Below are 57,671 nucleotides of genomic sequence, written 5' to 3'. Positions count from 1 at the left end.
GTTCTGGTCGGTCTGAACCTGACGGAGGGAGTTCGGAGAAACCTGTCCGAACACACAGACAGAAGTGGAAAAAAGACAAAACGAAAAGGTGTGAAACAATCATATGGAACCAATATCCGGTGGATTCTGGCTGGCATATGTGCCATACTTGTCTTTGGAATCAGTACGGTCTGTGGTCTGATGGTCGAACCGGTGCAGAATGCCCTGCCGGCTGCCGGCTGCGAGGCGGTGATCTCGACAGGATTGATTCCTGCATTCCGCAAAGGTCTGGAGGTTATCCTGCTGCATAAGAGGGAACGGGATCATTATAATGAAGAATTGCTTGGAATACTGATAGTAGTTACAGTATGTATATGGGGAATGCCATATAAAATAGGCGGAGTTGTTACCTGGCTGCTGATGACCGGTCTGTATCTGTCCTGGTATACGTTGCATCGGTTTGGAGCCGGATATGGAATGGCGGTAACGGGTGTATGTGGTCTGATCACAGCGATCAAAAGCGGACAAGCAGAATTTGTCGGAAGTTTTTTTATTTGTGCGATCCTGGTGCTTGCGGGCAGAGCACTGTCGGATAAGAAGAAAACAGGCACTATTGTGTCAGTGCTGCTTGCATGTATATTGATCGGACTTACTTACGATCCATATTTTCTGACACCTGAGGGGATAAAAAGTGCTGGTAGTGCAGTGCTGTTATTTGCAGCGACACCAAAATGGATGCTTACCGTCAGGGATGGCTGGATCCAGTCGCAGTATAATTTTCAGACAGCAACGGAGATCAACCGGATAACGGCAGAGAAAATACGGGAATTATCCGGGGCATTTAAACGAATCGAATATACGCTTGCCGGATGTGGACCGGCGGCTGCCAAGGTAGATCTGGGTGAGATCGGAGATATGATCGGAAGATTTTCCGATAATCTGGAAACGGCAGAACCGGTTTCGTTTAACCGGGAGGAGCAGTTGCGGACGCGCTTTCTGGAACAGGGGGTGATCATGACGCACCTTTCTTCGATGAAGAATGAAATGGATCATGTACAGTATTATATAACAGCCAGAACAAAGAATCAGAAAATCATGTTGTCAAAGGATGCAGCAGACATTCTTTCAGAGGTTTTTGATAAGCCGATCCGGGCATCCGAGGATACTTCAGCGATCATATCTGAAAATGACCGTGTGATCACATTTGAGGAATGTGCGAGGTATCGCTGCAGTTATTTTGTCAGAAGGATCAAGAAATATGGTTCCAATGTATCGGGAGACAATTTTTCGGTGAAGGAGCATGAGGATGGCAGACTTGTAATGATGATCTCGGATGGGATGGGAAGCGGAAGCCTTGCATCCTGCGAGAGTACGTTGATGATTGACACGATGGAAGAACTGCTGGAGGCTGGCTTTGATCCTTCTTATGGAATTGCATTTTCCAATAATTGCATTTCCGAAAAAAACAGCGGACGGTGTTTTACAACCTTTGATATGGGAATCGTAGACCTGTACAACGGGGAGCTGACACAGTATAAGCAGGGGGCAGCACCGACATATATTATACATTCAGAGGGAATCGAGGTTCTTTGTGGGGCTTCACTTCCGATCGGAGTTCTGCCGGAGGCAGAATGTGATGTGATCCATCAGGAGCTGGAACCGGAGGATCGACTGGTGATGGTGAGTGATGGAGCATTTGGGGATGAAGAGGATATGCGTGAGATCCTGGAGAATCTGGATACGGAGGACTGCAAGGAAACGCTGGAGTATATCATTTCACAGGTGCTTCTGCATTGTGAAGGCAGACTGGAGGATGATGTGACGGTGATCGTGGCAAAATTGGAAATAGCATAAACTTTCCGGTTTGTTACTTGAAATTTATAGCAGGCTTGTATTAAGATAACGAAGAAATGTATATGACAGATGTAAAATAACGAAGCTGCATATATCGGTGGATGCAGGATTTTAAAGAAACGTATATACAATATGCATACAAAGATACAGGTAATGAATATAGATGATCGAATATCCGAATCATAGAAGACGGACAGGTGTGGAAAACAGATGACAGAAAATACATTAGAAGAACAGATTTATCAATTTATAAAAGAAAAAAATTTGCTTAAAGCAGGAGATGTCTGCATCGTTGGTGTGTCCGGCGGAGCGGATTCCATCTGTCTGCTGACGGTTCTGGCAGGGCTTCGGGAGAAAATGGAGCTCAAGCTGTATGCTGTCCATGTTAACCATATGATCCGCGGAACAGAGGCAGATGCAGATGAATCTTATGTGGCAGAGTATTGTAAGAAGCTTGGAATACCATGTGACTGTTACCATATCGATGTGCCGCAGCTTGCAAAGGAACAGAAGCTGGCGGAGGAAGAAGCGGGAAGAAATGCCCGGTATGAGGCATTTGCCCGGGCAGCGGACAAGTATGGCATCACTGATTATAAGGTGGCAGTTGCTCATAACAAAAATGATGTAGCAGAGACGGTACTGCTCAACATGGTAAGGGGAACGGGGATCGCCGGAATGGCCGGAATACCGGTAAAGCGAGACCGGATCGTGCGTCCGTTACTTTCATGTACCAGACAGGAGATTGAGGCTTATCTGGAACAGCAGGAGATACAGTATTGTACGGATTCCACAAATCTGGAAAATGATTATGCCAGAAATAAGATCCGTAATCGGGTGATTCCGGCACTTAATGAGATAAACACACAAGCAGCGGCACATATCAGTCAGGCAGCAGCCTATGCGGCTATGTATGATACCTATGTGACGAAGCAGGTAGGATATTTTCTGGATGAACATATGGAGATACGGAAACAGACCGGAAAAACAGATGCATATGTATTGGAAATCAGGAAGCTGCGGGAACAGGATGAACTGATCGAGGATCTTGTGATCTTAGAATTGATTGGCAGAGTCAGCGGCGGAAGAAAGGATGTCGGTCAGAACCATGTAAGAGAAGTGAAGAAGCTGTATCAGGCAGCTGCGGGAAGTCGGATCATGCTTCCGCATGATGGAATGGTATATCAGAATTATGGATACCTGTGTTTTGAGAAGACAGCAGAGGGCGCACGCGATGTCGACTGGCAGGAGATAGTTATAAAAGGTGCAGGTGAATATATCCTGCCCGGAATGGGAAGGATGAAGATTGAAATATTTGAGAAATCTGTTCATTTAGATTTAACAAAAAAAGAGTATACGAAGTTTGCAGATTATGATAGAATACAGAATGGCATTACTATCAGGAAATATATGGAAAATGACTATATGGTGATCGCATCAGACGGCTCAACGAAGAAGATAAACCGGTTATTTTCATCCTGCAAGATACCGGTGGCAGAGCGTTTGCAGATACCGCTTGTAGCTTCCGGACATGACATCATCTGGGCAGTAGGCGTCCGGTTGAGTGAGAAGTACAAGGTACGGCCTGATACAAAAAGAGTAATATGTTTAGAATATATACCAGAAGGAGAAAATGAAGATGAAAGAGCAGATTAAAGTCATGATATCTGAAACTGAAGTAGATAACAGAATCTCAGAGATGGCAGCAGCTATTGATAAAGCATATGCAGGAAAGACCGTTCATCTGATCGGAATATTAAAAGGAAGTGTATTCTTCATGTGTGAGCTGGCGAAGAAGATTACGGTTCCTGTAACCATGGATTTTATGTCAGTCAGCAGTTATGGAGATGATACGAAATCATCAGGAATTGTGAAGCTGAATAAGGATCTGGACGAATCAATAGAAGGAAAAGATGTGATCGTAGTTGAAGATATTCTCGATTCAGGAAGAACGCTGTCGTATCTGATCAAATTATTAAATAACAGAAAGCCGGCGAGCATGCAGGTAATAACTCTGCTTGATAAGCCGGAGAGACGTGTGATTCCGGTTGAATTATATATGACAGGATTTACGATCCCGGATCGTTTTGTAGTAGGATATGGACTTGATTGTGCACAGAAGTATAGGAACCTTCCATATATCGGAGTGATTGAACAGTAGATATCAGACTGTTTATATAAAAAGACAGACCAAGATGAAGGAGTAGACAATGAATAAGAAGAGAGCAAGAAGTGCTGTTGTGATTTATGCGATCATCCTTATTGTCGGATTCCTGCTGATCAACAAATGGCTGGGTGGCAGCAGTAATGTTGCGACCAATTACAGCTATACGGAATTTTCGGCAGATCTGAACGCGGGAAACATCGCAACGGTAGATATTACACAGAATACAAATGTGCCGACAGCAACCGTAGATGTGGAGTTTGTTTCCGGAAAACAGCTTACATTCTATGCGGCAGATGTTAATGAGATTATTAAGATCTATAATGACTATGAAGCAGCAGTTGATAAGAAGAATGCGACAGCTTCTGCAGAGGATCAGGTAAAACTGGCAAAGTATAATCTGTATGATGTGCAGAAGGAAAGCATGCTTGGCATGTGGATCCCATATCTGATCATTATGATCATTATGGTCATTATCATGACATTCATGATCGGACGAATCCAGGGTGGTGGATCCGGCGGACAGATGATGAATTTCGGAAAGAGCCGTGCCAAGAAGAATGAAGATATCGGAAAGACGGTTACATTTAAAGATGTAGCAGGGCTGGATGAGGAGAAAGAAGATCTGGAAGAGATCGTCAGCTTCCTTAAGAATCCGGGAAGATTCGTAAAGGTTGGAGCCAGAATCCCTAAGGGTGTTCTGTTAGTAGGACCTCCGGGAACCGGTAAGACATTGATGGCAAAGGCGGTTGCAGGTGAAGCCGGGGTACCGTTCTTCAGCATTTCGGGATCTGATTTCGTGGAAATGTTTGTCGGTGTCGGTGCTTCTCGTGTAAGAGATCTGTTTGACGAAGCAAAGAAGAATGCGCCATGTATTATTTTCATCGATGAGATCGATGCTGTTGCAAGACAGCGTGGTACCGGACTTGGCGGTGGACATGATGAGAGAGAGCAGACCTTGAACCAGTTACTTGTTGAGATGGATGGTTTTGGTGTAAATGAAGGAATTATCGTTCTTGCAGCAACCAACCGTGTGGATATTCTTGACCATGCGATCTTAAGACCTGGCCGTTTTGACCGTAAGGTATTCGTAAATCGTCCGGACGTCAAGGGCAGAGAAGAGATTCTGAAGGTTCATACAAAGAATAAGCCACTTGCAGAAGATGTAAATCTGAATGATATTGCAAGAACAACGGCAGGTTTTGCGGGTGCTGATCTGGAGAACCTGATGAACGAAGCTGCAATCTGTGCAGCGAAGGATAACCGTGCTTATATTGTAAAAGAAGATGTAGATAAATCATTTATCAAAGTAGGGATCGGTGGAGAGAAAAAGAGCCGTCTGGTACCGGAGAGCGAGCGCAGAATTACCGCTTATCATGAATCCGGTCATGCGATCCTGTTCCATCTGCTTCCTCATGTGGGACCGGTCTATACCGTATCTATCATCCCGACCGGAACCGGTGCAGGTGGATATACGATGCCGCTTCCTGAAAATGACAACGTATTCATGACAAAGGCAAAGATGTTAGAGGATATCAAGGTAAGCCTTGGCGGACGTATCGCAGAAGAACTGATTCTTGAGGATATCACAACAGGTGCTTCGCAGGATATCAAACAGGCAAGCCAGTATGCCAGAGCAATGGTTACCAAGTATGGTATGTCTGAGAAGCTTGGACTGATCAATTATGAAAGCGATGATCAGGAAGAAGTGTTCCTTGGACGTGATCTTGGTCACGCAAAGAATTACAGTGAGAAGGTTGCCGGAACGATCGATAAGGAAGTGAAGCGTATCATCGATGAATGTTATGCAGACGCCAGAGCGATCCTTGAAGCACATGAAGATATCCTTCATAAATGTGCAGCTCTTCTTCTCGAGAAAGAGAGAATCGACCGGGCTGAGTTTGAAGCATTGTTTGATGATGTACCAAATGCAAATTCTGCTGCAAACGCAGAGCCTTCAACAATATAGACAATAGTAACACGAACAAATTGAATGAAAACCAATAAAAAATTGTACATGTTGCACAAAAACGGCGTTTTTTGAATAATTTCAAAAACGCCGCTCTCTGTTTTGCACAATAAAATTTTTAAAATAAAAAAATGTTTGGGCAGACTTTTAGAAGCATTTGTATATAATAATACTTGTAACCCCCCAATACATTATATAGTTTTGGCTACACCCCATAAGTAACAAAATACCTTCTCCAAAAGAGGCAGTCGTGCGTTGACTGTCTCTTTTATTTTTTGGCGGGCACCACCGATTCATCCTGACGGTCTGGGGCTGCCTGTCTATCTGCATTATAAATAACTTTCTGCGGTTTCTGTTCACTGCACATGTCTGATTCGTAAATGCTCCTGTGCAACTCGCCCTTCGGGCTCAGACAAGCACCCGCATTTACTGACAATGTGCAGTAAACGACGAAATCCTCAAAAACGTTATATTATAATACAGATAGACAGGCAGCCCCAGACCTATATGTCTTATCTTTTGCCTAGACAATTTTCATGGCAATAGTCCGTATAAAAAGCCCCACAGCATCCTCCGCCGCTCCCCGGGGGTCTGCCCCAGTTATAAATACCTTGCTACGTTTTCTATTCACTGCACATGTCTGATTCGTAAATACTCCTGTGCTAACTCGCCTTCGGCTCAAACAAGCACTCGTATTTACTGACAATGTGCAGTTCATGACGAAAGCCTCGCAATCGTATTTATAACAGGGGCAGCCCCCCGGGGAGCGGCGGAGGATGCTGTGGGGCTTAGTTTTTGCCATTGGTTGTCAGCATAAAAAGGTTGTCTATTTATTAAAAAAGTATTAGAATGAAAAGGCATAAACGAAAGGGAGAGTTTTGAATGTCCGACAAATACACGAACGCAGAAAGAATTCATGATTATATATATGATCTGAAGCCGGTTATCAATGTAGGGGGATTGTTTTCCGATGGTTCTGAATACTATAGAATACCGCAGGAGCCTGGAATCAATGACCAGGTGAAGGTTAGATTTCGAACATGTGCAGATAATGCCGATGAAGTTTATTTGATCTACAATGGCGAGGAACTCGTCATGTCTGTTGAAGAATCCGATGATTTATTTGATTACTATACGGCGGTGATCCCCGCCGGAGAGAAATATATATCCTATTATTTTGAGGTCCATTCGGGCTGTGTGACCTGTTATTATAATAGGATCGGTGTACAGAAGAATGTGAATCCGGACTATAACTTTGAAATCTGTCCGGGCTTTGATGTACCGGATTGGGCAAAGGGAGCTGTCTTTTATCAGATCTATGTGGATCGTTTCTGTAATGGAGATCCATCGAACGATGTACTGGACAACGAATACTGCTACATCGACAGTCCTACCAGACAGGTGAAGGATTGGTATGAATATCCGGCAAATATGGATGTCGGACGTTTCTATGGCGGAGATCTTCAGGGTGTTAAGGATAAGTTAGATTACCTGCAGGATCTGGGCGTAGATGTTATCTATTTTAATCCGTTATTTGTATCACCATCCAACCACAAATACGATATTCAGGATTATGATTATATTGATCCGCATTTCGGAAAGATCGTTGTGGACGAGGGCGAATGCCTGCCGGATGGCGTAAAAGAGAATAAAAGAGCAACAAAATATATCAGCCGTGTAACCGACAAACGGAATCTGGAAGCCAGCAATCAGTTTTTTGCAGAACTGGTGGAGGAGATTCACAGTCGTGGTATGCGTGTTATCTTAGATGGTGTATTTAACCATTGCGGTTCCTTCAACAAATGGATGGATCGTGAGTGTATCTATGAGAATCAGGAAGGCTACGAGAAGGGAGCATATGTATCCTGGAGCAGTCCGTATAAGTCATTCTTTAAGTTTTATAACGAAGAGGTATGGCCGTATAATACCACCTACGATGGTTGGTGGGGGCATGATACACTTCCAAAGCTGAACTATGAAGATTCCCCAAAACTGGTGGAATATATTTTGAATATAGCAAAGAAATGGGTGTCCCCTCCATATAACGTGGATGGCTGGCGACTGGATGTTGCAGCAGATCTCGGACATTCGGAGGAATATAATCACAAGTTCTGGAGAATGTTCCGTAACGCAGTCAAAGAGGCAAATCCTAATGCAATTGTACTGGCAGAGCATTATGGAGATCCAAAGCCTTGGTTAAAGGGCGATCAGTGGGATACCGTTATGAACTATGATGCATTTATGGAGCCGATTACCTGGTTTCTGACTGGTGTTGAGAAACACAGTGATGAGTTCCGTGGTGATCTGTTGGGTAATCCGGATACATTTATGGGAGCCATGAATTATCATATGGCGAGATTCCAGCGTCCATCCCTTGAGATTGCAATGAATGAATTATCAAACCACGATCATTCCAGATTCTTAACCCGTACAAACCGGAGAGTCGGACGTACGCATACGATGGGGCCGCAGGCGGCAAATGAGGGTATCGATAAGAGTATATTCCGTCAGGGCGTTGTATTCCAGATGACCTGGCCGGGAGCTCCGACGATCTACTATGGAGATGAAGCAGGACTTTGTGGCTGGACTGACCCGGATAACCGTAGAACGTATCCGTGGGGCAGAGAAGATATGGAACTGATCCGGTTCCATAAAGACATGATCTGTATCCATAAGAACTATGAGGCTCTGATCCGTGGCTCGGTTATGTTCTTGCATGGAGCACATAAGATTATCGCATATGGACGGTTCACAGATACGGAGCAACTGGTTGTGATCCTGAATACAAATTATGAAGACATCGATGTGAAGCTGCATGTCAGACGGATTGGGGTCAAGAACCATGAGATCATGCGCAGAGTGATGCTTACAAATGAAGAAGGCTACAGTCTGGAAACCTGTGACTACAAAGTAGAGCATAATATGCTTTATATGAAGGTGCCGAAGATGTCAGCTATGGTTCTTGTAAATGTGGGAAGAGATGTTTAAAAGAGGAAACTAAAGTCTTGAAAAGTGATTTTGAGAGAAAACGGTTCATACAACGATTTGTGATCCTGGCTGTAATATTGCTGGCAGTGGTTGGAATCGGTATACGGTTCCTGTTCGGTGGCGATGAAAAGAGAATTGCAGTTATTTTGCTGATGTTAGCGGTTGGGCTTGTAATTCTGTTTTTCATCAGTTATCGGGAGATCGACCATACTTATCGGGAGATTGAGCATGTGTCGGATGAGATGCTTCGTGTGCTTCAGGGAGAAGATGAGCTGCCGGAGGAAGAATACATGCAGGGCACGATCGGAATCTTATATACGAACTTTTATAAGATGGTGACATTTTTAAAAGAAAACAAAGAGCGGGAAATGTCAGAGAAAGTATTCTTACGTGATATCATGTCAGATATCTCTCATCAGCTTAAGACACCGCTGGCATCCTTAAATGTATTCATCGATCTGCTGTTAGATGATTCCTTTACAGATGAAGAAAAACGGATGCGGGTGCTTAACGAATCAAAAAATCAGCTTACCAGAATGGAATGGATGGTATTATCTCTTTTAAAGCTTGCACGGATCGAGGCGGGAGCAATCCAGTTTGACCGAAAAGAATGTGATCTGAAGCTGTTATTATTACAGGCAAGAGACAGCGTAACTTATCTGACGGAGAGCAGGGAACAGGAGGTTCATGTAATCTGTGAGGATGGCAGGAAGCTGGTCTGTGACGGAGACTGGCTCGTAGAGGCGATCATCAATCTTTTGAAGAATGCATCAGACTATTCACCGGAGAAGACAGAGATCACGGTTGAGGTAGAACACAATCCGGTCTTTACCAGGATCTATGTCAAGGATCATGGAATGGGAATCGCAGAGAAGGATCTCGGAAATATATTTAAACGATTCTACCGTGTACACCATGATGTGAATCCGAACAGTGTCGGAATCGGCTTATCCCTTACAAAATCTATCGTAGAAGGAATGGGCGGCAAGATCACGGTGCGGAGTGAAGAAGGAGCATATACCTGGTTTATCATTACATTTGTACATGTAGATTAAGCTGATTCTAAAAAGAATTCTAAAGAAATTAATGTGAAGCAATAACAGAAAATACTATGGTGATGGGAATTGATGTAGAAAATTATCTCTTTCTTACAATATTGTAAGAAAAGAATACACAGATATTCACGGGAATGTAAGATAGAAGTGAGAAGATAGATACAACGAAGAGGTATCTATCTTTTTTTCATATATATCACGGGGAGGTAATGAATGACAGATTATAAAAAACTCGCACTTTATTATCTAAAAGCAGGTAAAAGGCGATGTATCGTTACGATCGTTGGGGTGATGATCACAGTGGCGGTGCTATATACAGCATTGAATTTTGGATATTCGTATGTGCTTCAGACACGGCAGGAAGTGAGGAAAGAAGCAGACTATGAGATCGTTTTTTTGTCAGAAGATACAGACAGATTAGCGCAGATCGCAGCAGATGACCGGGTACTTCAGGCATATAGCGGGGCGTATTCCGGTGAAGAATATGTCAGTGATGAAGAAAGATTTGTAGAAGTAAATTATAAAAATGCTTTGTATGTGAATATCAGACATCCTTATCAGATGGAGTCGGTCATGGAGGCTATGAAAGCGGATTACGGAGTGGATGCAAGGCTGAATAATGAATTGGCTGTGTTATATCTTCAGGATTCAGATGGTCTGCTTGGTGTTGTATTGATCCTTGTTCTGTTGGTTGCTTATATCTTTGCAATCTTTGCTGTCGGAATGATCAGAAATACGGTGCAGATGTTCACGTTAGAGCAGGTAAAGGATTATGGAATCCTGCGGTGCATCGGAGCAACCAAAGGACAGTTGAACCGGGTTATATACAGGATGGGAGCGGGCATGGAACTGACAGGCATTGCAGCCGGTGTACTGCTCGGAACCATCATCAGTGTGATCCTTGGTTTTTCAAAGGATGTAAATGTCGGATTCCATATCGGACCGGCTATTCCGATCCTGATCGCATATCTTGGAGATCTGTATTTTGTTATGCAGGAGTGTTCAAAGCTTGTGACGAAGATATCTCCGGTCAGTGCGGTCCGTGGGGAGTACCGGATCAAAAAGGAAAAGATCAAGGTTCGTGGAAATGGTCTGATGGGGCGGTTGTTCGGTGTTGAAGGCGCCTATGCAAGAAAAAGTGTATTGCGGAACAGCGGACGATTTGCAAAGACAGTAACAGCCATGATGCTCAGCATAACGGCGATCATTATATGCTTAAGCATCGAGAGTATGGTTCATGATACGAAAAAGAATATTAATGATATGTATGGCAGATATCTGGAAGAAAACCAATCGCCTGCCAGCATATTTAATGATGTGGAATGGATACAGAGTGAGGATTTGCCCTCTGCCGAAGAGATCAAAGAGAATTCTTTGCATTACTATGTAACAGAAACAAAAATGGTATACAGTGCCAGAGGAAATCTGGTAGATCCTGAAACCTATTATGGCAAGTTTAACAAAGATTATGCAGAACAGACGAGTTTGGGAAGTTACATCGAAGCAATGATGCAGAGATGGAGAGAACGGAATACAAAGGAATACAGCGAGAAAGATGATGTAGAATATGAAAAGGCTGTTGACAGTCTGAATAGTTCATTTATAAGCATTGAAGGTTGTGATCAGAATGATCTGGACTATCTGTCCGAATTTATAGAGAGTGGAACTGCGGAGCTGGATGACGATGGTATCCTGGTTATCGGTGGAGGAAGTGTAATGGATTATTCCTGGACGGGTGATGAAAAGCTGACATTGTATGATCTGGGAAAGCATTTTGATACATATGATCTGCAGGTAGGAGATACGATCCGGCTGGTTGATTACAGGGAATATAAAAAACGATATCAGGCGGCTTATGACAAGATGATGGCAGACAGCATTTTGGTCAGTCCTGAGGTAGATACGGGAGATACCTATATCTCAGAAGAACGGGCAACCAAAGAGGGCAGATCAACCTGGCGTGAACAGTATGTGATCGCTGAGCGTATCCGTCAGGAACTTATTGAGGAAGGATATTATCGAACCTATACAGTTCAGGGAGTTCTGGATTTTGGAGATCAGCTGCTTCCGGAATGGGCTGATATCTATATGAAAAGAGATTCTTATTTCGATCTGACCGGATTTGATGAACAGGATATGACGGGAGTAAAGTATGCGATTGATCTTGACAGTGTACCGATATCCTATTTTGACATGCTATCGTCCGATCTTACGGATGTTTTGTATGGATATGCATATGCCAGAAATGTAATGCGGTATGCGTTGGCGTTTGCTGCCTTTGTATTTATATTAAGTTCAGTGAATATCATTAATACCACAGCAGGAAATCTGCATATGAGGCGAAAAGAACTGGCGCAGCTCCGGGTACTTGGAATGTCCAGAAAGAGGTTGATCCATACGGTCATGTTAGAGGGAGTGATGGCAACTGCCTTATCGAATATTCTTGGATTTTTATTCGGTACGATATTTACAATATATATCTATGAATATCTCAGCATGCTTTTATATATAAAACCGACCATTGCCTGGTGGGCATTTGGAGTCGGGTTTGCCGCATCTGCATTGGTAATCTGTGGAAGCATCTATGTATCACTTAGGGATCTTCCGGTTGATATTGTGGATGACCTGAAGCTTGAGGAATAAAAAACGATAATGATGAAGAAAGGCCAAAGTTATCGGTGTGAAATAAAAAGGAGAGGTGAGAAATGACAGACTATAAGAAACTTGCAGCATATTATCTGAAAGCCAGCAAAAAGCGGTGTGTGATCACGATCATCGGTGTAATGATCACAGTGATCGTATTGTATGCGGGATTGAACATTTTCTATTCTTATATGCTGCAGCAGCAAAAAGATGTAAGAAAGGAAGCGGACTATGAGATCGTGTTCCTGACGGATGATCAGGAAACCTTATCACAGATTGCGTCGGATGATCGTGTCACACAGGCATATACAGGAAAATATGCGGTGAGTGAGTGGGAGACAGTGAACGGAACGGATGGCAAATATGTAGAAAAGGTATACGACAATGCATTGTATGTAAATACCGGACATCCTTACAGGATGGCTAAGATCATGAACGAGATGATAGAAGATTATGGGGTGGATGCAGAACTTAACTGGAATCTTTCCACTTGGTATCTGCAGGACATGGAGGAAGGATTTGCCGTTATATTGATCGTGGTTCTGCTGATTGCATATATATTTGCAATCTTTGCAGTCGGAGTTATCAGAAATACGATCCAGATGTTCACATTAGAGCAGGTGAAAGACTATGGAATCTTACGATGTATCGGAGCAACGAAAGGACAGCTAAGCGGCATCATCTATCGGATGGGAGCCATGCTTGAGATAGCCGGACTGCTTGCCGGCATTGTGATGGGCGGAATTGTCAGCATGATCCTTGGATTTATATTTAAGATAAGCGCAGGCTTCCATATCATTCCGATGATACCGATCCTGATCACTTATCTGGGAGATATGTATTTCGTAATGCGTGAGAATGCCAAGCTGGTAACGAAGATGACGCCGGTCAGTGCGGTTCGTGGTGAATACAGGATCAAGAAAGAAAAGCTTCGTCGTCATGGCGGCGGACTGATGGGAAAGATATTTGGAATCGAAGGATCATATGCCAGAAAGAGTGTTCTTCGAAACAAAGGAAGATTTATAAAGACAGTAACCGCTATGGTGTTTAGCATTTCGGCGATCGTATTGATCTGCAGCTGTTGGGGACAGCTTCGGAAATACTGGAAGTCTACAGATGAAAAGTTTGGAGATTATCAGATCAATCTGACATCATATTCATCCGCTACAACGAGTCTGGAGGAAGCGCAGAGCACCTTGCCATTTGTAGAGGTATTCCGGGAATTGTCACGGAATAATAGTGTAGAAGAATCGAAGAAGGTATATGGCTGCAAGGCCGATCTGGTAGATACGGATTCTTATACAGGAAAGATCACAGATGAATTCCGGACAAAGGTTACGATGGGACATTATTACGGTGTCTATATGGATAAGTTAAATGGAACAGGAGAGGCATCTGATGATAAGGATCCGGAAGTTACCAGAAGTGTAGCGGAAACTATGGTAAACAGTACCGATGTGATCGGATGCGATGATTCAGATCTGAATCATCTTACAAAATATCTGACAGCGGGAACAACGGAGCTGTCAGAGAATGGTATTCTGGTTGTGGCAGGAGGAAGCTTTAACAGTTGGGATCTGGACGGAGATGCCTATGGGGATGAGGCTGATACCTTATATGACAAGATCTATCATTTTGAGACTTATCATTTTGAACTGGGTGATACCGTTCAGTTAGTCGATTTTGCTCTGTATCAGAAGGAATGTCTGAAAGCAAAGGAGAGGATCGAGCAGGAATTTGAAAAACTGCAGAAGGAAGCAGGAACGACACAAGACAGTGGCGAAATAGAAAATGCAGAAGGAAGAACGGCTATGCGCCAGGAGTATGTGGAATATGAGCAGATCAGAGATCAGCTGATCGCAGAGGGACACTACAAGACCTATAAGGTAGAAGGTATTCTGGATCTTGGCACACAGGTATTTGGTGAGACTGCAGACCGTCAGATCTATATGCGCCAGAATGATTATTTCGATCTGACCGGATATGGAGAAAATGACATTGCCGGAATGAAATATAAGGTCAATCTGGATAGTGTATCAGCCAGCTCTGTAACAGATATGCTTTCCTATATCGGTGATTCCTTATATGGAGAGTCTATGCAGCTCTGTGTATACCTGAAAAGCTTTGTCCGGTATGCAATCGCAGCGGTATTGTTTATCTTTGTATTAAGTTCAGTAAATATTGTGAATACGACAGCCGGAAATCTGCATCTGAGACGAAAAGAATTCGCACAGCTCCGTGTCATCGGAATGTCCAGAAAGCGCCTGTTGAAAACCGTTATGTTAGAGGGGGTTATGACGACAGTGGTAGCCAATGTACTCGGCTTTATTATAGGTATCGGGTTATCGTATGGAGTATTCATGTATCTTAATATGGTGATCGAGGCAGGAAAGTCCATTGCCTGGTGGGCATTTGGAGTCGGACTTGTGGCATCCGGTCTGATCATCTGCGGAAGCATCTGGCTGGGGATCAGAGATCTTCCGGTAGCCATGGTAGAAGATCTGAGGCTTGAAGAGTAGGCGTGAAAGGTAAGTTTGATACAGCAGATGAAAGGTGAAACGGAGTTGCTGTATTACAAGGTTAAAAAACAGAAATGCAATAAATATATAGATAAAAATTATAGATAGAAAGATCTGCGGGAAAGGCAGAGGAAAGAGGGTACGCTATGGAAATCGTAAAAATGGAACATGTAACAAAGATATACGGAGAAGGAAATACCAGAGTATGGGCGCTTGATGATGTGAACCTGACAGTGAATAAGGGCGAGATCGTGGCGGTTGTCGGTGCATCCGGTTCCGGTAAATCCACCCTGCTTCATGTTATGGGTGGTGTGGATACTCCAAATGAGGGAAATGTCATCGTAGACGGAAAGGATATTACAAGACTGACCGATGAGGAGATGTCAGTCTTCCGTAGAAGAAAGATCGGATTTGTATTTCAGGCATATCATCTGATCCCGGTACTGACAGTAGAGGAAAATATCAAGATGCCGATCCTGCTCGATCACAGAAAGCCGGATCGCGATTACATCGATCATATTATCGAGATGTTAGGTCTGAAGGACAGACGGAAGCATCTTCCAAACCAGTTATCCGGTGGACAGCAGCAGCGTGCAGCGATCGCAAGAGCACTGGCAAATCGCCCGGCATTGATTCTTGCCGATGAGCCTACCGGAGCACTTGACTCCAAAAACGGAAATGAAGTTATCACTCTGCTTCAGGATTCTGTTAAGAAGCTGGATCAGACACTGGTACTTATCACACATAATATCGATCTGGCGAGAGAGGCAGACCGTATCGTGAGGATCACGGATGGAAAGATATCAGAAGGAGAGGAGATGTAGAGATGAAACGAATACTAACAATCTGTATGGCATGTGTACTTGGATTCCTTACTGTATTTGGATATAAGGACACGATGGCTTTTGTATCGGCAGCGGAGCCAAAGGTTATGGTAACCGATTATAAGATCAAAGAGAATGAAGTAGTGGCAGGCGGAACCTTTACACTTGAGGTTACGATCAAGAATACCGCAGATAAAAAGATCAGTAATCTGAAAATGGCAGTCGCTTCCGAGGGAGGCGAACTGATTCCGGCATCCGGAGCCGGAACCGGATATCTGGCAAGTCTGGAAGGCGGAGAGACTTATACATTTGAGTTCCCGATGCAGGCAGCAGCCAATCTGGAAGAAAAGGCTTATAAGCTGACAGTGACAGATGAGTATGAAGACCGCTATGGCAATCCATATACCGTGACAGATACGATCTATCTGCCGGTTACGATCAAACAGCGCGGTGAGATCACAGGCGTATATGCAGAGTCAGATGTGACACTCGGAGATTCTATCGAGATCATGGGAAGTGTCAGCAATCTGGGAGCATCTACCCTCTATAATGTAAAGGCAAAGATCGATACAAGATTTACATCTGAAGGTGATGTCTATATCGGCAATATCGAACCGGGTAAGAATGGCTCGATCGATATACTTGCAAACACAACGAAGACGACAGGCACCGGCGGTGAGATGGGTAAGCTTATCGTTACATATGAAGATAAGTCAGGAAATGTAACAACGCTGGAAGAGAATTTCTCGATCAGCGTAAATGCACCTGTCTATACAGATATTGAAAAGGTAAAGGATGTACAGAAGAAGGATTACAGTAAGATGATCATAGAGATTGTTGCCGCTGTGGTTGTTGCAGCACTCATTGTTATCTGGATGATTCGCAGAAGAAAGAGGAAGAAAGAGATATTGGAGGAGTTCTAAATGGGTTGGATCAGTCATTTATGTTTGATGAATATGAAAAGACGAAAAACCAGAACCTTTCTAACCATACTTGGAGTTGTGATCGGTGTGATCTCTGTTGTGACCCTGCTTGCAGTTGGTATCGGCGTACGACAGGAAATGATCAATACCATGGTGGATAGTGAAAGTATTTGTCGGATTCAGGTGACCGGAGCAACCGGCGGCAAGCACAAAGACCGGATGATCATGGATCAGACCGTGAAAACTTTTCAGGAGCTTGAATATGTCAGTTCCGTATATCCGACCTATGAGATGTATGTGACCATCACAAATGGAAAATATTCTTATGATGGTGCGATTACCGGTATTCCACAGTCAGAACTTGCGAAGCTTAAGTATACAAAGACGTCAAAGCAGACAACATCGAGCGTGAAGCCGGTGCTTATCATGGGAAATAAGGTTACATCCTTATTCTATAATCCGGAAACGGAGCAGACCTATGATGTGACAGAGAAGAAAAAAGCAGAGACATGGATCGGAAAAAAAGTGGATCTATCCTTTTGGGACTCGCAGGAGATGGCATCGGTGAAGATAGAAGTCGGAGCGGTTATTGACAGTGGAGAAGATACATATAACAGAGACTCACAGAGCATTTACTGCGATCTGGATGTGTTAAAGAGCTTTTTAGGCAGAGTATCCAGTGGGGGAACGCTGCCGGGACAGCCGCTTGATGCAAATGGAAATCCGTACAAGAATTTCGTATATTCCGGAGCGGTTGTGACTGTTGATAATATCGATCATGTCGATTCTACCGTGAAGAAGCTTCAGGATATGGGGTATACGACGGAAAATGAGAAAGAGTATCTGGATACGATACAGAAATATCTGAAGATGGTACAGCTTTTACTGGGTGGTATCGGAGCGATCGCACTGATCGTAGCGGTGATCGGAATCAGCAATACCATGACAACATCGGTATTTGACCGGATCAATGAGATCGGTGTATTAAAGGTTCTCGGATGCGATCCGGATGAGCTGCAGCTCCTGTTCCTTACAGAAGCAGGAATCATCGGAGCGGCGGGCGGTATCATAGGAGTGCTTTTATCGTATGTTTTTAAGGGTATCGTAGATAAGATCGCTATTAAAATGTTCGATCTGGCAAAGGGAACGCAGATTGCAATAATCCCATGGGAACTTGCAGTCGGAGCCGTTGTCGGAGCGATTCTGCTTGCGATATGTGCCGGATATTTTCCTGCGAGATTTGCATCGAAATTGCAGCCGTTAGATGCTGTCAGAAACAGATAGAAAAAAAGGAAAAAAACGGAACAGTATTTTGTTGACTTTACTGTATCCATGCGTTATATTATAATCGTCCGCGGGGCAGTGAGATAAACATTTACTATATTTAGGAGGAATTATTAATATGTTCGATAAGGTAAAAGCTATTTTCGAAGAGCAGTTAGGAGTATCACAGGATGAGATGCAGCTTGATACTAACTTCAAAGATGATTTAGGAGTAGATTCATTAGATTTATATGAGATAGTAATGAAGATGGAAGATGAATTCGACGTTGAGATCCCTGCTGAGGAGCTTGAAGACGTTGCTACATTCGAAGACGTACTTAACTATCTTAAGAGCAAAGGTGTAGAAGAATAATTCACATCAGAAGCAGACAAGAGGCAGCGAAGATGTCTATATACCAGATTTGCCCAGCGCAGGTTGGTGGATGACAGACTGGCTGCTTCTTTTAGTATAGAGGAACAGACGATGGCGACAGTCAAAGAGTGAATGATGTTCGGCCGTTGTCAGTAAATATAAAGAATAGACAGGTGAGAAAATGGGTAAAACAGCAGTTATTTTCCCTGGCCAGGGCGCACAGTATGTAGGCATGGCTAAGGATTTCTATGACAGTTTTGAAGACAGCAAGGCAGTAATCGATACAGCAGACAGTGTGCTTGACATTGATCTGAAGAAGATCTGCTTTGAGGAAAATGAAGATATCAACAAGACAGAATATACACAGCCTGCTATGGTAGCAGCAGAACTTGCTATCTATGAGCATGTAAAGAATGCAGGTTTGAAGGCAGATGTATTCGCAGGTCTGTCACTTGGTGAGTACAGCGCACTTACAGCTTGTGGAGCTATGAAGCTTCCGGATGCGATCCGTACCGTAAGACAGCGTGGTATCCTGATGCAGAATGAAGTTCCGCTTGGTCAGGGTGCTATGGCAGCCGTTATCGCTACAGATGCAGAAGTGATCGCAAAGGTCTGTGAGGAGACTCCGGGCAATGTTCAGATCGCAAATTATAACTGCCCCGGACAGATCGTTATTTCCGGTGAGACAGAAGCCCTTGACAAAGCATGTGAAGCCCTTCAGGCAGCAGGAGTCAAGAGAGTGATCAAGTTAAATGTCAGCGGCCCATTCCATTCCAAGATGCTGGAACCGGCCGGTGAAAAGTTATATGCATACTTAAGAGATGTAGAGATCGCAGAAGATTTCCTTCCATATGTATGTAATGCCGATGCATGTTATGTAACAGATGCTTCAGAGGTTAAGACTTTACTGATGCGTCAGGTATATTCATCTGTCAGATGGCAGCAGAGTATCGAAGCTATGATCGCAGACGGCGTAGATACATTTGTAGAGGTTGGACCAGGAAAGACCCTGTCCGGCTTCATGAGAAAAATCAACAAGGAAATGAAATGCATCAACATCGCAACGGTTGATGATCTGAAGAAATTGGAGGAACTGAATGCTTAAGGATAAGGTAGCAGTCGTAACAGGAGCCGGACGTGGTATCGGCAGAGCCATCGCAAAGACATTTGCAGGATATGGCGCAAAGGTAGTTGTCAATTATAATGGCTCAGAGGAGCGTGCAAACAGTCTCGTAGCAGAGATCAAGGAAGCTGGCGGAGAAGCAGTTGCTTATAAGGCAAATGTAGCTGATTTTGCAGAAGCAGAGGGACTTATCAAGTTCGCACTGGAGCAGTATGGCAGAATTGATATCCTCGTAAACAATGCCGGTATTACAAAAGATAATATCATGCTCGGTATGAAGGAAGAAGATTTCGATCAGGTTATCAATATCAACCTGAAGGGTGCATTTAACTGTATCAAGCATGTGTACAGACCGATGATGAAGCAGAAGTACGGCAGGATCATCAACATGTCATCCGTAGTCGGCATTGAGGGAAATGCAGGACAGATCAACTATGCTGCATCCAAAGCCGGAATCATCGGCATGACGAAGTCTGTAGCAAAGGAGCTTGGCAGCCGTGGTGTAACAGCAAATGCGATTGCGCCGGGATTCATCAAGACAGATATGACAGACGCAATGTCAGATAAGATGAAGGATGCGATGCTCGACCACATCACAGTTAAGAGACTGGGTGAGGTATCAGATATCGCTGAGACAGCAGCATTCCTTGCATCCGACAAGGCATCTTACATTACAGGACAGGTTATCCGTGTAGACGGTGGCATGAGCCTGTAAGACAGAATAGAATATAGTTTAAAGAATATAAATGCCAGATACAAAGTATATATTTGTATCTGGTATTGTTTCGTTATAACATTTTTATTTTCCAAAAAATTGTATTTATTTTGAATTTTGTAATGAAATTATCATTAATATTGTTTTTTTATATTTGATATTGTAATATAAACATATAAAAGTAATACAATATATTGATATATCAATACAAATGCAATACAACAGCAAGAGTGAAGGAGGCGCTATATGGCAAGTACAATTCAGGTTAGAGTAGACGATGAATTAAAAAGAAAATCAGATAGTTTGTTCAAGGATTTGGGAACAGATACTACGACAGCGATAAGAATCTTTTTGACACAGGCAGTAGCCGCAAATGGATTTCCATTTGAGATTAAAAGAAGTAACAACATATATCAAAGTATGTCCGAAGAAGATGTACTGAAAAGACTGGAAGATGCGAGGGAACACGCAGAGCAGGGAACATGTATAGACGCAGATGCATTTGTGGCAGATATGAGGACAAAATATGGCATATAAGATTTTTATTACGATTGATGCAGCGGAGGAGTTGGAGAAGATTATTCAATATTTGATCGAAAAAAAGAGAAATCCACAGGCTGCGACAAGTTTATTAAATGATTTTGCGAAATATTGATAAATAATTATAAACTTGTTTTCCTTTCTGATATCCGTTACAATCAAACTTGGAGAGACGGAGGCAATATACAAAGCTAAAATATGCATGTTATTCTTTTTTATCGGGAAAGGAGATGAAATATGGATAACGAAATTGTATATTCCTCCAAGGCTACTGATCAGAAAGCACAGTATGATGCCAGTGCCAAGCGCTTGCTTGGACAGAAGATCATATTGGCGCATATACTGATCAGGGTAGTAGAAGAATTTAAAGGTATGGATGCAGATACGGTTGCATCATTGATTGAAGGTGAACCGTATATCAGCCAGGTTCCGGTAGAACCGGGATTAACGAACAAAGAAACGGTGGATGCCAGAACCGGTGAACGGATTGTCGGACTGAATACAGAAAGTTCCGAAATTGATGAGGGAAAGATATATTTTGATATTATCTTCCATGTATGGATGCGGGATGGACTGGCGAAAATGATCATCAATCTGGAAGCGCAGAAAAATGAACCGACGAAGTATCACATACTTAATCGGGCAATCTTCTATACGGCAAGACTGGTGTCATCCCAGAAAGAGCGGGAATTTACAGGTTCTGACTATAACGAGATCAAACAGGTGTATTCCATCTGGATCTGTATGAATATGAAAGAGAACAGTCTGAGTCATATTCATATGGTAAAAGATGATTTACTTGGCGAACAGGATTGGAAAGGCAATCTGGATATCCCTAACATCGTGATGATCGGACTGGCGAGGGAGATTTCACCAAAGGAAGAACAATATGAACTGCATCGATTGCTGGGAGCGTTACTATCGCAGACAATGACGGCGGAACAGAAATTGAAGCTGATGAAACAGGAGTATGACATACCGGTAGACAGAAATGGTATTAGAGATGAGGTGAAAGTCATGTGTAATCTGAGTGAAGGCGTAGAAGAAATGGGATATGCAAAGGGCGAAGCCGCTGGCAGGTCAGAGGGCGAAAAAATAGGCGAAGCACGAGGCAAGACTATTGGAAAATCTGAGGTTATCCTGAAAATGCATAAGAAAGGCTATTCCTTAGAGCAGATCATGGATGTAACCGATATGAGTGAGACGGAAATCAAGACAATTATAGGATAAGAGCATAGGCAGAACAGGTAATATGTATATTTTAGCAGAAGTCCGGATATGGCAGAAATGCTCTATCTGGATTTTTTTTGAAGGCTATGTTAAAACTTTTTTAGGAGTCATCCTGTCTATTATAGTAGATGCCTGACATTCATGATTATAAGTAAAGGAGAGATGATTATGGGAAAAATGAAAAGCAGATTAAAGCGGTTCGTTGTCTGGTGCATGGCGGTAGTCATGTTGTGCATGAGTGGACCGTTTACAGCAAATGTGGCAGCGTTGGAAAGTGAGACACCGGAACTTGCGGCAGCAAAGACTGTAAAGATCAAAAATGCAAAAGTTGGAACAAAAGTCACGGTAGGGAATTATACCTACAGAATAACCGCACTGACCCCGAAGAAGAAAACGGTAGAGGTAACGGGATTTACAAAAAAAGCAAAAAAGAAGCGCACTGAGGTGATGGTGCCTGCCAGTATAAAGATTACATCGAAGACAGGAAAGTATAAGGGAACTTATAGTTTTAAGGTTACGTCTGTTGGGAAAAAAGCGTTTTACAATAACAAGAAAATATGGAAGGTCACATTGGGAAATAACATCCGTACAGTAAAAAAACAGGCATTTTACGGATGTACCAATCTTCTGACTCTTATTTTCTATGACGCATCCAATCTGAAGGTATTTGAAGCAGGAGCATTTCAGAATTGCAAAAATCTGTGGTATACGAACCTGGACAAGCAGAATCTGATGATAAAAAAGATCGGGAAAAATGCACTAAAAAACTCAGGCATAAAAGATAATCCGTATTTTATCAAAACGAGGAGAAAACCGAAAACAATCGATAACAATCAGATGATCATAACAGAGTCATACGAGGACGGCGGTGAAAAGATCGGCGGGCTGGATAATATGGGTGAGGGTGTTGTGAGCAAATGGAAAGGGCTTGTTGTCTATTCGAAGAAACCGGTAAATCCAAGAAAATTTATTGCGAAATATGGAGATTCATATGGATACCGAGAGGCTGATCTGCCGGTGCTTGATGGTTCCGGTGGGGCAACAACATATCTGCCAAATTACAAAAACATAAAGATTTTGTTCGGAGCAAACACCCATAAACTGGAATCGTCCATTTGGGAAGTCTTTGGAGAGATAAATATGGAATATTATAACGTTGCTCCTTATATAAATGCAGGATATAAATATATGACCTATATTTACATAGACAGCTTGGTAGAAAAACCATATGATCTTTCTATTTATTATGGAAAAGAAAAAGTAAAAACGGTCAAGATGGAAGGCATCACAAAGGCAGAAAGAAAAACAGCCCTGAAGGAATCGGTTACAACCTGGGGAACTCTGGCGGATGTTTTAAAAGTAAACAGGCTGTTCGAGAAACTGAGAGCAGGCTATGAAAAGAAGTATAACAGATCTGCAAAAAATCTTGATATGGGAGAAATGATACAGTTACTGGATGCTTATATAGGCTCATTTCCATATAAAGAATATAATTGCGGGGCGGTCTGGTATATGGTCGAGGCAGCAAAATACTACGGAGCATATGGAATGGTTGTATACAATGATTCGGAAAAAGAATATTATCGAAATCTGCAGCCGACCATATATGGTTCGCTCAAGAATTATAATGCGGTTCATGATGAACATACAAAGATGTATTTTCACACGATCGGAATGGTGATCTATGAAGGCGGCTATATGTTTGGAGAACTAAATGGTAATATGGCGAACCATAAGAGTACATATATGAAATGCCTGCCGGAGGATTATCATAAGATTACAGAATTCAGAATGGATCAGACCCCTCTGACAAGTGTTGATGAACATTGTATCCAAATCGCATCGTATAAAAATGTTGCTGATTTCTGGCAAAAGAATTATAAGATAGATGTTCATACATTCGATCCGTATAATCCGGATACATGGTATTAATTCGGAATTGTTAATATACGGCATCAGATACAGATAATAGAATTTATTTGTATCTGGTGCCGTTTTTTTACGCATTGTGATGGTAAAAAATGCGGATTAATGCTACAATAAAACGAATGGGGAAACGCTTTGGCAGATACGAATGAAAAGGCTGAATGAGATTATACGAGAGGAAACGAAAAAATGAACAAACGAAACCGGTTAAAAACCATTCGGCCGCAGAATGAACGTGCGGCAAGAGCATTCCGTAAGAAGCAGAACATGAAGGTAGAGCTGAATAAAAAGTGGCTGCCTGTTGTCTATGTGGTGATGCTCGGCATCTGTATTTTACTGAATGTGACAAATGATAGTCTGGATCCGGCAAATGTGCTGATCAGTGTCTGTATGTTTGGAATCGTGGGAGCGATATTTGTCTATGCATATAAGCATCTGAAGCATATCGACCAGATGGGGGAAGATTTTCGTATAGCCATCAGCTATATCAAGGGCGACTATGCAAAAGAAAAGAAGCTTCTTTGGGATCTGTATCGTACCGAGACCCGGTATGGTATCTTTAATGAGGAACATCTGAGAAATTCCTATGTAGATTATGTGGAAGAAATGAAACGTCTGGAGCAGGATGAAGAAGGAAAATATGCCTGTGACATCGAAGATTTTATAAATTATCAGTTGATCGATGATGCAGTAGAAAAGGGTCGTCTGAATCTGGTGCCGGGTGCCATGACCGGACTTGGTATTCTTGGTACCTTTATCGGTCTGTCAATCGGACTTCAGGCATTTAACACTGGATCAGCAGAAGAGATCACGAACAGTATCGGACCTCTGATGGATGGTATCAAGGTTGCATTCCATACCTCTATCTATGGAATGATCTTTTCCCTGACATTTAATCTGATCTTTAAGACGGTTCTGGAACAGGCATATCATAAGCTGGATGAATTTGTAGCAGAGTTCAAACGGTATGTACGTCCGGATGCGACTTACGATAACGGTAATCTGGAACTGGATTTTCAGAAGAAACAGTTGGAAGCAACGATAGCAACACAGAAAGCCATCGAGGAGACATTGGCTTATCTGAAATCTATGCATGAGGACATCGAGGATATCCGTATCCTGACAAAGGATCAGAATGATATCTTCCGTGGCAGATTGAACCGCCCGAGAGCGATCGAACAGAGCAGCAGGGAGGGATAAGGCATGAGCAAGAAACGAAGAAGACCGGAGGAAGAAGAAACCTCCTACTGGCTGTCTTATTCCGATATGATGGCAGCACTCCTTCTGATCTTTATCCTGATCATTTCATTTACACTGATGCAGTCAAAGAGCCAGTACGAGAGCAAACAGGCAGAGCTTGATAAGCAGAAGGAGATCATTAAAGAGCAGGAACAGCTCTTAAAAGACCAGCAGGAGGAGCTTGACCGTATCGCAGGCATCCGAAGTGATCTGGTGGCGGCTCTCCGCGATGAGTTTGCAGACAGTTCGTTAAATGTAAAAGTTGATGAAAAAACCGGAGCGATCACATTTGATGCAAGCGTTTTGTTTGATGTAGCAGACAGTGATCTGAAGGAAGAAGGAAAGACGTTCTTAAAAGAATTTCTTCCAAAATATTGTAATGTGCTGTTAGATGAAAAATATCGTGATTATGTATCGGAGATTATTATAGAAGGTCATACAGATACGAATGGATCTTATATTTATAATCTTGAACTTTCCCAGCAGAGAGCCTTTTCTGTTGCAAAGTATTGTCTGACTGAGAGTAACGGGATCATAAGCTCCACGGATGTTGAACTGCTTCGAAGTGTGCTGACGGCAAATGGAAAGTCCTACAGCAATCCGATTTATAAGGAGGATGGATCTGTCGATCTGGAAGCATCCAGACGAGTAGAGATTCTGTTCCGGCTTCAGGATGAAGAAATGATCGCTGAGATGATGGATATTCTGAAAGAGAAATAGATATTTTGAAAGAGAAACAGACCAACACTTGCGGTTTTAAAAACGAGATGGTACAATGAGCATTGCGATGGGATGTGTTTGTACATACCAGCATAATGCGAAACCAACATTGAACCGGCAGGTGAAATGGTACAATGAGCATTACGGCGGTACATATTTATATGATATGTACTAAATGGATAGATTGTCTTTTGAAAGGAAAACGAGATGAAAAGAGTAGTTGTAACAGGAATGGGCGCTGTAACCCCGATTGGAAATAACGTAGAAGAATTCTGGGATGGCATTAAGAAGAATAAAGTAGGTATTGGCGAGATTACAAAATTTGATGTATCCGAATATAAATGCAAAATGGGTGCTGAAGTAAAAGATTTTGATCCGAAACAATATATGGATCCAAAGGCAGCCAGAAGAATGGAGCCGTTCTGCCAGTATGCAGTTGCAGCTACAGGCGAAGCAATCAGGAATGCGGGTATTGATCTTGAGAAAGAAGACCTGACAAGATTCGGAACCTGTATCGGTAACGGACTTGGCGGTGTAGCTACGATCGAAAAGGAACATGCCAAGGTTATGAATGGTAAGGCAAACCGTGTCAGTGTAATGATGGTTCCTATGATGATCTCGAATATGGCAGCCGGAAATGTAGCGATCGCATATGGCTTAAAGGGCAAATGTACAGATGTTGTAACAGCATGTGCGACAGGAACAAACAGCATTGGCGAGGCATATCGTTATATTCAGGTCGGAGATGCAGATGTGATGGTAGCCGGAGGCGCTGAATCACCGATCTGTGAGACAAATGTTTCAGGATTTATCTCCATGACAGCTCTTTCAAGTGCAACAGAAGCAGATCGTGCGTCGATTCCGTTTGACAAAGACAGATGTGGATTCGTTATCGGTGAAGGAGCTGGAGTCGTAGTTCTGGAATCTCTGGAGCATGCGCAGGCAAGAGGAGCAAAGATCCTTGCCGAGGTTGTCGGATATGGTTCCACCTGTGATGCATTTCACATTACATCCCCTGCCGAGGATGGAGAGGGTGCAGCAAGAGCCATGACACTCGCGATCAACGAGGCTGGCATTACACCGGCAGACGTTGATTATATCAATGCACACGGAACAAGTACCCACCACAATGATCTTTATGAAACAAGAGCCATTAAGAAAGCATTTGGTGAGGATGCATATAATGTAAATATCAATTCTACAAAATCCATGATCGGTCATTTATTTGGCGCGGCCGGAGCAGTTGAATTTATTACATGCGTAAAATCTATCGAAGATGGATACATTCACCCAACAGTAGGTCTTCGTGAGACAGAAGGCGAGATCGACCTGAATTATACAAAGGGTGAGGGCGTTCATAAGGACATTACATATGCACTGAGCAATTCTCTTGGATTTGGCGGACACAATGCAAGTATCCTTGTAAAGAAATGGGAAGAATAAGATCCAGACAAAAACAGATATAAAAGAATTACACATCATAAATAATGTGAGCAAAAGTATTTGCACGAAAAAGTGTAAATTTACATGGAAAAGTGAAAATTTACATCAAAAAGTGAAAAAACGTATTGACATATTCCTTGTGTTATGGTAAAGTATCTCCCGATGAACTGCCGAAGACAGTAGGTGCCGGATGGCATAAGTTGAAAAACACCTACCGAGGAATATATCGTTAATATTATTTTAACTATATGCTCTCTGTCTTATCGACAGAGAGCTTTTCTTATTTTAGCAGAAGATGCTTTCTGTTAACTATGTGCAGTCATTAGTAAAACAAGGAGGCGCATTATGGCAAAGGTAGAGATTAAGAAGCCAGTAGTTGAAGAAATCAAAGCTAACTTAGATGGTGCTCAGACAGCAGTTGTAGTTGACTACCGTGGACTTACAGTTGAGCAGGACACACAGCTTCGTAAGCAGTTAAGAGAAGCTGGGGTTGTTTATAAGGTATACAAGAACACCATGATCAACTTCGCTATTGAAGGCACAGAGTTCGAGGGACTGAAGCCATGTCTCGAAGGACCTACCGGATTAGCTATCTGTAAGACAGATGCTACAGCAGCAGCCAGAATCCTGGCTAACTTCGCAAAGACTGCTCCGGCACTTGAGCTTAAGGGTGGCGTTGTAGAAGGTACATTCTACGATGCAGCAGGTATCGCAGTTATTGCAAACATTCCTTCAAGAGAAGTACTTATTTCCAAATTCCTTGGAAGTATCCAGTCACCTATTGCAAACTTCGCTCGTGTTATCAAGCAGATTGCAGAACAGAAGGAAGCTTAATTATTTGTGCATACAGGCACATCGGCTTCTATTTAATAGAAGCAGCAATTATTAAACTATATTATATTAATGGAGGAAATAATAATGACAACTCAGGAAATTATTGAAGTAATCAAAGGTTTATCAGTATTAGAATTAAATGACTTAGTTAAAGCATGTGAGGAAGAATTCGGCGTATCAGCAGCAGCAGGTGTTGTTGTAGCAGCAGCAGGCGGAGACGCTCCAGCAGTAGAAGAGAAGGATTCATTCGATATCGAACTTACAGAAGTTGGTCCTAACAAGGTTAAGGTTATCAAGGTTGTTCGTGAGATCACAGGTCTTGGCTTAAAGGAAGCTAAGGACGCTGTTGATGGCGCTCCAAAGGTTATCAAAGAGGGAGCTTCAAAGGACGAGGCTGAGGAAGCTAAGACTAAGTTAGAGGCTGAAGGCGCTAAGGTTACATTAAAGTAATTTTATTCCTTGTATTTATGAATATCTTTCGACCTGGCGGGAGAATTACCTGCCAGGTCGTTTTTGTCAAAGTTCCGGCGAACTGATCATTTTTATCAATAAGAGCAGTTGAGACCGAATAAGTGATTATAAGATTCTGAACACAGATACGACATGATATAGTCAGCGTTATGTATCTGTTCTGTAATAATACCGCTGCAGGCTGTTTCAAAAGAATGCAGAGGGGCATATAAATATGGATAAAAGTTCATATACAATTCTTTAATAAAAAATTCCAAATATTTCTTGACATATACCTTGAAAATGTGATACAGTGTAGGATGTCTATACTATGGGTTGGTTTGCGTTCGAACCAGACATATAATGACACGGCTAATATATTTCGGTTAAATGTAAGCATTTCAACAGAATATACGCTTAAAAATAAATTCCAAGGGGTGAATGTGTCGATGGAAAAAAACAGAATTAGTCCTGTTCAATCTGGTAAAGGTATCCGAATGAGTTATTCCAGACAGAAAGATGTACTGGAGATGCCTAACTTTATCGAAGTTCAGAAAAACTCATACCAGTGGTTCCTTACCGATGGTCTGAAGGAGGCATTTAAAGATATCTCTCCTATTACTGACTATACAGGACAGCTTAGTCTTGAGTTTGTAGATTTCCAGTTATGTAGAGATGATGTGAAGTACTCAATCGAAGAGTGCAAGGAAAGAGATGCAACATATGCTGCACCGCTTAAAGTAAAAGTAAGACTCCATGCAAATGACGCAAAGGAAATGTCAGAACATGAGATTTTCATGGGTGATCTTCCTCTTATGACCGAGACAGGTACATTTGTGATCAACGGTGCAGAGCGAGTTATCGTAAGCCAGTTGGTGCGTTCACCTGGTATCTACTATGATATTGCACATGATAAGATTGGTAAGAAGCTGTACTCCTGTACAGTTATCCCAAACCGTGGTGCATGGTTAGAGTACGAAACAGATTCGAATGATGTTTTCTATGTTCGTGTAGATAGAACCAGAAAGGTGCCTATCACAGTACTTATCCGTTCACTGGGAATCGGAACAAATGCAGAGATTATCGATCTGTTTGGCGAAGAACCAAAGATTTTAGCAAGTATTGAAAAGGATCCTTCTGAGACATATCAGGATGGTCTTCTTGAGCTGTACAAAAAAATAAGACCGGGTGAGCCTCTTGCAGTAGAGAGTGCAGAGAACCTGATCAATGCAATGTTCTTTGATCCAAGACGTTATGATCTTGCAAAGGTTGGACGTTATAAGTTCAATAAGAAGCTGGCATTCCAGAACAGAATTACAGGTCAGATACTTGCAGAGGATGCGATCGATCCGGCAACCGGTGAAGTGATCGCAGAAGCAGGCACGACACTTACAAGAGCACAGGCAAAGGATATCCAGGATGCTGCTGTACCATATGTTATGATCCAGACAGAAGAACGTAATGTAAAGGTGCTTTCAAATATGGTAGTAGATCTGTCCAAGTATGTTGGATTTGATCCTGCTGAAGTAGGTATCCATGAGGGTGTATACTATCCTGTTCTTGAAACCCTTTTAAATGAATATTCAGACGAAGAAGAATTAAAGGCAGCTATCGCAAGAGATGCATCTGACCTTGTTCCAAAGCATATAACAAAAGAAGACATTATCGCTTCAATTAACTACAACATTCACCTTGAATATGGTATTGGAACAAAGGATGATATCGATCACCTGGGTAACAGACGTATCCGTGCAGTCGGAGAACTTCTTCAGAATCAGTATAGAATCGGTCTTTCCAGACTGGAAAGAGTTGTAAGAGAGAGAATGACGACTCAGGACGTAGAGACGATCACTCCACAGTCTCTGATCAACATCAAGCCTGTAACAGCAGCAGTTAAGGAATTCTTCGGAAGTTCCCAGTTGTCACAGTTCATGGATCAGAACAATCCATTGTCTGAGCTGACTCATAAGAGAAGATTATCAGCCCTTGGTCCCGGTGGTCTGTCACGAGACAGAGCAGGATTCGAGGTTCGAGATGTACACTATACTCATTATGGTAGAATGTGTCCTATCGAGACTCCTGAAGGTCCTAACATCGGTCTGATCAACTCTCTGGCTACTTATGCAAGAATCAATGAGTATGGTTTTGTAGAAGCACCATACAGAAAACTGGATAAATCAGATCCTGCAAACCCTGTAGTTACAGATGAGGTTATTTATCTGACGGCAGATGAAGAAGATAATTACAGAGTTGCACAGGCAAATGAACCTCTGGATGCAGATGGTCATTTCGTAAATAACAACGTATCAGGAAGATACAGAGAGGATACAACAGAGTTCCCGAAATCAAGAGTTGATCTGATGGACGTTTCTCCTAAGATGGTATTCTCAGTTGCTACATCCATGATTCCTTTCCTTGAGAACGATGATGCAAACCGTGCTCTGATGGGATCAAACATGCAGCGTCAGGCAGTTCCGCTTATGCTTACCGAATCAGCCGTTGTAGGTACCGGTATGGAAGCAAAGGCAGCTGTTGATTCAGGTGTATGTATCGTTGCAAAGAGAGATGGTGTAGTTGAATATTCCACAAGTAAGGAAATCTGTATTAAGGCAGATGAAGATGGAACAAAGGATATCTACCACGTTATCAAGTTCGCACGAAGCAATCAGGGTAACTGTATGAACCAGAGACCTATCGTATTCAAGGGCGAGCATGTTAAGGCTGGAGAGGTTATCGCAGACGGACCATCTACTTCAGGTGGAGAGATCGCACTTGGAAAGAACCCTCTGATCGGTTTCATGACCTGGGAAGGTTACAACTACGAGGATGCTGTTCTTTTAAGTGAAAGACTTGTAAAAGATGATGTATATACATCTATTCATATTGAGGAGTACGAATGCGAAGCGAGAGATACCAAGCTCGGACCGGAAGAGATCACAAGAGATCTTGCTGGACTGTCCAATGATGCATTAAAGGATCTGGATGAGAATGGTATTATCCGTATCGGTGCTGAGGTTCGTGCCGGAGATATCCTTGTCGGTAAGGTTACTCCTAAGGGAGAGACAGAACTGACAGCAGAGGAAAGACTCCTTCGTGCCATCTTTGGTGAGAAGGCAAGAGAAGTAAGAGATACTTCCCTGAAGGTTCCTCATGGAGCATTTGGTGTCATCATGGATACCAAGATCTTCACAAGAGAAAACGGTGATGAACTTTCACCGGGTGTTAATAAATCAGTCAGAGTATACATTGCTCAGAAGAGAAAGATCCAGGTAGGAGATAAGATGGCTGGTCGTCATGGTAACAAGGGTGTAATTTCCCGTGTACTTCCGGTAGAAGATATGCCATTCCTTCCAAATGGTCGTCCGCTCGATATCGTGTTGAACCCACTGGGCGTTCCTTCACGTATGAATATCGGACAGGTTCTTGAAATCCATCTTGGTCTTGCTTCACAGGTTCTCGGATTCAAGGTTTCAACTCCTGTGTTTGATGGTGCAGACGAGTTTGATATCATGGATACTCTTGAGATGGCGAATGATTATGCAAATACCGAGTGGGAAGATTTCTATGAGAAATATAAAGACTCTGTTTCGGAAGAAGTAATGAATTACCTCTATGAGAACAGAGACCACAGAGAAGAATGGAAGGGCGTTCCGATCGACAGAACCGGTAAGGTACAGCTTCGTGACGGTAGAACCGGTGAAGAATTTGACAGCCCTGTAACAATCGGTTACATGCATTATCTTAAGCTCCACCATCTGGTTGATGATAAGATCCATGCACGTTCAACCGGTCCGTACTCATTAGTTACACAGCAGCCTCTGGGTGGTAAAGCTCAGTTCGGTGGACAGCGTTTCGGTGAGATGGAAGTTTGGGCACTGGAAGCATACGGTGCATCATATACATTACAGGAAATCCTGACTGTTAAGTCGGATGATGTAATCGGACGTGTTAAGACATATGAAGCGATCATTAAGGGTGAGAATATTCCTACACCTGGTATCCCTGAGTCATTCAAGGTACTGCTGAAGGAATTCCAGTCACTTGGTCTCGATGTCAGAGTTGTAAAAGACGATATGACAGAGGTTGATCTCGGTGAGACGATCGAAGCGTATGACGAGAATGTTAAGAGCATGATCGATGATGATAAACGGGAAGCTGATGAACGTGAATTTGAAGAAGCGGGCTTCAGCGGAACAGATGAAAATGATGAGCTGACATCATTATCAGACGGAGAATATCTGGATGATTACAATGACGACTATGATGGCAACTCGGATGATGAATTTTAGAAAGGAGATTTTGTAAGATGCCAGAATTTAACATGGAAACTCCAGAACAGGAACAGGCTTTAAGCTTTGACGCAATTAGAATCGGACTTGCATCTCCTGAAAAAATCAGAGAATGGTCACATGGTGAGGTTAAGAAACCTGAGACTATCAACTACAGAACATTAAAACCGGAAAAAGACGGTTTGTTCTGCGAGAGAATATTTGGACCTAGCAAGGACTGGGAATGTCATTGCGGTAAATATAAGAAGATCAGATATAAAGGTATTATCTGTGATCGATGCGGTGTAGAGGTTACAAAGGCCAGCGTTCGTAGAGAGCGTATGGGTCATATCGAGCTTGCAGCACCGGTATCCCATATCTGGTATTTCAAAGGTATTCCTAGCCGTATGGGACTGATCCTTGATATTTCTCCAAGAGTACTTGAAAAGGTATTATACTTTGCATCTTATATCGTTCTTGATCCAAAGGACACACCGCTTACTTATAAGCAAGTTCTGACAGAGCAGGAATACAGAAAGGCTGAAGAGGACTTCGGATACGGCTCCTTCCGTGCAGGAATGGGTGCTGAGTCCATTCAGGAGCTCTTAAGAGCAATCGATCTGGATAAAGAAAGCGAAGAATTAAAGGCTGAGCTTAAGAATTCAAGCGGACAGAAGAGAGCCAGAATCATCAAGAGACTGGAAGTTGTTGAAGCATTCCGTAATTCTGAGAATAAGCCGGAGTGGATGATCATGGATGTTATTCCGGTTATCCCACCGGATATCAGACCTATGGTTCAGTTGGATGGCGGCAGATTTGCTACATCTGACCTGAATGACTTATATAGAAGAATTATCAACAGAAATAACCGTTTAAGAAGACTTCTTGATCTGAACGCTCCTGACATCATTGTCAGAAACGAGAAGAGAATGCTTCAGGAAGCTGTTGATGCGTTAATTGATAATGGTAGAAGAGGCCGTCCTGTAACAGGCCCGGGTAACAGAGCATTAAAGTCTCTGTCCGATATGTTAAAGGGTAAGCAGGGACGTTTCCGTCAGAACCTTCTTGGTAAGCGTGTTGACTATTCAGGACGTTCCGTTATCGTAGTAGGACCGGAACTTAAGATTTATCAGTGTGGTCTTCCAAAGGAAATGGCTATCGAATTATTCAAGCCATTTGTTATGAAAGAACTGACAGCCAGCGGCAGAGCGAATAACATTAAAGCTGCTAAGAAGATGGTAGAAAAGCTTGAGCCGGAAGTTTGGGATGTACTGGAAGATGTAATCAAAGAGCATCCGGTTATGTTAAACCGTGCTCCTACACTTCACAGACTGGGTATCCAGGCATTTGAGCCTATCCTTGTAGAAGGTAAGGCAATCAAGCTTCATCCACTGGTATGTACAGCGTTCAACGCCGATTTCGATGGTGACCAGATGGCTGTTCACCTTCCGCTTACAGTTGAGGCACAGGCAGAATGTAGATTCCTGCTCCTGTCCCCTAATAACCTTCTGAAGCCTTCAGATGGTGCTCCGGTTGCCGTTCCTTCACAGGATATGGTTCTTGGTATCTACTATCTGACAATGGAGAAGGATGGCGATATCGGAGAAGGCAAGTTCTTCAAGTCAAAGAACGAAGCACTGCTTGCATATGAGAACAAGGAGATCACTCTCCATTCTAAGATAAAAGTAAGAAGAACTGTTACGACAGAAGACGGAACAGAGGTTACAGGTATCATCGATACTACACTCGGTCGTTTGCTGTTCAACGAGATCATTCCTCAGGATCTTGGATATGTTGACAGAACAAATCCTGACAATATCCTGAAACTTGAGATTGATTTCCATGTTGGTAAGAAACAGTTAAAGCCGATCCTTGACAAATGTATCAATACACATGGCGCAACCAAGACTGCAGAAGTTCTGGATGACGTAAAGGCAATCGGTTACAAGTATTCAACCAGAGGTGCTATTTCAGTATCTATTTCAGATATGAAGGTGCCGGACGAGAAGAAGCAGATCCTTGCAGATGCTCAGACTCAGGTTGACAAGATCACAAAGATGTTCAGACGTGGTCTTATGACAGAGGAGGAGAGATACCTCGCTGTTGTTAAGGTTTGGGAAGAAGCCGATAAGGTTCTGACAAAAGCCCTTCTGGACGGACTTGATAAATATAACAACATCTTCATGATGGCAGATTCCGGTGCCCGTGGATCTAACCAGCAGATCAAACAGCTGGCTGGTATGCGTGGTCTGATGGCAGATACAACCGGTCGTACGATCGAACTTCCGATTAAGTCAAACTTCCGTGAAGGTCTTGACGTTCTGGAGTATTTCATTTCAGCGCATGGTGCTCGTAAGGGTCTGTCCGATACAGCGCTTCGTACAGCCGATTCAGGATACCTGACCAGACGTCTGGTTGACGTATCACAGGATCTGATCATTCGCGAGACAGATTGTTGTGCAGGAAAAGCAATTCCTGGTATGGAAGTAGAAGCATTCATGGAAGGCAAAGAAGTAATCGAATCCTTCCAGGAGAGAATTACAGGTCGTTACCTTGCAGAATCTGTATACGATAAAGATGGTAACCTTTTAGTTAAGGCAAACCACATGGTATCACCAAAGAGAGCTGCTCTGATCGTAAATCAGGGTGTAGATTCAAACGGTGTTCCGTTCCTTGATCCGGATACAGGTGTTACAAGACAGGATGCAAAGATTAAGATCAGAACGATCCTGACATGTAAGTCACACCTTGGTGTATGTGCAAAATGTTATGGTGCCAACATGGCAACCGGACAGCCGGTACAGGTTGGTGAAGCTGCCGGAATCATCGCAGCTCAGTCAATCGGTGAGCCTGGTACACAGCTTACCATGAGAACGTTCCATACTGGTGGTGTTGCCGGTGATGATATTACACAGGGTCTTCCTAGAGTAGAAGAGTTGTTCGAAGCAAGAAAGCCAAAGGGACTTGCGATCATCGCAGAGTTTGGCGGTAAGGTTCAGCTTCGTGATAATAAGAAGAAGAGAGAAGTTGTTATCACAAATGACGAGACAGGCGAATCAAAGGCATACTTGATTCCTTATGGTTCCCGTATCAAGGTTCTGGACGATCAGGTTCTGGAAGCCGGTGATGAATTAACAGAAGGTTCTGTTAATCCGCATGATATCTTAAAGATCAAAGGTATCCGTGCAGTTCAGGATTACATGCTTCGTGAAGTACAGCGAGTATACAGACTTCAGGGTGTTGATATCAATGATAAGCATATCGAGATCATTGTTCGTCAGATGTTAAAGAAGATCAGGATCGAGGATAACGGAGATTCATCCTACCTTCCGGGAACACTGGTTGACGTTCTTGATTTTGAAGATACAAATGAGCAGCTCATCGCAGAAGGCAAACAGCCGGCAGAAGGCTCACAGGTAATGCTTGGTATTACAAAGGCATCACTTGCTACAGATTCCTTCATGTCAGCAGCGTCCTTCCAGGAGACAACAAAGGTTCTTACAGATGCAGCTATTAAGAGTAAGGTAGATCCGCTTAATGGTCTGAAAGAGAACGTTATTATCGGTAAGCTGATCCCAGCAGGTACAGGTATGAAGCGTTATCGTTCTGTAAAGCTTGATACAGAGATGGATGAGATCAACTTCTTTGATGATGATGACGAGATCGACTTCGGAGATGATCTGGAAAGCACAGAGTTAGAAGATGCAGTTGATACCGATGCAGATGCAGAGGATGAGGCGGAAGAAAATGCTTCAGACTTGGAATCTGTAGAGGCAGAGACATCTGATAACGAATAAATAAATTTGAAAAGTGCTTGACACGAATAATTTCAATATATATAATGGTAAGGCATGCGTGAGAACGTATGCCTTATATTATTTTTTATTTTGAAAGTAGGAGGTGAAAACATGCCAACATTTAACCAGTTAGTTAGAAAGGGAAGACAGACAGTAGAGAAGAAGTCAACTGCACCAGCTCTTCAGAGAAGTTTCAACTCATTAAAGAAGAAGCCAACTGAGACAAGCTCTCCACAGAAGAGAGGAGTTTGTACAGCAGTTAAGACAGCTACTCCTAAGAAGCCTAACTCAGCTCTGAGAAAGATCGCCAGAGTTCGTTTATCAAACGGTATCGAAGTTACAAGTTATATTCCAGGTGAAGGTCACAACCTTCAGGAGCATAGCGTAGTTCTTATCCGTGGTGGTAGAGTAAAGGACTTACCTGGTACAAGATACCATATCATCAGAGGTACTCTTGATACAGCAGGTGTTGCAAAGAGACGTCAGGCTCGTTCTAAGTACGGTGCTAAGCGTCCAAAAGATGCTAAGAAGTAATTAAAACCGTATTATTGGAAACATTCCAAAAAAATGTGCTGGTTAGGCCATGTTTTTGCTATGAGATAAGGTGTTGATGCATAAAAATGCAGAAAACATCAGATAGATAGAAGAGATGGAAATAACAGCACGAACACATTTTATAATGTGAGTACCGAAGAATTAATAAATATTAAGGAGGGAAGAACCGTGCCACGTAAAGGACATATCGCAAAGAGAGACGTATTAGCGGATCCAATTTACAATAACAAGGTGGTTACCAAGCTTATCAACAACGTAATGTTAGATGGTAAGAAGGGTGTTGCTCAGAAGATTGTTTACGGTGCATTCGACCGTATCGCAACTGAAACTGGTAAGGACGCTATCGAGGTATTTGAAGAGGCTATGAACAACATCATGCCATTACTCGAGGTTAAGGCAAGACGTATCGGTGGTGCAACATATCAGGTACCTATCGATGTAAGACCAGATAGAAGACAGGCTCTTGGACTTCGTTGGTTAACAACATTTTCACGTGCCAGAAGTGAAAAGACCATGGAAGAAAGACTTGCAAGAGAGATCATGGATGCAGCTAATAACACAGGTGCATCTGTAAAGAGAAAAGAAGATATGCACAAGATGGCAGAAGCAAACAAGGCATTTGCTCACTACAGATTCTAATCTGTGCCGTCTACAGAATAATAAAAGGAGGACAATCCGTTGGCTGGAAGAGAATATCCATTGGACAGAACAAGAAACATTGGTATTATGGCTCATATCGATGCTGGTAAGACAACTCTTACAGAGAGAATCTTATACTATACCGGTGTTAACTATAAAATCGGTGATACTCATGATGGTACAGCTACTATGGACTGGATGGAGCAGGAGCAGGAAAGAGGTATTACAATCACTTCCGCTGCTACAACCTGTCACTGGACATTAGAGGATCATCACAAACCAAAGGCTGGTGCTTTAGAGCACAGAATCAACATCATTGATACTCCAGGTCACGTAGACTTTACTGTAGAAGTAGAGCGTTCACTTCGTGTACTTGATGGCGCCGTTGGTGTATTCGATGCAAAGGCTGGTGTAGAGCCTCAGTCAGAAAACGTATGGCGTCAGGCTGACACATACAACGTTCCACGTATGGCATTCATCAACAAGATGGATAAAATGGGTGCTGACTTTTTCTACTCAGTTCAGACAATTATTGATCGTCTGGGCAAGAATGCAATTCCAGTTCAGATTCCTATCGGTAAAGAATCCGATTTCATCGGTCTGATCGACTTATTTGAGATGGATGCATACTATTATAAAGATGATAAGGGTGAAGACATCGAGATCACAACGATCCCTGATGACTTAAAAGAGCTTGCTGACAAATGGCATGAGAACCTTGTAGAGAAGATCTGCGAGTTAGATGATGACTTAATGATGATGTACCTTGAGGGTGAAGAGCCTTCAATCGACGAAATGAAGAAAGTTCTTCGTAGAGCAACTATTGCTTGTGAAGCAGTTCCGGTATTCCTTGGTTCCGCATACAAGAATAAGGGTGTTCAGAAGATGCTTGATGGTGTTATTGAATATATGCCAGCTCCTACAGATATCCCTGATATCACAGGTGTAGATCCTGAAGGAAATGATGTAGTTCGTCATTCATCAGATGAAGAACCATTTGCTGCATTGGCATTCAAGATCATGACAGACCCATTCGTTGGTAAGTTAGCATTCTTCAGAGTATATTCAGGTACATTGAACTCAGGTTCATATGTATTAAATGCAACAAAAGACAAGAAAGAGCGTGTAGGACGTATCGTACAGATGCATGCAAATGCTCGTAAGGAAATTGATAAGGTTTACGCTGGTGATATCGCAGCTGCTGTTGGTTTCAAAGTAACAACAACTGGTGATACAATCTGTGATGAGCAGCATCCGGTTATCCTTGAGTCAATGGAATTCCCAGAGCCAGTTATCGAGCTTGCTATCGAGCCTAAGACAAAGAATGATCAGGGTAAGATGGGCGAGGCTCTTGCAAAGCTTGCTGAAGAAGATCCTACATTCAGAGCACATACAGATAAAGAAACAGGACAGACAATCATCGCCGGTATGGGTGAGCTTCACCTTGAGGTTATTGTTGACCGTCTGCTTCGTGAGTTCAAGGTTGAGGCTAACGTAGGTGCACCTCAGGTTGCTTACAAAGAGACATTTACCAAGGCTGTTGACGTTGATAGCAAATATGCTAAGCAGTCAGGTGGTCGTGGTCAGTATGGTCACTGTAAAGTTAAGTTCGAGCCAATGGATCCAAACGGCGAAGAGACATTCAAGTTCGAATCCACAGTTGTTGGTGGTGCTATTCCTAAGGAATATATCCCAGCAGTCGGTGAAGGTATCGAAGAAGCTGCTAAGGCTGGTATTCTTGGTGGATACCCAGTACTTGGTGTTCATGCAAATGTATACGATGGTTCATACCATGAAGTCGATTCATCAGAAATGGCATTCCACATCGCTGGTTCTATGGCTTTCAAGGATGCTATGGCTAAGGCAAACCCAGTTCTTCTGGAGCCTATCATGAAGGTTGAAGTTACAATGCCTGAGGAATACTTAGGTGATGTAATCGGAAGCTTAAATGCTAAGAGAGGCCAGATCGAAGGTATGGATGATATCGGCGGTGGTAAGATCGTCAGAGCATTCGTTCCACTTGCAGAGATGTTCGGTTACTCAACAGAGCTTCGTTCATCTACACAGGGACGTGGTAACTATTCAATGTTCTTTGAGAGATACGCTCAGTGTCCAAAGAGTGTTCAGGAGAAGGTTATCGCTGAAAAGTCAAAATAATAGTTTGACAACTCAGAAAGGCATTTTGCCGTGCCTTTCGACTTAAAAGAGTAAAATAAATCATATCAGCAGGTAAAAAGGTTGAAAATCCTTGTGCCTGCTGGTATAAAGAGATAAAAAAAGGTTGAAAATCTTTTATATATTCTATATAATGAGTTTTAGCCAAGCATAGCCCTTAGGGGTACGAAATTTAAGGAGGATATTAAAAAATGGCAAAGGAAAAGTTTAATAGAAGTAAGCCACATTGTAACATTGGTACAATCGGTCACGTTGACCATGGTAAAACAACATTAACAGCAGCTATCACAAAAGTTCTTTCAGAGAGAGTAGCTGGTAACGCAGCTGTTGATTTCGCTAACATTGATAAGGCTCCAGAAGAGAGAGAAAGAGGTATCACTATCTCTACAGCTCACGTTGAGTACGAGACAGAGAAGAGACATTATGCTCACGTTGACTGTCCAGGACATGCTGACTACGTTAAGAACATGATCACTGGTGCAGCTCAGATGGATGGTGCTATCCTTGTTGTTGCTGCTACTGATGGTGTTATGGCTCAGACAAAGGAGCATATCTTACTTTCACGTCAGGTTGGTGTACCTTACATCGTTGTATTCTTAAATAAGTGCGATATGGTTGATGATGACGAGCTTATCGAACTTGTAGAGATGGAAGTTACAGAACAGCTTGAAGAGTACGGATTCAATGATTGTCCAATCGTTAAGGGTTCAGCTCTTAAGGCTCTTGAAGATCCAATGGGACCTTGGGGAGATAAGATCATGGAACTTATGGATACAATAGATTCATACATTCCAGATCCTCAGAGAGATACAGATAAGCCATTCATCATGCCTGTAGAGGACGTATTCACAATCACAGGTCGTGGTACAGTTGCTACCGGTAGAGTAGAAGCTGGTGTTATCCACTTAAATGATGAAGTTGAAATCGTTGGTATTAAGCCAGAAATCCAGAAGACAACTGTAACAGGTATTGAGATGTTCAGAAAGCTCCTTGATGAAGGACAGGCTGGTGATAACATCGGTGCTCTTCTTCGTGGTATCAAGAGAGAAGATATCGTAAGAGGTCAGGTTCTTTGTAAGCCAGGTTCAATCACATGTCATACAAAGTTCACAGCTCAGGTTTACGTTCTTACTAAGGACGAGGGTGGTCGTCATACACCATTCTTCAACAACTACCGTCCACAGTTCTACTTCAGAACAACTGACGTAACAGGTGTTTGTAACCTTCCAGCAGGTACAGAGATGTGCATGCCTGGTGATAACGTAGAAATGACAATCGAACTGATTCACCCAATCGCTATGAGCCAGGGTCTTACTTTCGCTATCCGTGAAGGTGGACGTACTGTAGGATCAGGCCGTGTTGCTACAATCATTGAGTAATCTTTGATAGTGTATCAAAAAAGCTAGATTTTTTGGGGCTTTCCTAAGAATAGGGAAGCCCTTTTTGTAACATGAGATAAGTAAAAAGAATAGTAAAAGATAGGGTTAGCGGTGCAAAAACGGTGCCAAGACAGAATAAAACAGTGGAAATACTGATAGATTTGAATATAATAATTGAGATGAAAAGATACATGAAAGTTTAAAAATGTGTTATAATATAAATAGATATGACGATATAAATAATGAGGTGACATAGGTGTCAAAAATCAATATAGAAGTGTTAAAAGTGATTGACTCATCAATGTCTAAGTGTTATAATTCCAATGTTGTATATAAAATTAACACATATATAATGAGAAAAATAAAGGAGGATGTAATATGGCTAACGTAGGAAGAAAGCTTGGCGTTAACATCAGAACGTGTATGCAGGAAGCTAACATTAGTCTTGATAGCTTTGCCAAGCATCTAGGGTATTCAATTAAAGATGTGTGGAATGTTATCGAAGGAAAGGTTATAATTCCTCCAGTTGAATTAGATAAGATTGCAGGCCTTTTAAAAACAACAAAGAATGAATTGATTAATCGCAAATCGGACACATTGGTACCTGATTTGCAGTATATGAAAGAGTTTAGCAATCCAGACAATTTGGATAAAATATTGAATTTGATGGATGAATATGTGGAACTTAGAGAAGTCATGTAAAAAGAAAAGCTGTACGAAAGTACAGCTTTTTTGAGGTGATAAATGGATTGGGAAAAGATAGTTGAGCAAATACCAACAGTAATAGAGAAAGTAAGAACAGATTATGTTCTGAATAACATGATAATTAAGGATGATATATTTGGAATTCTGGAAAAGCATTGTACAGTTGTATATTATCCTATAGAGAATGAAATTAATTGTGGTTTTCACACAAAGCGTTTTGTTAAAAATAAGTTAGAAGACTTTGTGTATATCAATACTGCAAAGACTATTGCAGAGCAAGTTTTTGCGGCAGCCCATGAGTTGGGACATGTATGGGGTGTTGCCACTCAAGTGTGGGAATTGGCTGGAGAACATGGTGTATTAGAAAATACGATAGAAGAGCGAATAATTAATAGATTCGCAGCAGAATTATTAATGCCCACAAAAGAATTTAGGAAAACTTTTTGGGCGCATATGGAAAAATTGAATCTTGACGCTAATAAGCTAAGACTCGTCGATTTGGTTCGCGTAATGGTGTTACAGATGAATGATTATATGGTTCCATATGAATCCGTAAGAAGGAGAGCTGTTGAAACAAAGATTATTACTCAGAAGCTCGGAGAAACTCTTTTGGAGAATGAAAAAGATATATTGCCTTTGATTAATGTCTTTTCAAAAGACCAAAATACAATGTTAGATAGAGTGACTGCAAAGAAAACAATTCCTGGTTTAAGAAACATGTTAGAAACGGTTGAAAGGAGCGGAGAATTGAGTATTTATACTATCAATAGGATAAAGAGAGACTTTGATATTGATGATATAAATGGAGCCGATGATATTGTGGAAATTTCTATAGAAGGAGGTAAGCATGGAGAAAACTGAGGTCATTGTAGACACCTGTTTTCTTCAAAAATTATCTTCAGAAGGTAAAGTAATAGACAATATTAAAAGGGTATTGGCTGAGTTAGAGTACATTCCAGTTGTACACCCATATATTTATGAGCATGAATTATCTTTACATTCATACTTTGTGCGCTTAGTTGAGGATGGGTACATAAAGGTAATGGGGTATGATGAATTCCAGAAAGATGCGATAGATAAGCAGACTTATGAAGCCTATTATGATGTACTGTATGAAGAGATGAGACTGACTTTGGAAGCAATGAATAGTCCAAAGCAAGTAGAGAAATTGTGTTTACAAAAAGGACAGACAATATATAATACGCATAAGCAGGGGAGTAGTATGGGTGACGTTCATATGATTCTGATGGCATCCTATTTGCAAATGCCTATTTTGTTAACTGAAGACTCGGATATTGAGATGTTGCGTGACATAGCTAAACGGCGAATGCGATTAGGAGAATATTCATTGCAAATACTTAATGGTGTTCAGCTTATAGAGGAGATTGCTAAAAAGCAAGATTCATCAATAACAGTTAAGGAGATAGAAGCAATTTTAAAAGCCATGCGAGAACGAAATGCTGTTTCTGGTATAAAAGCAGTATGGCGAGAGAATCATCCTGTGTAAAGGGCAGTATTAGAAAATAAATATAATATTTACGTAAATAGCTCCAGTGAACGTATATATTCACTAGAGCTATTTTTTTACCATCCCTTAATCTGTTTTATCTGTTCTGCCCGTTCGGGATCTCTATGATACTGTAGTTTAAATTGTATCGTTTCTACAACTTCTTTCCGTGCTTCATCATCCAATTGATAAAAAGATGTGAGTAAATTATCCACATCCGGCATACTGTTTTTTCCGAAAAGGTACATAAGCGGATACATGGAATTCTTTAAATATGTTTTTACTCGATTTCCGTCAAGAGCACCATTCAATCCATTTGGTAATGTAGGGTAGATTTCTTCTTCTGTAATGGCTCCGGAGAAAGGACTGGCAGAGCATATATCATTCACATCAATTTCTAATTCATTTGCCAACCGAAGTGCAAAATCAAATCTAATATTAGAATCCTTTTGAATAATAGAATAGAGTGTTGTGGCGCTGATTCCGGTTGCTTTTGCAATTTGGCGGACATTCGTGCCTTTACTATCAAGTATTTCTTTCAATTTCTTTCCATCGCCCATAAATGACCTCCTATATTCATACAAAGAAAAATTACGAAAAACATAAGCACAGTATTTATAATAGCATATTTACAAAATGCATAAAAGAGAAAAATACAAAAAATTGTAATTACGAAAAACGTAAAGATGAATTTACGAAGTGTTGACATATGAGATATATGGTGTTAATATAAATGTACGAAAATCGTACAAGATATAGATGCAAGAATTGTAACAAAATTAGAAATGAAGAAGGGAGGACGAATATATGGCGAATTATCAATATATGATGAGTGCGGAAGATATTGCAAAATAGTATGACGGAATTATATGTTATGCAGCGATATCTGCAGAACAGTAAATTACAAAATATGGGACTTGGACTGTTTGATTCCTGGGCTTCCACTTTTGGAGAAGTTGTCACGAGCATCGAACTTGCTCCCGAAGGAACAGGATATCGTGCAAAGTCCAGATTTGCACGGTTTTATAATATCCCGGAACTGATGAATATGTTCAAGGAGATTGCAGATATCAAGACTTCCGATCAGTTAAAGCTTCCTGTGCCGGAAGCAGAATATGAAACAGTGGTGCTGAAACCAACGGAACAGCAGAAAGAAATCGTAGAAAGCCTTGGAGAACGTGCGGAAGTTGTCAGAAATGGCGGAGTAGATGCCGCGGTTGATAATATGCTGAAAATCACCAATGATGGAAGAAAGTTAGCATTGGATCAGCGTTTAGTGAACGAATTATTGCCAGACAATCCGGAAAGCAAGATATCAGTCTGTGCAGAGAAAAGCTATGAAATCTGGAAAGACACAGCAGCACAGAAATCAGCACAATTGATTTTCTGTGATTTGAGTACACCGAAAGGCGATGGCAGTTTTAATGTCTACGACGACCTGAAACGGAAACTGATGGAAAAAGGAGTGCCGGAAAAAGAGATTGCTTTTATTCATGATGCAAATACAGAAGCAAAGAAGACGGAGCTGTTTGGAAAAGTGAAATCCGGACAGGTTCGTTTTTTGATTGGTTCTACAGCAAAGATGGGTGCAGGAACCAATGTGCAGGATCGTCTGATTGCGTTGCATCATCTGGATATTGGCTGGAAACCATCTGACTTGGAACAGAGGGAAGGACGTATTATCCGTCAGGGAAACCATAATAAAAAGGTTCATATCTTCCGGTATGTAACTGAATCCACATTTGACAGCTACATGTGGCAGTTGATTGAGAACAAGCAGAAATTCATTTCTCAGATTATGACCAGCAAAGCACCTGTGCGAAGCTGTGAAGATGTAGACGAAGCGGCACTTTCCTATGCAGAGGTCAAAGCTCTTGCAACCGGAAATCCGGCAGTAAAAGAGAAGATGGCATTGGATGTTGATGTGGCAAAATTAAAACTTTTAAAAGCCAACCACATGAATAACCAGTATCGACTGGAAGATGATATTGCAAGGAATTTTCCACAACAGATTGCAAAACTGACAGAGATCATTGACAGCTACAAGGCAGACATCGCTCATTTTTCTGAGTACAAAATCACAGATCCAGAGCAGTTTTCTATGGAAATCAGTGGCAAAGTGTTCACAGAAAAGAAAGAGGCAGGAGCGGCTCTTCTGGCGGTCTGCAAAGAAATTAAGTCTGTGGATGCAGCTATGGATATTGGAAGCTATCAGGGATTTAACATGAGAATCCAATTCGACAGTTGGAGCAAAGAGTTTATCCTGTCTGTAAAGCATGAATCGGTAGCTAAAGTTCGATTGGGAGCCGATGCTCTAGGAAATATCACTCGTATCAATAATCTTTTAGAAAGTTATCCGGAGAAACTGGCAGAAGCAGAACAACGGCTGGAAACGGTACAGGAGCAGATGACAAACGCCAAAGAGGAAGTCGGGAAGCCATTTCCAAAAGAAGAGGAACTGAACCAAAAACTGGAGCGACTGTCAGAGTTAAATGCACTTCTCAATATGGATGAACGGGAAGATACAGAAACAGAGCAGTCGGAATCAAAAGAGAAAGAAGAAAGACCGGCACGAGGTTCTATCCATGAGAAACTGCAGATTTATAAGGAAAAGAGTCAGCGGGAAAGTGAAACTGGCAAGGAAACCAGAAAACGGGACTTCGGTCTGGAATAAAGAGGAAAGATGGCATAATTTGGTAGAAGAAGGTTCTGTCGGTTATGCCATTTTTTAGAACACAGGAGGAATTTATATGGCAAGAAACAGGATAACGGGTAGAGAAACACAGAAAATGCAGGAATACACGCAGGGACAGATCAGTCAGGCAGAGCGTAGAGGCATAGAATTTCCAACAGATGTAAAAGAACAGCTTTTTGAATATGCGAATCTGATCGGTGAGGAAGAGAAAGTTAGGACTCTGGTAAGAAATCTAGCAGATGCAGTGATCCAGGCAGATGAAGAAGGGGTAGAGGATCTACTGGATGATGCAAGAATGGATATTCAGGATCTACCAGATCCAACCATAGGTAAGCTGGAATTACGTGATTATGGATATACAGCAGAAGACATGGTGCCGCTTAGAAAAGAAGCAGCTTTGGATTATCACAGAATGGGTTCTAAGATTTATTGCCTGGGCAGCGATGGCAGCAAGGGAGAGTATGCAAGTAAAGAAATGATACAGGCGCATGAAGGTCTGTTTGGCATGGAATCGCAGATGTGGGAACGGATAGAGGAGAATGACCTGGATTATGCCGATGAAGATTTTGGAGCATTTCAGGAGCCTATGAGTGTCATTGAGCAGGAAGAAGCACTGAAATTATACGATGCCGGAGCAGATATCTATCTGATCACTAATTTTTCATCACCAATGTATGTCACGGAACGCATGGAAATTGAACGAGGACCGGAGCATTATCAGATGTCTATGACAGAACTGGAGCGTTTCCGTAACCTGGAATGGGAAATGCAGAAATATCCGCAGATTCAGTCTTTGAAAGAGGCAAACCTGTTGTTAGGAACAAGGCGAACCTTTGGTATTTATCAGATCAAGGACGATTCACCGGGCGAAAACTATGCATTTATGAATATGCGCTTTATTGAAAGTCATGGTATGCAGATAAAAAAAGAAGATTATAAGCTGGTCTATGTTGGGGAATTATCGGGAAATATGTCACTGGATGATATTTTTGAAAGGTTCAACATTGATAGACCGGAAGATTTCCGTGGGCATTCCCTGTCTGTCAGTGATATCATAGTTCTGAATGACGGGGAAAAAGTAACCGCTCATTTTGTAGACAGTATCAGTTTTGAACAGCTGGATTCTTTCCTGAATCTGGAAGAACAGGTTCTTAGTGAACTGGCATATGAGGTAGGAGAACGTTACTTTGCTATTCAGAGAACAGAAGAAGGATATGATTATTCGTTTTACGATGAAGATTTTCGTCTGATGGATGGTGGCGTCTATGAAAATGATCAAATTTCTATTGAAGAAGCGGCAGAGGAACTTCTGGAAGACGAAGGCTGGACTGGAGAACGCATCCGTGGAGATTATGATCAGTTGATGGAAAAAGTAGAAGAAATGGATGAAGTTGTAATGGCAGAGATTCAGAAAAGCCAGGGCGAATATAAGCCTTTGGCAAAGGTGGAGGAACTGGAAGAGGCGAATTATAACATGATTGATAACGTCCTTAATAATATGCCACCGAAGAAAGAGCCTTATCTGGAATATTTCGCCACAGAATGTGATGAGTTCCATGATATGGGAGCTTATGAAAAAAGTACCGATGTTAATCAGATTGCTGCGGTCTATGAAAAATATAGGGAGAATCCTAAAACTGCGTATCTGGGATGCTCAATGGGAATTATTTATCGTGATCCGGAAGACAGTTACTATGATGAAGCCGAATTTGCGATCGTTAAAGGGAATACCGTATTCGGAGATCTGATGGATGATGTTCGATTTTATGGAGAACTTGCACTGGTACGGGAAGGGATCGAGAAAATTCATGAAGCATTGCCGGACTACAAGTATGTACCGATGAGGGATGTTCGAGAAGCAATGTATCCTGAGAAAATGACCACAGAACAGCTGGCAGAGGCACTGGATGAGATTGCAGAAGCTTTTGATCCGTATGAGTATCGAGATAATGTGGAGAGGGGAGAAAATACGGTGCAGGAAGTAATGCTGGATTTGAGAAGTGGAAATATTCATTCCTATATTTCATATCTGAAGGATATTGTAGACGAAGAATGCGATCTGTCTGTTCGTGCAGGAGTATTGATTGAAAGACTGAAAGCCTATGAACCTGAACTTCCAAAGGATATGGAACCAATGGTGTATGTAAACTATTGTGAAGAAAGTGATCTCATGAATCCAAGATGTCAGAAGCTGTCTGAGCTGGATGCAAAAACAGCAGAAATGGATAAAGAATGGTATGCAAAACGTGATCCGAAGACAGAGGAACCTACAAAAATTGCAAAGATATATGTGACTGTATATTATGCGGAAAAAGGTGAACAGATGCTGCATCATTTTAAGAAGTCAATGGATATTGGAAATGGACATGGCGGTATTGTGAGTCAGTTGAAGTATGATAATGAAATGAAGCTTACAGATGAGTATTGGATCAATTACCAGAAAGGCAAAGGAAGTGAAGAGTTCCAAAAGTATATGGAAGATCTGACAGACATGCAGAATCATGTGCTTCCGTATCTGCAGAGTTTTTGCAATCTGGAGGAAAAAGGTGTGAAGGAGAGACGAGAACAGCAGATAGCAGAAAGATATGAAGGAAGAGCAGATGAGAGGGTAACAAGTACCGAAGCGAATGAAGTTGTTAAGGATGTAGGAAAAACAGATAGAAAACCGGCACAGCAGAAGCAGGCGGTAGATGGAAAAGATAAGAAATTATCCATTCATGAACGGCTTGAGATCAATAAGAGGATTATTCAAGAAAAGCAGGGAAAAGATAAAACGGAGAGAGGAGTTGATTTGGGTGTAAGGACAGTGTAGAATAAGCAGAACGAGTCGGAGGTCATGGATGATAACGTGGCTTCCGGCTTTATTGCGTATTGTCGGAAGAATTATAAATGGTATAATGAATGTAAATGCGATAAAAGAATGTCGCCTGTTATGCGACTTCCAAATGAGAAAAGTGTGTTATTCTGAGATCAAACAAGAGGCTAATAGAGTCAGGAGGATGACATTATGAGTAAAAAAGGATATAGCAGACCAGGATTCTTTGGATCCATAAACCATTATGATGCAAACGGAAAAAAGTAGGCGAGAGCAGACCAGGATTCTTTGGTGGTATGAACGACTATGATGCAAATGGAAAGAAAATCGGACATAGTTCGCCTTCCTTTTTTGGTGGTATGAATCATTATGACAATAACGGGCATAAAGTAGGTGAGAGTCGACCAGGATTCTTTGGCGGTTTAAACCATTATGATGACAAGGGGCATAAGCGGGGGCATAGCAATCCAGGATTTTTAGGTGGATTCAATCATTACGGTTAAAACTGCACAGAGAGCAGCACAAGCGGCAAGGGCTGCGGCAAAAGCCGCCGTGGTTACGGTAAAGGCGATTGCCAAAGCGACCGCACTTGCCATTAAAGCGATTATTGCCGGAACGAAAGCCTTGATTGCCGCTATCGCCGCAGGCGGCTGGGTGGCGGTTTTGGTTATTATCGTGATTTGCCTGATTGGTATGATCCTCGGCTCAGTATTTGGCATTTTCTTCTCAGACGAAGATTCCGGCACTGGAATGAGTATGCAGACCGTTGTGCAGGAAATCAATACCGAATACGATACCAAGCTGCAAGAGGAAAAGAACTCGGTATCCTATGATGTTCTTGAAATGAGTGGCAGCAGAGCCGTTTGGAAAGAGGTGCTTGCCGTTTACTCTGTAAAAACGAATACGGATCAAGATAACCCCCAAGAGGTTGCCACAATGGACGATGGCAAAAAGCAACTCTTAAAAGACATCTTTTGGGAGATGAATCAAATATCTTCCCGAACAGAGAGCAAGACCGAAACAGTTATTACCGAAACCGATGACGGACACGGTAATATCGTGGAAACTGAAAGCACGGTCACACAAACCTATCTGTATATTACCGTCAGCCACAAGACTGCCGAGGAAATGGCGGCGCAATATGGTTTTAACGAAGAACAGAAAGGCTACCTCGCTGAACTGCTTGCAGATGAAAACAATTACCTTTGGTCACAGGTGCTTTACGGCATTACAGGCGGCGACGGACAGATCGTGACCGTTGCACTCTCTCTGGTTGGCAATGTGGGCGGTCAGCCGTATTGGTCGTGGTACGGTTTTAACTCCCGTGTAGAATGGTGTGCTTGCTTTGTATCTTGGTGTGCCAACGAGTGCGGCTATATCGACGCTGGAGTTATCCCAAAATATGCAGGCTGTGTCAACGGAGTACAATGGTTTAAGGATCGTGGACAATGGCTGGATGGCAGCGCCGAGCCTGCCCCCGGAATGATTATTTTCTTCGATTGGGCAGACGAAAGTGGTCAGGATGGATTATCCGACCATACGGGTATTGTTCAAAAGGTCGAAAACGGCAAGGTTTATACGGTCGAGGGCAACTCCGGCGACAGTTGCCGAGTCAATGAGTATTCTATCGGTTATTACGAGATTCTTGGCTACGGCGCACCTGCCTATTAAAATACACAAGCCGCCTGCATTTTGCAGGCGGTTGGATTACATATCAGAAAGATATTGTGCCGGTTTGAAAACTAAAAGTCTCAAAATACAGACTTAATAATTGCGATTTCACTCTCAAAGTGCTATAATACAAACTATATTTGGGTGGAGGTGCGGAAATGAAAGTACGGTACAACAAACTTTGGAAACTTCTGATTGACAAGGGAATGAAAAAGAGTCAATTACGAGAAGCGGTCGGGGCAAGCAAAAGTACATTTGCGAAACTCGGAAAAAATGAAAATGTTACCCTTCCCGTGCTGTTGAATATATGCGAATACTTAGAGTGTGATTTTGGCGACATAATGGAAGCCGTACCCGAAAATGAGGTGTAGGATCAATGAACAAGAAGATTTTAATTGTGGATGACGAAAAAGAAATCGTTGATCTGCTTGAAGTGTATTTGAGTAACGATGGTTATTCAGTATATAAATGTTATAATGGGTTAGAGGCGATGAAATGTATCAAACAGTCGCAGATTGATTTAGCGATACTTGATATTATGCTGCCGGATATTGATGGTTTTCGACTTTGCCAAAAAATTCGGGAAAAGTTTTACTTCCCTATTATTATGCTTACCGCCAAAATTGAGGATAGCGACAAGATTATGGGGCTTACGATTGGTGCGGATGATTATATAACGAAACCGTTTAATCCTTTAGAGGTTGTGGCAAGAGTAAAGACGCAATTAAGGCGTTATCAGAGCTATAACAGTCCTAATTTGAGCCAATCCGAAGAAAAAGACGAGTATGACATCAGAGGTCTACTGATAAACAGAGTCAGCCACAAGTGCTACTTGTATGGCAAAGAAATAGCCTTGACTCCGTTGGAGTTTTCTATTCTGTGGTATCTGTGCGAACATCAGGGTAAAGTTGTCGCCTCGGAGGAATTATTTGAAGCCGTGTGGAAAGAAAAGTATCTTCGCAACAGTAACAATACGGTAATGGCGCACATTGGGCGGCTTCGGGAAAAATTGAATGAACCTTCAAAAAATCCGAAGTTCATTAAAACTGTTTGGGGGGTAGGGTATGAAATTGAATAAAAAAGAAAAAAACTATCTGCTCTCTACCTTGTTCAAAGGGTATGTAATTCAATGTGCGATTTGCTCTGTGCTTATTTTTGGCGGTACTTTTCTTTTAGGAATTATGGCAGAGGAAATTCTCCGCAAGTATGTTTTGTATTATTACTTGTATTACAGAACAGTATATCTTTATATAGTGGCTGTAATCGTGTGGGGTGGCTGTATTATATACATGACATACCTACTTTTGAAAAAAGTAGTCGCCTATGTGTACGAGGTACAGGCTGCGACAGGAAAAATGTTCGATCAGAATGTCAGTTACATTGAAATGTCCCCGGAGTTGAGTGAAATCGCCGCTAACATCAATCAGTTAAAACAAGAGGCTGAAAGTAATGCAAGGCTTGCAAAAGAAAATGAGCAGCGAAAAAATGACCTGATTATGTATCTTGCACACGATTTGAAAACACCGCTTTCTTCTGTAATCGGGTATCTTACTTTACTGCGTGATGAGTCGCAAATCTCAAAGGAACTTCGAGAAAAGTACCTTTCAATCACTCTTGGTAAGGCAGAACGGTTAGAGGATCTGATTAACGAGTTTTTCGAGATAACACGATTCAATATATACGATATTACATTACAATACACGAAAATCAATTTAACTCGCCTGCTGGAGCAACTTGTATATGAATTTAAGCCTATGCTCAAATCAAAGAATTTGCAATGTAATCTTTGTGTTGATGATGATATAATGCTTCGATGTGACGCAGACAAAATTCAGCGTGTTTTTGATAACCTTTTGAGAAATGCGGTTATCTACAGTTTTGAAAATACGGATATCACGATCAGCGCACAATGTCAGGAAGATACGGTCAGCATTATTTTTTGTAACCACGGCGATACTCTGCCGGAAGAAAAGTTAAACAGGATTTTCGAGCAGTTTTATCGGCTTGACGCAGCGAGAAGTACAAGCAGTGGAGGAGCTGGATTAGGTTTGGCGATTGCAAAGCAGATTGTTGAACTACACAATGGTACAATCGTTGCAGAGAGCCAAGAGGATCAAAACAAGTTTTCAATTACTTTGCCGTTGGCGTAGGAAAATTGTAAGAATTTGCATAGAAAAAAAGAGGAATATCTTACGAGCAATCAAGAAAATACGGGCTTCTGTTTTGGTACAATAAAAGTATCAAGATAGAGGCTCGTATTTTTTGTGATACAGCATAAGGAGGAATGATGAAGTTGCTAAGAAAACAAATGCTGCTATGTTCTATTTTGTTTCTTGTATTTACGCTATCTGCCTGCTCTGCAATTGGGCAGACAGACGAAAACAATCTTACAGATAGCGCAACATCCGCAGAAAAAACGGTATCAGTTGTACGAGGGACAATTACTCCAACCGTTTCAACGCAAACGACTATTGTTCCGGCAGTACCGTTTATTATTTTCTCACCCGAAAATGGCATATTTAATACAGCGGTAGAATTAGAAGAAAAAATCACTGCCGGGCAAATTATTGGAACTGTGAACGGCAAAGAATTGAAATCTCCGGTGGATGGTACAATTACCTCTATTGCCCCATCCAATGAAAGCGTACCGAGTAATTATCCCGTAGCGATAGTGCATTATACAGGATTTGCCCTCAATGTAGAGGCAGATAATTTTTTGAGTACCTTACCGGAGTATGCAGAGTTGAAAGCAAAATTTCAAGTATATGATGGTGTAGGACCAACCGATATGATTGCCGTGGTGTCGCCTGCCGCAGATGAAAATGCGTTTACGGGAATCGTGCCGCAAGAGGGCATTCTGCAATGCTTGATCAGTCAAACAGTCGATGTGAAATCGGGGCAAAGTGCAACGGTAGTCATAACGGCGACAACGAGAAATGATGTCCTTATATTGCCGCTGTCGGTAATAGCGGGTAGACAAGGGACGGGATTGGTTACTGTAATTACTCCGAATGGAGAAAGAGTGGAAACAAAAGTGACATTGGGTGTGACAGACGGAGCCAATATAGAAATACTGTCCGGCTTAGAGGAGGGCGATGTAGTTTCTGCTACTCCGCCAAACCTTGATCCGAGGGGGATTTGATAAAATGAAAGGAATTTCCGAAAAGACTTTAATCAAAATAAAGGATTTGAAAGCAAGCGTCAAATTGAATAATGGCGATATGCTGACAACAGTAACCAACGCTAATATGGAATTGCAACGAGGGCGCAGTTATGCCATTGTCGGAAAGTCCGGCTCAGGCAAAACAAGCCTTATATCCATTATTGGCTTGTTAAATCGGGAATATGAGGGCGAGTACCTTTATGATGGTATATCTATTTCTGCTTTGAAAGACCGTGATCTGTCTATACTGCGAGCCAATAATATCGGATTTGTATTTCAGAACTACTCTCTGATTAAGCACTTGCGGGTATGGGAAAATATCGAATTACCCCTACTCTATGCCAAAAAGTCGTTTACCGCCAAACAGCGTCACGAGATAATTACAGGCTTGCTAAAAAGTGTCGGCTTAGAAAGCAAGGAAAATGATTACCCAATCAATTTGTCCGGCGGTGAACAACAAAGAGTTGCAATCGCAAGGGCGCTTGCAGTATCTCCGGAAGCCATTTTATGTGATGAGCCTACGGGAGCGTTGGATAAAAAGACGGGAACGCAGATTATGGAACTGTTGCACAGCGTCGTAAAAGAAAATGGAATTATGCTGCTGTTGGTTACGCACGATCCTGATATTGCAGATACCTGTGATACGATTTTTGAAATGGATGGAGGGAGGATAACTTGTGCTAAAAATGATACTTAAAGACCTTCGTCTGTCTCCACTTAGAAGTATTCTGACAAGTGTTTCAATGCTTGTAGGCATTATCGCAATGCTTGGATCGGTATTAGTTGGTACGCTTGGACGGGAGTATTTGATTTCCGTAAACGCACAGGTATATGGCTGGTCACCTACTTACTCATTCGTGATAACGGAATCCGATTTTCACGATAGAAATAAAATGGAACAATTATTCCAGAGATTTGAAGCCATTGATGATGTAGCCGCTGTTACTTTTTCTATGGGAGAAGATATTCGATTTGCACCAATGAAAGATTTAACGCCAATACCGCCGAATGATGTTTACCAAAACCTGATGGCTTTTGATTTAGTTTGCACCACGGAGGCATATAGTCAAGTCTATAATCTTCCAATGACATCCGGTAGATGGTTAGAGCCTTCGAGTGAGGGCGGATCGCTTGAAGTGGTCATAAACAAAGAAGCTAAAAACTATTTTAATGATTCGCCCTATGCTGCAGGAAATGTAAAAAGCACACTTTCGTTAACCCCATTCAATATTGTCGGAGTAGTAAACGATGGCAGGGATTTTCCGACTATCTATGCGGATTCTGCGGCGATCCTCAATTTCGCACCAGCAATGTGGCAAGTACAAAATGCAAATGTGTATTGGCATCCCACAACAGGACTGACAATCGAACAGATACATTCTGCCCTTGGCGACATTTTGACTGATACCATTGGCGGTTACTGGGAAAGTGCTGGGCGGAGTGATATTGGAGATACCTATGATTCGGTATTGTCCATACTGCAATTAGGGCTTTTGGTTACTTCGCTTTTGTTGCTGTTTGTTTCCGTATTAGGGCAGATCAATATCGGACTATCTTCATTGGAACAGCGCACACATGAGTTGCTGATCCGCAGAGCGATAGGTGCTTCACGAACAAATATTGTGGCATTGGTTTTAGGCTCACAGTTGATTTTATCAATATTCGTTTGCTTTGCAGCTATTTTGATTTCGCTGATTTTGGTGCATTGTATTGGAGCGTTGCTCCCTGTGGATTCCCCGGTGGGAACACCGAGTTATCCAATCAGCGTTGCTGTTGTTGCAGTTGCTGTGTCTGTGCTTACAGCATTATTGGGCGGATTATTACCAGCATTGAAAGCAGCAAAATTAGAGCCTGCATTGGCTCTTAGATAATAAAACTCAATTCAAGGAGGAAACAAAATGAAACGAACAATCTCAAAATCCGAAAGACCGTACAGACTGTTATTGTGTGTTATGATTTCTTTGCTGGTGATTATGCTGGCAGGCTGCTCCACTTCTTCGGACTCCGACACAAACACAAGAGGTTTCACGGACTTTGCTACCATTGAAGAAGAATACCTAACGACCATTGAGAGTTTGAATTGGCCGGAGGGCTTTACGCCGCCTGATGCTTTGGAAGGCGAAGATACGGGAGCGTCTTTTCAGATAGGATATGGCGATACAAGAGCATCTAACCTTTGGGAATATTCTTGGATGCAGGAATGGCTTGATACTTACAATACGGATTCGGAAAGGGCGGCAAAAGCCTTAGCTGAACTCGAAAAAGCCTTTGATATGCCTTATATGGGAACAGATCGCTGTGATGACGCCACACGCAAATATCTTCGTGATAATATTGATAAAGCTAAGTTGGGAGATCCGTCTGGATTTACAGAGTGTATTCAGGCAAATTATGCCGATTAAAAATGGCACATAGGAGTTTTGGTGTTGGGAGGTGAGCACATATATGCAGAGAAAACGCCGTAAGAAAAAACGATTTGGAGTATTTTTGTTTTTGCTTGTAGTTTGTATCGGCATAGGTATAATGTTTGTGCCGTGGGCAATGCAGCCGGAAAATTTCAGAGAGGTAAAGAATAAAATAAATGGTTTTCTCTACAAAGAAGATTTTCCTGACTCTTATAATGCAAAATCGCTGATTTTGGTGGATTGTTCTGATGATGAAATATTTGTTTCAAAAAACGAGAACGAGCCACAAATTCCTGCAAGTTTAGCCAAGCTGTTTGTTATTGAGTATGCGTCAACTTTAGCAGACCTTGATAGTATCGTTGTTGCAGACTATGGTGCTATTTCACTCACGAAACCTGGCTCGTCTGTTGCTCAAATCAAGGAAAAAGAATACTTTTTACACAATCTATTTGCGGCAATGTTAGTACCGTCAGGGAATGACGCAGCTTATGTGGTTGCTGATTATTGTGGAGGATTACTTTCGCCGCAAGCAGAAAGCTGTCAAGAGCGTGTGAGGATTTTCATGGAGAACTTAAACCTGCATTTGCAACAGCAGGGGTACTTAGACACAGTTTTATATGATCCGAGTGGTTTTGATATGGAGGCACTTACCACCACTTTAGATTTGAAAGAAGTAGTATATCGGTTGTTGGAATACTCGTGGTTTAGAGAAATTGTATCTCAAAACACTTATACGGCAACACTGCCTGATGGCAGTACACAAATATGGCAGAATACAAACGCCTTCCTTGATCCGACATCCGAATATTACAACGAAAATGTATGCGGAATTAAGACTGGCTCTCTGTCTGACGACTATAACTTGATTGTGCTTTATCAGCAGCACGGAAAAGAGTTTTTGATATGCAGTTTAGGCTCTCAGTCCGATTCCTCTCGTTATGACGATGTGAATTTTATTCTGAAAACGATTGATGAATCGTATTATCTCACGCAATAAATCTTATGTTGTCCAAGACAAAAAAACTAACCAAGGGGGGTGATAATATAGGACGAATCGTAATAATGGAGTTCAAAGCACAAGACTCAACAGCCTTTGACGATATGCTGGCTTTTGTAAAACAGCACC

The 57,671-nt window shown here is 42.0% G+C and carries 45 protein-coding genes, 1 pseudogene and 1 other annotated feature (2 of these 47 cut by a window edge); of the genes and pseudogenes, 45 read left to right on the top strand and 1 reads right to left on the bottom strand.

Annotated elements, in window-relative coordinates; translation table 11 throughout:
- The 32 genes from DWY07_RS04525 to DWY07_RS04370 form a co-directional block, all read left to right on the top strand.
- Positions 1-1,833 carry the 3' portion of a SpoIIE family protein phosphatase gene (locus DWY07_RS04525; protein ID WP_117822301.1) on the top strand. 291 nt of this gene lie to the left of the window's left edge, so the window shows 1,833 of its 2,124 coding nt (coding positions 292-2,124); its start codon lies beyond the left edge, outside the window; the stop codon is at positions 1,831-1,833.
- Between the two features lie 210 nt (positions 1,834-2,043).
- Positions 2,044-3,486: a tRNA lysidine(34) synthetase TilS gene (tilS, locus tag DWY07_RS04520; RefSeq protein WP_117822300.1), complete on the top strand. Its 1,443-nt coding sequence runs from the start codon at positions 2,044-2,046 to the stop codon at positions 3,484-3,486.
- Entirely contained in the window at positions 3,470-3,991 is a 522-nt protein-coding gene (gene hpt, locus DWY07_RS04515; protein WP_117808150.1) for a hypoxanthine phosphoribosyltransferase, read from the top strand. Before tilS ends, hpt begins: the two co-directional genes overlap by 17 nt.
- A 49-nt stretch (positions 3,992-4,040) precedes the next feature.
- On the top strand, positions 4,041-5,963 hold the full coding sequence (ftsH, locus tag DWY07_RS04510) for an ATP-dependent zinc metalloprotease FtsH (RefSeq protein ID WP_117822299.1): 1,923 nt from the start codon (positions 4,041-4,043) through the stop codon (positions 5,961-5,963).
- A gap of 882 nt (positions 5,964-6,845) precedes the next feature.
- The gene (locus tag DWY07_RS04500) at positions 6,846-8,951 is read left to right on the top strand and encodes a glycoside hydrolase family 13 protein (protein ID WP_021944614.1); all 2,106 of its coding nucleotides are present in this window, start codon (positions 6,846-6,848) and stop codon (positions 8,949-8,951) included.
- A gap of 17 nt (positions 8,952-8,968) precedes the next feature.
- A complete protein-coding gene (locus DWY07_RS04495) occupies positions 8,969-10,006 on the top strand; it encodes a HAMP domain-containing sensor histidine kinase (protein ID WP_117822297.1) in 1,038 nt (345 codons plus the stop codon).
- Positions 10,007-10,219: 213 nt separating this feature from the next.
- Positions 10,220-12,649: an ABC transporter permease gene (locus DWY07_RS04490; RefSeq protein ID WP_117822296.1), complete on the top strand. Its 2,430-nt coding sequence runs from the start codon at positions 10,220-10,222 to the stop codon at positions 12,647-12,649.
- A gap of 62 nt (positions 12,650-12,711) precedes the next feature.
- Positions 12,712-15,168: an ABC transporter permease gene (locus DWY07_RS04485; RefSeq protein ID WP_117822295.1), complete on the top strand. Its 2,457-nt coding sequence runs from the start codon at positions 12,712-12,714 to the stop codon at positions 15,166-15,168.
- Between the two features lie 146 nt (positions 15,169-15,314).
- The gene (locus DWY07_RS04480; RefSeq protein ID WP_008402588.1) at positions 15,315-15,992 is read left to right on the top strand and encodes an ABC transporter ATP-binding protein; all 678 of its coding nucleotides are present in this window, start codon (positions 15,315-15,317) and stop codon (positions 15,990-15,992) included.
- 2 nt (positions 15,993-15,994) lie between these two features.
- Positions 15,995-16,915, top strand: a complete 921-nt coding sequence (locus DWY07_RS04475; protein WP_242997302.1) for a hypothetical protein — start codon at positions 15,995-15,997, stop codon at positions 16,913-16,915.
- The gene (locus tag DWY07_RS04470) at positions 16,916-18,199 is read left to right on the top strand and encodes an FtsX-like permease family protein (protein WP_117822294.1); all 1,284 of its coding nucleotides are present in this window, start codon (positions 16,916-16,918) and stop codon (positions 18,197-18,199) included.
- Positions 18,200-18,317: 118 nt separating this feature from the next.
- Positions 18,318-18,551 (top strand): acyl carrier protein, encoded by a 234-nt coding sequence (acpP, locus tag DWY07_RS04465; protein WP_008402591.1) that lies wholly within the window; start codon positions 18,318-18,320, stop codon positions 18,549-18,551.
- Between the two features lie 181 nt (positions 18,552-18,732).
- Entirely contained in the window at positions 18,733-19,656 is a 924-nt protein-coding gene (fabD, locus tag DWY07_RS04460; RefSeq protein ID WP_117822293.1) for an ACP S-malonyltransferase, read from the top strand.
- A complete protein-coding gene (fabG, locus tag DWY07_RS04455; protein WP_117822292.1) occupies positions 19,649-20,389 on the top strand; it encodes a 3-oxoacyl-[acyl-carrier-protein] reductase in 741 nt (246 codons plus the stop codon). The genes fabD and fabG overlap by 8 nt, the downstream gene beginning before the upstream one ends.
- A gap of 246 nt (positions 20,390-20,635) precedes the next feature.
- Complete coding sequence (locus tag DWY07_RS04450) at positions 20,636-20,926, top strand: type II toxin-antitoxin system RelB/DinJ family antitoxin (protein ID WP_117822291.1); 291 nt, start codon at positions 20,636-20,638, stop codon at positions 20,924-20,926.
- Positions 20,916-21,044 (top strand): hypothetical protein, encoded by a 129-nt coding sequence (locus DWY07_RS13510; RefSeq protein WP_264293251.1) that lies wholly within the window; start codon positions 20,916-20,918, stop codon positions 21,042-21,044. Before DWY07_RS04450 ends, DWY07_RS13510 begins: the two co-directional genes overlap by 11 nt.
- Before the next feature lie 122 nt (positions 21,045-21,166).
- Positions 21,167-22,159, top strand: a complete 993-nt coding sequence (locus tag DWY07_RS04445) for a hypothetical protein (protein ID WP_173784176.1) — start codon at positions 21,167-21,169, stop codon at positions 22,157-22,159.
- A gap of 168 nt (positions 22,160-22,327) precedes the next feature.
- Positions 22,328-24,091 (top strand): leucine-rich repeat domain-containing protein, encoded by a 1,764-nt coding sequence (locus tag DWY07_RS04440; RefSeq protein ID WP_173784175.1) that lies wholly within the window; start codon positions 22,328-22,330, stop codon positions 24,089-24,091.
- Positions 24,092-24,274: 183 nt separating this feature from the next.
- Positions 24,275-25,285 (top strand): MotA/TolQ/ExbB proton channel family protein, encoded by a 1,011-nt coding sequence (locus DWY07_RS04435; protein ID WP_117822289.1) that lies wholly within the window; start codon positions 24,275-24,277, stop codon positions 25,283-25,285.
- A gap of 3 nt (positions 25,286-25,288) precedes the next feature.
- On the top strand, positions 25,289-26,044 hold the full coding sequence (locus DWY07_RS04430; protein WP_117822288.1) for an OmpA family protein: 756 nt from the start codon (positions 25,289-25,291) through the stop codon (positions 26,042-26,044).
- Positions 26,045-26,251: 207 nt separating this feature from the next.
- Positions 26,252-27,487 (top strand): beta-ketoacyl-ACP synthase II, encoded by a 1,236-nt coding sequence (fabF, locus tag DWY07_RS04425; RefSeq protein WP_117822287.1) that lies wholly within the window; start codon positions 26,252-26,254, stop codon positions 27,485-27,487.
- Between the two features lie 152 nt (positions 27,488-27,639).
- Positions 27,640-27,777: a sequence feature (ribosomal protein L10 leader region), on the top strand.
- 55 nt (positions 27,778-27,832) lie between these two features.
- Positions 27,833-28,321, top strand: coding sequence for a 50S ribosomal protein L10 (gene rplJ, locus DWY07_RS04420; RefSeq protein WP_008402032.1), 489 nt, complete (start codon positions 27,833-27,835; stop codon positions 28,319-28,321).
- 84 nt (positions 28,322-28,405) lie between these two features.
- Positions 28,406-28,771: a 50S ribosomal protein L7/L12 gene (gene rplL, locus DWY07_RS04415; RefSeq protein WP_117822286.1), complete on the top strand. Its 366-nt coding sequence runs from the start codon at positions 28,406-28,408 to the stop codon at positions 28,769-28,771.
- A 449-nt stretch (positions 28,772-29,220) separates the two neighbouring features.
- Positions 29,221-33,060 (top strand): DNA-directed RNA polymerase subunit beta, encoded by a 3,840-nt coding sequence (locus tag DWY07_RS04410; RefSeq protein WP_117822285.1) that lies wholly within the window; start codon positions 29,221-29,223, stop codon positions 33,058-33,060.
- 17 nt (positions 33,061-33,077) lie between these two features.
- A complete protein-coding gene (rpoC, locus tag DWY07_RS04405; protein WP_117822284.1) occupies positions 33,078-36,836 on the top strand; it encodes a DNA-directed RNA polymerase subunit beta' in 3,759 nt (1,252 codons plus the stop codon).
- Positions 36,837-36,947: 111 nt separating this feature from the next.
- Complete coding sequence (rpsL, locus tag DWY07_RS04400) at positions 36,948-37,370, top strand: 30S ribosomal protein S12 (protein WP_044945751.1); 423 nt, start codon at positions 36,948-36,950, stop codon at positions 37,368-37,370.
- A 189-nt stretch (positions 37,371-37,559) separates the two neighbouring features.
- The gene (gene rpsG / locus DWY07_RS04395; RefSeq protein ID WP_044945754.1) at positions 37,560-38,030 is read left to right on the top strand and encodes a 30S ribosomal protein S7; all 471 of its coding nucleotides are present in this window, start codon (positions 37,560-37,562) and stop codon (positions 38,028-38,030) included.
- Between the two features lie 39 nt (positions 38,031-38,069).
- Positions 38,070-40,187 carry an elongation factor G gene (gene fusA / locus DWY07_RS04390; protein WP_084770701.1) on the top strand — a complete coding sequence of 706 codons (2,118 nt, stop codon included), beginning with the start codon at positions 38,070-38,072 and terminating at the stop codon, positions 40,185-40,187.
- A 209-nt stretch (positions 40,188-40,396) separates the two neighbouring features.
- Entirely contained in the window at positions 40,397-41,584 is a 1,188-nt protein-coding gene (gene tuf, locus DWY07_RS04385; protein ID WP_008402040.1) for an elongation factor Tu, read from the top strand.
- Positions 41,585-41,962: 378 nt separating this feature from the next.
- Positions 41,963-42,286: a helix-turn-helix transcriptional regulator gene (locus DWY07_RS04380; RefSeq protein WP_117822283.1), complete on the top strand. Its 324-nt coding sequence runs from the start codon at positions 41,963-41,965 to the stop codon at positions 42,284-42,286.
- A 42-nt stretch (positions 42,287-42,328) separates the two neighbouring features.
- Positions 42,329-43,150, top strand: a complete 822-nt coding sequence (locus DWY07_RS04375) for an ImmA/IrrE family metallo-endopeptidase (protein WP_117822282.1) — start codon at positions 42,329-42,331, stop codon at positions 43,148-43,150.
- Positions 43,137-43,796: a hypothetical protein gene (locus DWY07_RS04370; protein ID WP_117822281.1), complete on the top strand. Its 660-nt coding sequence runs from the start codon at positions 43,137-43,139 to the stop codon at positions 43,794-43,796. The genes DWY07_RS04375 and DWY07_RS04370 overlap by 14 nt, the downstream gene beginning before the upstream one ends.
- A gap of 77 nt (positions 43,797-43,873) precedes the next feature.
- On the opposite strand, the gene DWY07_RS04365 is transcribed toward DWY07_RS04370, so the two are convergent.
- Complete coding sequence (locus DWY07_RS04365; RefSeq protein ID WP_117822280.1) at positions 43,874-44,356, bottom strand: helix-turn-helix transcriptional regulator; 483 nt, start codon at positions 44,354-44,356, stop codon at positions 43,874-43,876.
- A 314-nt stretch (positions 44,357-44,670) separates the two neighbouring features.
- Here DWY07_RS04365 and DWY07_RS04360 point away from each other — a divergent pair, with 314 nt between their 5' ends.
- From DWY07_RS04360 to DWY07_RS04300, 13 genes and pseudogenes are all read left to right on the top strand, one after another.
- Positions 44,671-46,470, top strand: coding sequence for a helicase-related protein (locus tag DWY07_RS04360; protein WP_347465172.1), 1,800 nt, complete (start codon positions 44,671-44,673; stop codon positions 46,468-46,470).
- 76 nt (positions 46,471-46,546) lie between these two features.
- A complete protein-coding gene (locus tag DWY07_RS04355; RefSeq protein ID WP_015514513.1) occupies positions 46,547-49,303 on the top strand; it encodes a YodL domain-containing protein in 2,757 nt (918 codons plus the stop codon).
- A 299-nt stretch (positions 49,304-49,602) separates the two neighbouring features.
- On the top strand, positions 49,603-49,809 hold the full coding sequence (locus tag DWY07_RS04350; RefSeq protein ID WP_012744284.1) for a hypothetical protein: 207 nt from the start codon (positions 49,603-49,605) through the stop codon (positions 49,807-49,809).
- Positions 49,802-50,977: pseudogene (locus DWY07_RS04345) on the top strand (CHAP domain-containing protein); the annotation flags it as partial. The gene DWY07_RS04350 and the pseudogene DWY07_RS04345, both read left to right, overlap by 8 nt.
- 158 nt (positions 50,978-51,135) lie before the next feature.
- Entirely contained in the window at positions 51,136-51,348 is a 213-nt protein-coding gene (locus DWY07_RS04340) for a helix-turn-helix transcriptional regulator (protein WP_008703822.1), read from the top strand.
- Positions 51,349-51,353: 5 nt separating this feature from the next.
- Positions 51,354-52,055, top strand: a complete 702-nt coding sequence (vanR, locus tag DWY07_RS04335; RefSeq protein WP_004853366.1) for a VanR-ABDEGLN family response regulator transcription factor — start codon at positions 51,354-51,356, stop codon at positions 52,053-52,055.
- Entirely contained in the window at positions 52,042-53,127 is a 1,086-nt protein-coding gene (locus tag DWY07_RS04330) for a HAMP domain-containing sensor histidine kinase (protein ID WP_008703821.1), read from the top strand. The genes vanR and DWY07_RS04330 overlap by 14 nt, the downstream gene beginning before the upstream one ends.
- Before the next feature lie 137 nt (positions 53,128-53,264).
- Positions 53,265-54,119 carry a hypothetical protein gene (locus DWY07_RS04325; RefSeq protein ID WP_226841040.1) on the top strand — a complete coding sequence of 285 codons (855 nt, stop codon included), beginning with the start codon at positions 53,265-53,267 and terminating at the stop codon, positions 54,117-54,119.
- Positions 54,120-54,123: 4 nt separating this feature from the next.
- Positions 54,124-54,837: an ABC transporter ATP-binding protein gene (locus DWY07_RS04320; protein WP_004853372.1), complete on the top strand. Its 714-nt coding sequence runs from the start codon at positions 54,124-54,126 to the stop codon at positions 54,835-54,837.
- Positions 54,827-56,011 carry an ABC transporter permease gene (locus DWY07_RS04315; protein WP_117456454.1) on the top strand — a complete coding sequence of 395 codons (1,185 nt, stop codon included), beginning with the start codon at positions 54,827-54,829 and terminating at the stop codon, positions 56,009-56,011. The genes DWY07_RS04320 and DWY07_RS04315 overlap by 11 nt, the downstream gene beginning before the upstream one ends.
- Positions 56,012-56,038: 27 nt before the next feature.
- The gene (locus DWY07_RS04310; RefSeq protein WP_015514509.1) at positions 56,039-56,542 is read left to right on the top strand and encodes a hypothetical protein; all 504 of its coding nucleotides are present in this window, start codon (positions 56,039-56,041) and stop codon (positions 56,540-56,542) included.
- Between the two features lie 43 nt (positions 56,543-56,585).
- Positions 56,586-57,542: a peptidase S11 gene (locus tag DWY07_RS04305; protein ID WP_012744280.1), complete on the top strand. Its 957-nt coding sequence runs from the start codon at positions 56,586-56,588 to the stop codon at positions 57,540-57,542.
- 65 nt (positions 57,543-57,607) lie between these two features.
- A protein-coding gene (locus tag DWY07_RS04300; RefSeq protein WP_015514508.1) for a winged helix-turn-helix domain-containing protein crosses the window boundary here: on the top strand, positions 57,608-57,671 show its 5' portion. 335 nt of this gene lie beyond the right edge of the window; the window shows 64 of its 399 coding nt (coding positions 1-64); the start codon lies at positions 57,608-57,610; its stop codon lies beyond the right edge, outside the window.

Origin of the sequence: Clostridium sp. AF23-6LB (assembly GCF_003461085.1) — a bacterium.
Classification (GTDB): domain Bacteria; phylum Bacillota; class Clostridia; order Lachnospirales; family Lachnospiraceae; genus Coprococcus; species Coprococcus ammoniilyticus.
This window is presented reverse-complemented; position numbering and strand designations above follow the sequence as displayed.

Bases quoted from the DNA above. Each gene is read 5' to 3' on its own strand.
- tilS (WP_117822300.1), top strand. From the start codon at position 2,044: ATGACAGAAAATACATTAGAAGAACAGATTTATCAATTTATAAAAGAA.
- hpt (WP_117808150.1), top strand. From the start codon at position 3,470: ATGAAAGAGCAGATTAAAGTCATGATATCTGAAACTGAAGTAGATAAC.
- ftsH (WP_117822299.1), top strand. From the start codon at position 4,041: ATGAATAAGAAGAGAGCAAGAAGTGCTGTTGTGATTTATGCGATCATC.
- DWY07_RS04500 (WP_021944614.1), top strand. From the start codon at position 6,846: ATGTCCGACAAATACACGAACGCAGAAAGAATTCATGATTATATATAT.
- DWY07_RS04490 (WP_117822296.1), top strand. From the start codon at position 10,220: ATGACAGATTATAAAAAACTCGCACTTTATTATCTAAAAGCAGGTAAA.
- DWY07_RS04485 (WP_117822295.1), top strand. From the start codon at position 12,712: ATGACAGACTATAAGAAACTTGCAGCATATTATCTGAAAGCCAGCAAA.
- DWY07_RS04480 (WP_008402588.1), top strand. From the start codon at position 15,315: ATGGAAATCGTAAAAATGGAACATGTAACAAAGATATACGGAGAAGGA.
- DWY07_RS04475 (WP_242997302.1), top strand. From the start codon at position 15,995: ATGAAACGAATACTAACAATCTGTATGGCATGTGTACTTGGATTCCTT.
- DWY07_RS04470 (WP_117822294.1), top strand. From the start codon at position 16,916: ATGGGTTGGATCAGTCATTTATGTTTGATGAATATGAAAAGACGAAAA.
- acpP (WP_008402591.1), top strand. From the start codon at position 18,318: ATGTTCGATAAGGTAAAAGCTATTTTCGAAGAGCAGTTAGGAGTATCA.
- fabD (WP_117822293.1), top strand. From the start codon at position 18,733: ATGGGTAAAACAGCAGTTATTTTCCCTGGCCAGGGCGCACAGTATGTA.
- fabG (WP_117822292.1), top strand. From the start codon at position 19,649: ATGCTTAAGGATAAGGTAGCAGTCGTAACAGGAGCCGGACGTGGTATC.
- DWY07_RS04450 (WP_117822291.1), top strand. From the start codon at position 20,636: ATGGCAAGTACAATTCAGGTTAGAGTAGACGATGAATTAAAAAGAAAA.
- DWY07_RS13510 (WP_264293251.1), top strand. From the start codon at position 20,916: ATGGCATATAAGATTTTTATTACGATTGATGCAGCGGAGGAGTTGGAG.
- DWY07_RS04445 (WP_173784176.1), top strand. From the start codon at position 21,167: ATGGATAACGAAATTGTATATTCCTCCAAGGCTACTGATCAGAAAGCA.
- DWY07_RS04440 (WP_173784175.1), top strand. From the start codon at position 22,328: ATGGGAAAAATGAAAAGCAGATTAAAGCGGTTCGTTGTCTGGTGCATG.
- DWY07_RS04435 (WP_117822289.1), top strand. From the start codon at position 24,275: ATGAACAAACGAAACCGGTTAAAAACCATTCGGCCGCAGAATGAACGT.
- DWY07_RS04430 (WP_117822288.1), top strand. From the start codon at position 25,289: ATGAGCAAGAAACGAAGAAGACCGGAGGAAGAAGAAACCTCCTACTGG.
- fabF (WP_117822287.1), top strand. From the start codon at position 26,252: ATGAAAAGAGTAGTTGTAACAGGAATGGGCGCTGTAACCCCGATTGGA.
- rplJ (WP_008402032.1), top strand. From the start codon at position 27,833: ATGGCAAAGGTAGAGATTAAGAAGCCAGTAGTTGAAGAAATCAAAGCT.
- rplL (WP_117822286.1), top strand. From the start codon at position 28,406: ATGACAACTCAGGAAATTATTGAAGTAATCAAAGGTTTATCAGTATTA.
- DWY07_RS04410 (WP_117822285.1), top strand. From the start codon at position 29,221: ATGGAAAAAAACAGAATTAGTCCTGTTCAATCTGGTAAAGGTATCCGA.
- rpoC (WP_117822284.1), top strand. From the start codon at position 33,078: ATGCCAGAATTTAACATGGAAACTCCAGAACAGGAACAGGCTTTAAGC.
- rpsL (WP_044945751.1), top strand. From the start codon at position 36,948: ATGCCAACATTTAACCAGTTAGTTAGAAAGGGAAGACAGACAGTAGAG.
- tuf (WP_008402040.1), top strand. From the start codon at position 40,397: ATGGCAAAGGAAAAGTTTAATAGAAGTAAGCCACATTGTAACATTGGT.
- DWY07_RS04380 (WP_117822283.1), top strand. From the start codon at position 41,963: ATGGCTAACGTAGGAAGAAAGCTTGGCGTTAACATCAGAACGTGTATG.
- DWY07_RS04375 (WP_117822282.1), top strand. From the start codon at position 42,329: ATGGATTGGGAAAAGATAGTTGAGCAAATACCAACAGTAATAGAGAAA.
- DWY07_RS04370 (WP_117822281.1), top strand. From the start codon at position 43,137: ATGGAGAAAACTGAGGTCATTGTAGACACCTGTTTTCTTCAAAAATTA.
- DWY07_RS04365 (WP_117822280.1), bottom strand. From the start codon at position 44,356: ATGGGCGATGGAAAGAAATTGAAAGAAATACTTGATAGTAAAGGCACG.
- DWY07_RS04360 (WP_347465172.1), top strand. From the start codon at position 44,671: ATGCAGCGATATCTGCAGAACAGTAAATTACAAAATATGGGACTTGGA.
- DWY07_RS04355 (WP_015514513.1), top strand. From the start codon at position 46,547: ATGGCAAGAAACAGGATAACGGGTAGAGAAACACAGAAAATGCAGGAA.
- DWY07_RS04350 (WP_012744284.1), top strand. From the start codon at position 49,603: ATGAACGACTATGATGCAAATGGAAAGAAAATCGGACATAGTTCGCCT.
- DWY07_RS04340 (WP_008703822.1), top strand. From the start codon at position 51,136: ATGAAAGTACGGTACAACAAACTTTGGAAACTTCTGATTGACAAGGGA.
- vanR (WP_004853366.1), top strand. From the start codon at position 51,354: ATGAACAAGAAGATTTTAATTGTGGATGACGAAAAAGAAATCGTTGAT.
- DWY07_RS04330 (WP_008703821.1), top strand. From the start codon at position 52,042: ATGAAATTGAATAAAAAAGAAAAAAACTATCTGCTCTCTACCTTGTTC.
- DWY07_RS04325 (WP_226841040.1), top strand. From the start codon at position 53,265: ATGAAGTTGCTAAGAAAACAAATGCTGCTATGTTCTATTTTGTTTCTT.
- DWY07_RS04320 (WP_004853372.1), top strand. From the start codon at position 54,124: ATGAAAGGAATTTCCGAAAAGACTTTAATCAAAATAAAGGATTTGAAA.
- DWY07_RS04315 (WP_117456454.1), top strand. From the start codon at position 54,827: ATGATACTTAAAGACCTTCGTCTGTCTCCACTTAGAAGTATTCTGACA.
- DWY07_RS04310 (WP_015514509.1), top strand. From the start codon at position 56,039: ATGAAACGAACAATCTCAAAATCCGAAAGACCGTACAGACTGTTATTG.
- DWY07_RS04305 (WP_012744280.1), top strand. From the start codon at position 56,586: ATGCAGAGAAAACGCCGTAAGAAAAAACGATTTGGAGTATTTTTGTTT.